General features: G+C 64.9%; 49 protein-coding genes and 1 tRNA gene (2 of these 50 cut by a window edge). 23 read left to right on the forward strand and 27 right to left on the reverse strand.

The genetic code is table 11. The features are described 5' to 3' along the window. Positions 1-677, reverse strand: partial view of an adenylate/guanylate cyclase domain-containing protein gene (locus AB4Z51_RS07760; RefSeq protein WP_085398767.1) — the 5' end (the start) only. It extends 886 nt beyond the left edge of the window; only the first 677 of its 1,563 coding nucleotides appear in the window; its start codon is at positions 675-677; the stop codon falls past the left edge of the window. A 195-nt stretch (positions 678-872) separates the two neighbouring features. Between AB4Z51_RS07760 and AB4Z51_RS07765 the strand changes: the two genes are divergently transcribed. Beyond that, positions 873-1,961: an enolase C-terminal domain-like protein gene (locus tag AB4Z51_RS07765; RefSeq protein ID WP_085398771.1), complete on the forward strand. Its 1,089-nt coding sequence runs from the start codon at positions 873-875 to the stop codon at positions 1,959-1,961. A gap of 12 nt (positions 1,962-1,973) precedes the next feature. Here the strand turns inward: AB4Z51_RS07765 and AB4Z51_RS07770 are convergent, their stop codons facing one another. After that, a complete protein-coding gene (locus AB4Z51_RS07770; RefSeq protein ID WP_063985690.1) occupies positions 1,974-2,396 on the reverse strand; it encodes a RidA family protein in 423 nt (140 codons plus the stop codon). Positions 2,397-2,626: 230 nt separating this feature from the next. On the opposite strand from AB4Z51_RS07770, the gene AB4Z51_RS07775 reads away from it, so the two are divergent. After that, the gene (locus AB4Z51_RS07775; protein ID WP_085398766.1) at positions 2,627-3,094 is read left to right on the forward strand and encodes an NUDIX hydrolase; all 468 of its coding nucleotides are present in this window, start codon (positions 2,627-2,629) and stop codon (positions 3,092-3,094) included. An 11-nt stretch (positions 3,095-3,105) separates the two neighbouring features. Here the strand turns inward: AB4Z51_RS07775 and AB4Z51_RS07780 are convergent, their stop codons facing one another. Then, positions 3,106-3,348, reverse strand: a complete 243-nt coding sequence (locus tag AB4Z51_RS07780; RefSeq protein WP_085398765.1) for a hypothetical protein — start codon at positions 3,346-3,348, stop codon at positions 3,106-3,108. Positions 3,349-3,692: 344 nt separating this feature from the next. Here AB4Z51_RS07780 and AB4Z51_RS07785 point away from each other — a divergent pair, with 344 nt between their 5' ends. Next, a complete protein-coding gene (locus AB4Z51_RS07785) occupies positions 3,693-4,172 on the forward strand; it encodes a tautomerase family protein (RefSeq protein WP_085398764.1) in 480 nt (159 codons plus the stop codon). A 126-nt stretch (positions 4,173-4,298) separates the two neighbouring features. Here the strand turns inward: AB4Z51_RS07785 and AB4Z51_RS07790 are convergent, their stop codons facing one another. Next, positions 4,299-4,544: a hypothetical protein gene (locus AB4Z51_RS07790; protein WP_085398770.1), complete on the reverse strand. Its 246-nt coding sequence runs from the start codon at positions 4,542-4,544 to the stop codon at positions 4,299-4,301. 11 nt (positions 4,545-4,555) lie between these two features. Next, the gene (locus tag AB4Z51_RS07795) at positions 4,556-5,029 is read right to left on the reverse strand and encodes an L-2-amino-thiazoline-4-carboxylic acid hydrolase (protein WP_085398769.1); all 474 of its coding nucleotides are present in this window, start codon (positions 5,027-5,029) and stop codon (positions 4,556-4,558) included. Between the two features lie 472 nt (positions 5,030-5,501). Between AB4Z51_RS07795 and AB4Z51_RS07800 the strand changes: the two genes are divergently transcribed. Then, positions 5,502-6,800, forward strand: coding sequence for a heme-binding protein (locus AB4Z51_RS07800; protein ID WP_085398762.1), 1,299 nt, complete (start codon positions 5,502-5,504; stop codon positions 6,798-6,800). A gap of 159 nt (positions 6,801-6,959) precedes the next feature. Next, a complete protein-coding gene (locus AB4Z51_RS07805) occupies positions 6,960-7,484 on the forward strand; it encodes a DUF4440 domain-containing protein (RefSeq protein WP_085398768.1) in 525 nt (174 codons plus the stop codon). A 218-nt stretch (positions 7,485-7,702) separates the two neighbouring features. Here the strand turns inward: AB4Z51_RS07805 and AB4Z51_RS07810 are convergent. Next, positions 7,703-7,777, reverse strand: a tRNA-Val gene (locus tag AB4Z51_RS07810). Between the two features lie 73 nt (positions 7,778-7,850). Then, positions 7,851-8,210, reverse strand: a complete 360-nt coding sequence (gene cpdR, locus AB4Z51_RS07815) for a cell cycle two-component system response regulator CpdR (protein ID WP_007597092.1) — start codon at positions 8,208-8,210, stop codon at positions 7,851-7,853. A gap of 329 nt (positions 8,211-8,539) precedes the next feature. Here cpdR and AB4Z51_RS07820 point away from each other — a divergent pair, with 329 nt between their 5' ends. The 3 genes from AB4Z51_RS07820 (at position 8,540) to AB4Z51_RS07830 (ending at position 11,759) form a co-directional block, all read left to right on the forward strand. After that, entirely contained in the window at positions 8,540-9,430 is an 891-nt protein-coding gene (locus AB4Z51_RS07820) for an N-formylglutamate amidohydrolase (protein ID WP_014491809.1), read from the forward strand. Between the two features lie 547 nt (positions 9,431-9,977). Then, the gene (gene hisN / locus AB4Z51_RS07825) at positions 9,978-10,760 is read left to right on the forward strand and encodes a histidinol-phosphatase (RefSeq protein ID WP_014491808.1); all 783 of its coding nucleotides are present in this window, start codon (positions 9,978-9,980) and stop codon (positions 10,758-10,760) included. Positions 10,761-10,793: 33 nt separating this feature from the next. Next, complete coding sequence (locus AB4Z51_RS07830; RefSeq protein WP_085398761.1) at positions 10,794-11,759, forward strand: Bug family tripartite tricarboxylate transporter substrate binding protein; 966 nt, start codon at positions 10,794-10,796, stop codon at positions 11,757-11,759. Between the two features lie 223 nt (positions 11,760-11,982). Here AB4Z51_RS07830 and AB4Z51_RS07835 read toward each other — a convergent pair whose 3' ends face one another. After that, positions 11,983-12,873 carry a LysR substrate-binding domain-containing protein gene (locus AB4Z51_RS07835; protein WP_441497213.1) on the reverse strand — a complete coding sequence of 297 codons (891 nt, stop codon included), beginning with the start codon at positions 12,871-12,873 and terminating at the stop codon, positions 11,983-11,985. A 92-nt stretch (positions 12,874-12,965) separates the two neighbouring features. On the opposite strand from AB4Z51_RS07835, the gene AB4Z51_RS07840 reads away from it, so the two are divergent. Then, positions 12,966-13,718, forward strand: a complete 753-nt coding sequence (locus tag AB4Z51_RS07840) for a sulfite exporter TauE/SafE family protein (RefSeq protein WP_441497214.1) — start codon at positions 12,966-12,968, stop codon at positions 13,716-13,718. A gap of 3 nt (positions 13,719-13,721) precedes the next feature. On the opposite strand, the gene AB4Z51_RS07845 is transcribed toward AB4Z51_RS07840, so the two are convergent. Together AB4Z51_RS07845 and AB4Z51_RS07850 are read right to left on the reverse strand one after the other, a co-directional pair. After that, positions 13,722-14,132 (reverse strand): GFA family protein, encoded by a 411-nt coding sequence (locus tag AB4Z51_RS07845; protein WP_014491803.1) that lies wholly within the window; start codon positions 14,130-14,132, stop codon positions 13,722-13,724. 66 nt (positions 14,133-14,198) lie between these two features. Further along, positions 14,199-14,831, reverse strand: coding sequence for a LysE family translocator (locus tag AB4Z51_RS07850; RefSeq protein ID WP_071909427.1), 633 nt, complete (start codon positions 14,829-14,831; stop codon positions 14,199-14,201). Between the two features lie 214 nt (positions 14,832-15,045). Here AB4Z51_RS07850 and AB4Z51_RS07855 point away from each other — a divergent pair, with 214 nt between their 5' ends. Beyond that, positions 15,046-16,842, forward strand: coding sequence for an adenylate/guanylate cyclase domain-containing protein (locus AB4Z51_RS07855; protein ID WP_441497215.1), 1,797 nt, complete (start codon positions 15,046-15,048; stop codon positions 16,840-16,842). 191 nt (positions 16,843-17,033) lie between these two features. Then, positions 17,034-19,844: a di-heme-cytochrome C peroxidase gene (locus tag AB4Z51_RS07860; protein WP_085398758.1), complete on the forward strand. Its 2,811-nt coding sequence runs from the start codon at positions 17,034-17,036 to the stop codon at positions 19,842-19,844. A 145-nt stretch (positions 19,845-19,989) separates the two neighbouring features. On the opposite strand, the gene AB4Z51_RS07865 is transcribed toward AB4Z51_RS07860, so the two are convergent. Continuing rightward, positions 19,990-20,937, reverse strand: coding sequence for an alpha/beta fold hydrolase (locus AB4Z51_RS07865; protein WP_028148092.1), 948 nt, complete (start codon positions 20,935-20,937; stop codon positions 19,990-19,992). A 207-nt stretch (positions 20,938-21,144) separates the two neighbouring features. On the opposite strand from AB4Z51_RS07865, the gene AB4Z51_RS07870 reads away from it, so the two are divergent. After that, on the forward strand, positions 21,145-21,606 hold the full coding sequence (locus tag AB4Z51_RS07870) for an Hsp20 family protein (protein WP_441497216.1): 462 nt from the start codon (positions 21,145-21,147) through the stop codon (positions 21,604-21,606). A gap of 154 nt (positions 21,607-21,760) precedes the next feature. Next, on the forward strand, positions 21,761-22,531 hold the full coding sequence (locus AB4Z51_RS07875) for an alpha/beta fold hydrolase (protein ID WP_085398757.1): 771 nt from the start codon (positions 21,761-21,763) through the stop codon (positions 22,529-22,531). 105 nt (positions 22,532-22,636) lie between these two features. On the opposite strand, the gene AB4Z51_RS07880 is transcribed toward AB4Z51_RS07875, so the two are convergent. After that, a complete protein-coding gene (locus AB4Z51_RS07880; protein ID WP_085398756.1) occupies positions 22,637-23,407 on the reverse strand; it encodes a hypothetical protein in 771 nt (256 codons plus the stop codon). 491 nt (positions 23,408-23,898) lie between these two features. Here AB4Z51_RS07880 and gltB point away from each other — a divergent pair, with 491 nt between their 5' ends. Then, on the forward strand, positions 23,899-28,632 hold the full coding sequence (gltB, locus tag AB4Z51_RS07885; protein WP_441497217.1) for a glutamate synthase large subunit: 4,734 nt from the start codon (positions 23,899-23,901) through the stop codon (positions 28,630-28,632). Positions 28,633-28,795: 163 nt separating this feature from the next. Next, complete coding sequence (locus AB4Z51_RS07890; RefSeq protein ID WP_085398400.1) at positions 28,796-30,247, forward strand: glutamate synthase subunit beta; 1,452 nt, start codon at positions 28,796-28,798, stop codon at positions 30,245-30,247. A 180-nt stretch (positions 30,248-30,427) separates the two neighbouring features. Here AB4Z51_RS07890 and AB4Z51_RS07895 read toward each other — a convergent pair whose 3' ends face one another. Then, positions 30,428-32,170: an outer membrane beta-barrel protein gene (locus AB4Z51_RS07895; protein ID WP_135214792.1), complete on the reverse strand. Its 1,743-nt coding sequence runs from the start codon at positions 32,168-32,170 to the stop codon at positions 30,428-30,430. 191 nt (positions 32,171-32,361) lie between these two features. Here AB4Z51_RS07895 and AB4Z51_RS07900 point away from each other — a divergent pair, with 191 nt between their 5' ends. Then, positions 32,362-33,369 carry a KpsF/GutQ family sugar-phosphate isomerase gene (locus AB4Z51_RS07900; RefSeq protein ID WP_085398398.1) on the forward strand — a complete coding sequence of 336 codons (1,008 nt, stop codon included), beginning with the start codon at positions 32,362-32,364 and terminating at the stop codon, positions 33,367-33,369. A gap of 109 nt (positions 33,370-33,478) precedes the next feature. On the opposite strand, the gene AB4Z51_RS07905 is transcribed toward AB4Z51_RS07900, so the two are convergent. Then, complete coding sequence (locus AB4Z51_RS07905; protein ID WP_085398397.1) at positions 33,479-34,036, reverse strand: carboxymuconolactone decarboxylase family protein; 558 nt, start codon at positions 34,034-34,036, stop codon at positions 33,479-33,481. Positions 34,037-34,108: 72 nt separating this feature from the next. On the opposite strand from AB4Z51_RS07905, the gene AB4Z51_RS07910 reads away from it, so the two are divergent. Then, complete coding sequence (locus tag AB4Z51_RS07910) at positions 34,109-34,435, forward strand: winged helix-turn-helix transcriptional regulator (protein WP_085398396.1); 327 nt, start codon at positions 34,109-34,111, stop codon at positions 34,433-34,435. A gap of 126 nt (positions 34,436-34,561) precedes the next feature. On the opposite strand, the gene AB4Z51_RS07915 is transcribed toward AB4Z51_RS07910, so the two are convergent. The 5 genes from AB4Z51_RS07915 to hemH form a co-directional block, all read right to left on the reverse strand. Continuing rightward, positions 34,562-35,005: an NfeD family protein gene (locus tag AB4Z51_RS07915; RefSeq protein ID WP_028148102.1), complete on the reverse strand. Its 444-nt coding sequence runs from the start codon at positions 35,003-35,005 to the stop codon at positions 34,562-34,564. A 112-nt stretch (positions 35,006-35,117) separates the two neighbouring features. Beyond that, the gene (locus tag AB4Z51_RS07920; protein WP_071909416.1) at positions 35,118-36,122 is read right to left on the reverse strand and encodes an SPFH domain-containing protein; all 1,005 of its coding nucleotides are present in this window, start codon (positions 36,120-36,122) and stop codon (positions 35,118-35,120) included. 195 nt (positions 36,123-36,317) lie between these two features. Beyond that, positions 36,318-36,875, reverse strand: a complete 558-nt coding sequence (locus tag AB4Z51_RS07925) for a hypothetical protein (protein ID WP_245343907.1) — start codon at positions 36,873-36,875, stop codon at positions 36,318-36,320. A gap of 76 nt (positions 36,876-36,951) precedes the next feature. Continuing rightward, complete coding sequence (locus tag AB4Z51_RS07930) at positions 36,952-37,929, reverse strand: ABC transporter substrate-binding protein (RefSeq protein WP_085398395.1); 978 nt, start codon at positions 37,927-37,929, stop codon at positions 36,952-36,954. An 11-nt stretch (positions 37,930-37,940) separates the two neighbouring features. Continuing rightward, entirely contained in the window at positions 37,941-38,978 is a 1,038-nt protein-coding gene (hemH, locus tag AB4Z51_RS07935; RefSeq protein ID WP_085398394.1) for a ferrochelatase, read from the reverse strand. An 82-nt stretch (positions 38,979-39,060) separates the two neighbouring features. Between hemH and AB4Z51_RS07940 the strand changes: the two genes are divergently transcribed. Next, the gene (locus AB4Z51_RS07940) at positions 39,061-39,459 is read left to right on the forward strand and encodes an MAPEG family protein (RefSeq protein ID WP_085398393.1); all 399 of its coding nucleotides are present in this window, start codon (positions 39,061-39,063) and stop codon (positions 39,457-39,459) included. Between the two features lie 175 nt (positions 39,460-39,634). Here the strand turns inward: AB4Z51_RS07940 and AB4Z51_RS07945 are convergent, their stop codons facing one another. The 3 genes from AB4Z51_RS07945 to AB4Z51_RS07955 are packed head-to-tail and all read right to left on the reverse strand — an operon-like array spanning position 39,635 to position 43,484. Beyond that, positions 39,635-40,774, reverse strand: a complete 1,140-nt coding sequence (locus AB4Z51_RS07945) for a nickel/cobalt transporter (RefSeq protein WP_085398468.1) — start codon at positions 40,772-40,774, stop codon at positions 39,635-39,637. Continuing rightward, a complete protein-coding gene (locus tag AB4Z51_RS07950) occupies positions 40,765-41,403 on the reverse strand; it encodes a DUF1007 family protein (protein ID WP_085398469.1) in 639 nt (212 codons plus the stop codon). Before AB4Z51_RS07950 ends, AB4Z51_RS07945 begins: the two co-directional genes overlap by 10 nt. Beyond that, positions 41,403-43,484 carry a M3 family metallopeptidase gene (locus AB4Z51_RS07955; RefSeq protein WP_135214791.1) on the reverse strand — a complete coding sequence of 694 codons (2,082 nt, stop codon included), beginning with the start codon at positions 43,482-43,484 and terminating at the stop codon, positions 41,403-41,405. The genes AB4Z51_RS07950 and AB4Z51_RS07955 overlap by 1 nt, the downstream gene beginning before the upstream one ends. 137 nt (positions 43,485-43,621) lie before the next feature. On the opposite strand from AB4Z51_RS07955, the gene AB4Z51_RS07960 reads away from it, so the two are divergent. From AB4Z51_RS07960 to AB4Z51_RS07980, 5 genes are all read left to right on the forward strand, one after another. Continuing rightward, the gene (locus AB4Z51_RS07960; protein WP_041954176.1) at positions 43,622-43,876 is read left to right on the forward strand and encodes a hypothetical protein; all 255 of its coding nucleotides are present in this window, start codon (positions 43,622-43,624) and stop codon (positions 43,874-43,876) included. A gap of 675 nt (positions 43,877-44,551) precedes the next feature. Continuing rightward, entirely contained in the window at positions 44,552-45,694 is a 1,143-nt protein-coding gene (locus tag AB4Z51_RS07965; RefSeq protein WP_085398471.1) for a type III PLP-dependent enzyme, read from the forward strand. A gap of 145 nt (positions 45,695-45,839) precedes the next feature. Continuing rightward, complete coding sequence (locus AB4Z51_RS07970; RefSeq protein ID WP_085398472.1) at positions 45,840-46,427, forward strand: GNAT family N-acetyltransferase; 588 nt, start codon at positions 45,840-45,842, stop codon at positions 46,425-46,427. A gap of 135 nt (positions 46,428-46,562) precedes the next feature. Next, entirely contained in the window at positions 46,563-46,952 is a 390-nt protein-coding gene (locus AB4Z51_RS07975) for a RidA family protein (RefSeq protein ID WP_085398473.1), read from the forward strand. Positions 46,953-47,000: 48 nt separating this feature from the next. Continuing rightward, on the forward strand, positions 47,001-48,443 hold the full coding sequence (locus tag AB4Z51_RS07980; RefSeq protein ID WP_041954184.1) for a homospermidine synthase: 1,443 nt from the start codon (positions 47,001-47,003) through the stop codon (positions 48,441-48,443). 63 nt (positions 48,444-48,506) lie between these two features. Here the strand turns inward: AB4Z51_RS07980 and AB4Z51_RS07985 are convergent, their stop codons facing one another. The 5 genes from AB4Z51_RS07985 to AB4Z51_RS08005 all read right to left on the reverse strand — a co-directional run. After that, positions 48,507-49,247 (reverse strand): acetoacetate decarboxylase, encoded by a 741-nt coding sequence (locus tag AB4Z51_RS07985; RefSeq protein WP_071909407.1) that lies wholly within the window; start codon positions 49,245-49,247, stop codon positions 48,507-48,509. A gap of 94 nt (positions 49,248-49,341) precedes the next feature. Beyond that, complete coding sequence (locus AB4Z51_RS07990) at positions 49,342-49,674, reverse strand: hypothetical protein (RefSeq protein ID WP_085398476.1); 333 nt, start codon at positions 49,672-49,674, stop codon at positions 49,342-49,344. 101 nt (positions 49,675-49,775) lie between these two features. Beyond that, the gene (locus AB4Z51_RS07995) at positions 49,776-50,492 is read right to left on the reverse strand and encodes an MgtC/SapB family protein (RefSeq protein WP_441497218.1); all 717 of its coding nucleotides are present in this window, start codon (positions 50,490-50,492) and stop codon (positions 49,776-49,778) included. Positions 50,493-50,600: 108 nt separating this feature from the next. Further along, the gene (locus AB4Z51_RS08000) at positions 50,601-53,750 is read right to left on the reverse strand and encodes an FG-GAP-like repeat-containing protein (RefSeq protein WP_441497219.1); all 3,150 of its coding nucleotides are present in this window, start codon (positions 53,748-53,750) and stop codon (positions 50,601-50,603) included. A gap of 321 nt (positions 53,751-54,071) precedes the next feature. Then, positions 54,072-56,931 carry the 3' portion of an FG-GAP-like repeat-containing protein gene (locus AB4Z51_RS08005; protein ID WP_441497220.1) on the reverse strand. It continues 683 nt past the right edge of the window, so 2,860 of the gene's 3,543 nt are visible here — the last part of the coding sequence; its start codon lies off the right edge, out of view; its stop codon occupies positions 54,072-54,074.

Raw genomic sequence — 56,931 nt, forward strand, 5'->3', positions numbered from 1 at the left:
AGGCCGCAGCCGGCGGCGATCAGGAAATAGGCCAGCAGGAACTTGAACGAGAAGATGTTGGCGGCGATCGGCTGCGCGATGATCACCTCCTGGATGCCTCTGATGTCACCGACCTTCCAGTCCTTCTTCGGGCTCTCGGGGTGGCTGTTGTGGCAGCTGACGCAGGCCGGGCCCATCGTGACGGGCGCGACCAGGCGGACCTTGTCGGAGAACAGCGAGGTCTCGGTCTCGACGATCTTCTGCTCGGGGTCCTTGCGAAGCGCGTCGAGCGCGTCCTTCTCGAACTTGTCGAGCTGGTGCGCGGCGCGGTTCTGGAACGGGAAATCCGAGACGAAGCGGTAGGCGATGTTCTCCTGCTGCGCGCCGATCACCCGTCCGAGCTCCAGCGACAGCGTCGCCGGGATCGGGATCGCACCGGGGACGGATTCGTAATTGTGCACGACCCTGGTGGTGCCGTTTGGGTTAGCCAGGATGCGGCCGACCACGTTGGACGCATAGTAGCTGCGCACGCTCGTGATCACCGAGTTGAGGTCGGCGGCCTGCCGGCGCAGCGCGGTCTTGCTGAGGTCGGTCAGGTCCAGCCACACCGCGACCGGCAAAGCGAGCAGGAGCAAGGCGATCACGGCCCCCGTGAGGATGCCGCTCTTGCGCTGTTCTTCGGAGATCTCTTGTTTCACCCTGTGGCTCCGTCGTGTGCGATCTTGACGCAAATCCCGGGAATTCGCGGCAAGAGCTTGCGGCGGCACAGAGCCCGCAAATGCGAGGCCGCGCAACCCCATTTCATGGTGGGTCGCAGCAAATGGCTTTTCGTTTCATGGCGAATGTTTAAGATCGGCATGAACCTGCATTCACTCCGCCGGGAGATCCTCCATATGACCGAGACCATCCGCATCAGGCGCTTCAATGCGCGCCCCGTGATCGTGCCGATGAATTTGCCGCTCAAGACCTCGACCGGCGCGGTCGCAAAGGCGCCGCTGGTGCTGATTGACTGCGAGACCGACCAGGGCGCGGTGGGGCATGCCTATCTGTTCTCGATCACGCCGTCGGCCTTGAAGCCGCTGACGGCGATGGTCACGGAAATGTCGGAGCTCGTCGCCGGCGACGAGYTGCTGCCGTTCGAGATCGAGCGCAAGCTGACCCAGCGCTTCACCCTGCTCGGCCTCGCCGGCCTGCAGCGGCTGGCGCAATCCGGCATCGACATGGCGGCATGGGATGCGCTGGCGCGCAGCAAAGGCTTGCCGCTGGCGCGCCTGCTCGGCGGCGCGCCGAAGCCGGTCAGGGCCTACAATTCGAAGGGACTCGGCATCATGCCGGCGGGCGCCGCGGTGGACGAAGCCCACAAGCTGCTGGCCGAAGGTTTTCACGCGGCAAAGATCCGCGTCGGCCGGCCCGATGCGCGGGAGGATCTCGCCGTGGTGCGCGCGGTGCGCAAGGCCGTCGGCGATCAGGTCACGCTGATGTGCGACTACAACCAGGCCCTGACGGTGACCGAGGCCATCCGCCGCGGCGAGATGCTCGACGACGAGGGGCTGACCTGGATCGAGGAGCCGATCCGCCACGACGATTACGCTGGTAACGCGCGCATTGCGGATGCGCTCCGCACGCCGGTCCAGATCGGCGAGAATTTTGACAGCGCCTTCTCGATGCAGGCGGCGCTGTCCGCTGAGGCCTGCGACTACGTGATGCCCGACGTGCAGCGCATCGGCGGCGTCACCGGGTGGCTCCGCGCCGCCTCGCTCGCACATGCCGCCGGCATCGAGATGTCGACGCACCTGTTCTCGGAGGTCAGCGCGCACCTGCTCTGCGTGACGCCGACCGCGCACTGGCTGGAATATGTCGACTGGGCCGACGCGGTGCTGGCGACACGGCTGACGATCAAGGACGGCTTTGCCCTGCCGGGCGAGGAGCCCGGCAACGGGATCGCGTGGGACGAGGCAGCGGTGAAGAAGTATCTCGTCTGATAAGACCGCCTCTTACGACCGAACAGCGGCAATCATACTCAGCTCGACGGGAGCGCCCCGCGGCAACTCGGCGACGCCGACAGACGTGCGCGTGTGACGACCGCGATCGCCCAAGCGCTCGATCAGCCGGTCGGAGGCCCCATTCATGACTTGCGACTGCTGGGTAAATCCGGGCGCTGAAGCAATGTATCCAACGAGCTGCAGGACCTGGACGATCCTGTCCTCTCCGCCTGTTGCGTGGTTGATGGCCGAAATGCAGAGATCGGCGCAAAGAGCAGCGGCCTCCTGCGCGGCCGCGATATCGACATTTGCGCCGACCTTGCCCGCATACAGCAGGTCCTCACCGCGACGCGGCAGCTGACCACTGACATACGCAATTCCACCATGGATGATCACCGGCAAATAGTTGCCGCCGGGCTTGTTCACGCTGTTCATCTCGAAAACTGCCTTCTCGTCACGTCCGGCGAAGCGACACGTTTCGCCGAACCCCGCAAATTGTATCTCACCAGGCTCGTCGCCGTCATGGATGACCGGACAATGGCAGGCGGAGGTTCACGGATCAAGGCTGCGAAGCATTTGCATGCCGAAGGCAGTGCGGATCAAGCCCGACAAGGCCTCGCCACCGCGCATTGCGCAGCGCCGGCGGGCACGATAACGATGCCCCCATGTCCACGTGGCGGCCCCACCCTCACATCCGCGTCGTCGCGCTCGGCCTGCACTGGCGGGGCGGGCGGCTGCTGGCGGCCGAGGTGCGCGACGATGCGGCGCGGATCAAGGGCGTTCGCCCGCTCGGCGGCGAGATCGAGTTCGGCGAGAGCTGGCGGACTGCGCTGGTGCGCGAATTCAACGAAGAGCTCGGCGTGGACATCACCATCACGGGCGAGCCGCTGGTGATGGAGAACATTTTTTTGCACGAGGGATCGACCGGGCATGAGGTGATGTTCATCGCCGAGGTCGCGCTTCCAGACGGCGCGTTCAGCGGCCAGGACCGCATCGACTTCCGCGAGGATAACGGCGAAGAGATCGTCGCACGCTGGTTCGATCTTGCGGAGCTCGACGTCGAGGGCGGGCCGAGCCTTTATCCGAACGGGTTGAAGGATGTACTGCTCCGACGGAAGCGCCAGTCCGCCTGACGGGCGCCTGGCTACCAAACCTCCGCGCCGGGGATTTTCTTGCGCACCACCATGCGCTGGATCCAGATGCAGCGACGGACGGATCTGTTGGAGCGGCCGACGGCGGATATCCCCTCGCCGGCCTGAAGCAGCGGCGCGATGTTCGCGCGCAGCGCCCGGCAGCGCTGGAGCTCGGCCTGCAAGTCGATCACCGCCGCATCCGCGCATGACGCCATCAGCGCCAGCACAGCCATTGCAAGACAGGTCGCCCGCATCGTTCGCATTCCTTTCACTGTGATCCCCCCGCGTCGCGCCGGTAGCGGAAGTCGCAATGGCTCGCGCGCCTTGCATGATGGTCTGCGCCCGCGTCAGCTTGACGTCRGGGCCGGACCCTTCCGCAGTCGCGAAGTCGGAAGTGCAGACAAAGGAGAAAAGCCGAGCTCCGGCTCGCCCAGCTGTGGCGGCCCCAACAAGGCTGAGCCAACGCAGACGTGATTCAGCGGTTACCGCGGGTCGCCAGATCCTGAAGAGCCGACGGCGCAGTCAGTGATATTATCCCCATCATACCAAATGCTGCGCGGGCTTCCCTAAGAACCAGCCAACGTCAAGGAGAACTCGAGTGCCGTTGTGGAAAGTCTATCACCCCGTCGGGGCCTACTCGGCTCATGACAAGAAGGAATTCGCAGAGAAGGTCACCGCAATGTATGCGAGGATTCCCATCCCGAAATTCTACGCCGTGATGATCTTCGAGGAAGTCGCCGCAGGTTCGGTCTATGTCGGCGGAGCTTCGCACGAGAAATTCGTCCGCTTCAAGATCGACCACATGGCGAGGACGATGCCCGGCCCCGTCATCAGGGAATGGTGGGTGAAAGCAGTCGACAAGTTGATCGCGCCCTACGTCAAGGACCGGGGATACGACTGGGAGGTCACCATCGACGAGCTACCGGCCGACCTTTGGTCGATTCAGGGGCAAATTCCGCCGCCATTCGAATCCCACGCCGAAACAAGATGGGTCAAGGAGAACCGGCCGAGTTCGTATGACCTCCAGGAAAAGCTGCCGGTCGGAGCCCTGTTCAAGCCGGGCGTGTCCGCCGGCTGAGGCGACGCCCGCAGGACTGTCGATCGACGCAAGACGCCGCTCCGCAGGGCGGACCGAGCCTCTATCCGACAGGACTGAAGGACCTGCTGCTCCGGCAGAAGAGCCAGTCCACCTGACGGGCGCCTGCTACCACGCCTCCGCGCCGGGGATTTTCTTGCGCACCGCCATGCGCTGGATCCAGATGCAGCGACGGACGGATCTGTTGGAGCGGCCGACGGCGGATATTCCCTCGCCGGCCTGAAGCAGCGGCGCCACGTTCTGCCGCAGCACGCGGCAGCGCTGGAGCTCGGCCTGCCAATCGATGATCGCCGCATCGGCGCGTGATGCCATCAGCGCCAGCGCAGCCATGGCAAGGCAGCTTGCCCGCATCATTTGCATTCCCTTCACCGTGATCCCCCCGCATCGCGCCGGTAGCGAAAATCGCAATGGCTGGCGCCCTGCATGATCGTCTGCGTGCGCGTGAGCCTGACGTCGGGACCAAACCCTTCCGCGGTCGCGAAATCGGCGGTGCAGACCAGGAGGAAGCCGAGCTCCGGTTCGCCCAGCGCCTTGTAGAACTCGGCATAGGCGCATCGCGTCACGTCGAACGCGAAGGTGTCCGCCGTCTGCTCGACGACGTCATAGGCGAGCGCGTCGTCGCGGGCATAGGTCTTGAACGCCGACGATACAGCGTTGCCGAGATCGGTCTCGTTCTTCGTTTTCCAGAACTCCTCACCGAAGCCGCGATAGAGATCGCCGAGCGCCTTGCGCACCAGCGCGTTGGCGCGCGCCTCGCCGAGCTCGGCCTGCAATGCCTTGACCAGCGGCACCAGCACCTGCGCCTGGATCTTTGCTTGCTCGATGACGGAAACGCTCATGGGCAGCCTCGCTCGTCTCTCGTTGCTGCGACTCTTTGGCCCTGTGACCTGGCACACATTTGCGACCATCTTAAGGTTGTATGATAGCCCAGCATAACCGAAGCCGGCCAGGCGCCCGACCTCCATTTTGATGATCTCATTTTCGAGCACGGAGAAGGAAGCAATGCTTCACTCAGTTCGCAGGGCTCGGCTATTTCCCGACCGCATATTTGCCCGAACCACAAGTTGAAAATCACGATCGATTCACGCAGATCCGTTCAGTATCCGGCCCGGCCAACAACGTAGGGCCGATCAATGTTCGTAGTCGGCACGCGCGCATGAGCGCGCGTGAACGATGTTGTCATGCCCGGCATCGGGCGGATCACGAGACGCGATCGGGATCACGAGGCGCAATAGCGCAGGACTCACCTGCCCGGACAGCCGGCCCGGGGAAATGCCGGCATCGACAGTTGCAGCACCGCGAGGGATCACCATGGACGAGCCCAAACCACTCACCAGTGCATTCACCAAGACCGCGAATTTCTCCATCCACGAGGTCGACGAGGTGTTCAGGGACGCCGCGCAGCCCGCCGCGGGGGCCGCCGCGCGAGCTGCGCGTCCGCCGGTCACCTTGCCGCCCATCCTCGGTCCGCTGTCGGCCTTCACGGGCACCTTCACAGGACAGGGATTCAATACGATCTTCCGGCCCGACAGCAAGATCACGCCGACGCCGATGCCGGGGCCGATCAGCACCACCGACCCCGACGACAACGTGCTGGAGCTGAATCTCACCGACGAGACGATGTCGTTCTCGAACAATCTTGGCTCGATCCCCAATCGCGGCTCGCTGCAGCAGGCAGATGCATTCCTCAACGGCGTGCCGTATCTCCAGACCATCAACGACATCACCACGGGAACGCCCGTGGGCATTCACTTCGAACCCGGCATCTGGCTGGCGGTGCCCGCCACCACCAATCCGCACGAGCCGTTCACCGTCGCGCGCATGGCGTCGATCCCGCACGGCACGACGATCACTGCGCAAGGCACCGCGCTGCCTCCGGTCGCCGGTAAGCCAACCATCGCGGCCATCGACATCACACCGTTCATCGGCGGCAATCCGGGCAACAAGATCACATTCCAGAACCAGACCGCGACCAACAAGACGACTCGCAGGCTACCTCAGGATCTGACCGCACTGATGGCTTCCGGCAAGCTCACCCAGGCGATGATCACCGACCCGAACACGGTGCTGCGCGATCAGATCGCGCATCAGACCATCACGCAGACCATCGTCATCGAGACCTCGACGAAGCCCGGCACACCGCTGTCCGGCGGCCCCTTGCCGGCCATCCCCTCGCCCGGCCCGCATCCGCAGGCGCCGAGCTTTGCCGGCGGCGCCGCGAACATCGCGTTCCTTCAGGGCTTGCCCGTTCCGACACCGGGCGGCAATGGCTCGAACGCCAACGCCTTCCAGATGGACGCAGTGTTCTGGATCGAGACGGTGGTTTACGACATCGACGTGCCGGCCCTGCCGCCCGGAACGCCGCCGGTGATCCTGCAACCGCGCCAGAGGAGCAACGTGCCGCTGGTTCCGAGCTTCGTCGCCGCGATCCCGTTCGTGCCCAACAAGGGATTCAAGGGCGGCCACGTCAGGGTGGCGACGACGCAGATCCAGTATTCACAGAAGGTCATGCTGGATTTCGCCGGGCTGACCTGGCCGCACGTCTCGGTCGCATCGCTGGTGCCGGCCGCACCCGTGCCGATCCCGGATCATCTGTTGCCGCTGACGTGAGGCGGATGGCGGTGTGACGACGATGCGCCACGTCCGCGGTATCGGACGTGGCCTGAACCAACGCATCCGTGATGCGACGGTGACCGCCGCTCGCGCGATCCTGAAAAGCCGGCGGCACGATCAATGGTATGATCATTGTCATCCAAAAGAGAGATGATCATGCCCCCTTCCAAGATGTCTCGCGGCTCCATCAGGCTACGACGATTTGCACGGCGCGGTCATGTTGCGGCAATTGCTGCAGCGCTGTTTCTCGCGGCGACCGCCTGGTCAGCCGGGCCGGCGCTGGCCGCGGCAGATGATGCCGAGGCGCGAACCATCTTCGAAAAATTCATTGCCGCGCAGAATGCGCACAACGCGGACGATGTGAAGGCCATGCTGTGGAATTCGCCCGGCACGCTGTTGTTTGCGAGAGGCATCGAAACCAGAGGCCGTGATGCGGTCGCGGACCGCTTCAAGGGCTACTACGAGGGCACCTGGCACCTCGAACCCGATATGTCGAAATTCCACGTCGCCGTGATCTCGAACGAGGTGATGCAGGTCCTCGTTCCCATCGTCTTCACGCGCGGCCTTCCCGGCAAGCCGGCCCAACAGAATACGTTTCTGATCAGCCAGACCTACGTGCGGGATGCGAACGGCTGGTCCGTCGCCTCGGTCCTGCCGGTCGCGAACACGGAACTGAAATAGCCGCGATCCAGAATCGTAGCCCGGATGGAGCGCACCGTAATCCGGGACAGCGTCGGAGAGGATACACCCCGGACTGCGCTTCGCTCCATCCGGGCTACACGCAGGCTTCGCAATCGCGGATTGTTTGGGCTTGCCTGGCCGAAGCTCGCCGCGGGCAGCCCGCCTGCGCCCTTTGGGCTTCGGCGTGGCATCCTTCTCTCGCTATCGCGAGCGAAGGATGGTGGGCGCGACAGGGATCGAACCTGTGACCCCTACCATGTCAAGGTAGTGCTCTCCCGCTGAGCTACGCGCCCTAGATGTCTCTAGATCGGGTCGGGTCCCTATAACGGCTCAGGGGAGCCGGTGCAAGGACCGAAGGGGGCCGATTTAGGCCGCCAGCATCTTGTTCACTTCGCTGACCAATTCGCGCAGATGCACGGGCTTGGACAGCACCTTGGCGTTCTTGGGGGCGTCCGAATCCGAGTTCAGGGCGACCGCGGCGAAGCCGGTGATGAACATGATCTTGATGTCGGGGTCGAGTTCCGAGGCCCGGCGGGCGAGCTCGATGCCGTCCATCTCCGGCATCACGATGTCGGTCAGCAGCATCTCGAACGGCTCTTCCCGGAGCCGCTGATAGGCGGCCATGCCGTTGTCATGGGACGAGACCTGAAAACCAGCGTTTTCCAGCGCCTTGACCAGGAAACGGCGCATGTCGTTGTCGTCTTCGGCGAGCAGGATTTTGGGCATGGCAGGAAACGTCAAATCCCCAGAGGATATCAGCAGAGGTTACTAAGCCCGACAGAGGGTAAATTTGGGGTGAAAATCTTTACCCTGGGCTGGCTGCGCTGCCGGTCCCTTGTGAACCCGAATGCGGCACGAATCAATCGAGCCGCGCTGGCGCATCCCCGCTTCCCTGCCCACACGGTTAAGACATGTTCCAGCGCCGATCACATCTTTTCGCTTGGCAGAATGGTTGCGATTCCAGACAATGACGACACATAAGAGCCGCTCCACCGGCCGAATCAATTCGATCCGAGACCCGGATCCCGCGGCGCGAAGGGACGAAGCCTGAGAAGATGACCCGGTTTGACGGCGACGTGTCGCCCGCCTTCGAGATCGTGGAGCCCGCGCAATGGCGCGCGCCTGTCATCTTCAACTCGCCCCATTCCGGCTCGACCTATCCGGACGAATTCCTCAGCGCCTCCAGGATCGACCTGACGACGCTGCGGCGGTCCGAAGATTCCTTCATGGACGAGCTGATCGGCCATTTGAGCGAGCGCGGCTTTCCGACCGTGCGGGTCAACTTTCCCCGCTCCTATGTCGACGTCAATCGCGAGCCTTATGAGCTCGATCCCCGCATGTTCACCGGACGGCTGCCGAGCTTTGCCAATACCCGCTCGATGCGGGTCGCCGGCGGGTTAGGCACCATCCCGCGCGTGGTCGGCGACGGCCAGGAGATCTATCGCGAACGCATCCTGGTCGACGATGCGCTGGCGCGGATCGAGACGCTCTACAAGCCCTATCATCGCGCGCTGCGCCGGCTGATCAACAAGGTGCACCAGATGTTCGGCACCGTGGTGCTGGTCGACTGCCACTCGATGCCCTCGGTCGGCGTCAGCAGGGACGAGCCGCGGCGGCCCGACATCGTGATCGGCGACCGCTACGGCACGAGCTGCACGCCGCTGCTTCCGGACAGGGTCGAGGAGACCATGGGCGGGCTCGGCTATTCGATCGGCCGCAACAAGCCCTATGCCGGCGGATTCATTACCGAGCATTACGGCAACCCCGCGAGCGGGCTGCACGCGGTGCAGCTCGAGCTCAACCGCGCGATCTACATGGACGAGCGGCGGCGCGAGCGCAGTCCGCGCTTTGCGCAAGTGGCAAGCGACTTCGGCGTGCTCGCCGACGTGCTGGCGACGACGATCCCGTTCGGCGATCTCGGCCCGTTCCAGGCCGCGGCGGAATAATAGCGAGCCGTCGCCGCGCGATCGCGCCGCCGATCAAACATCAGATCAAGCTGCCAGCGTATCGTGCGCCGAATCTTCGCTTCGCGTTTTCGCGCGCTCGAAGTGAAGATCGAGGCTCAAAGAAAAAAGGGCCGCTTCTGATGAAGAAGCGGCCCAAGTCTAGGGAGGAAACGCCCAAGGAGGGCAGCGGTAACGCAGAGCGCTACCGCACCGCAACAATATGCGGCCGCGACGCACAAAGTGCAAGGGCTTTTGAGCCGTTTCCCATGCAATATGCACATGGCTCAATTGCTTATAGCGAAACCCAGATTCAGTTTCTTTGATAAGGAAATTCAATGGGTTGATAACCGTTTGCATACGAACAAGGCATACTCGGAACTAAGTTTTCAACTCTATGATCGATATTTGGCCAGCATATGACTGGGATGGGGCAGCCGGTTGCGGCATCCAAAATACCAGGGAGCAAACCAACTCAGCGCTGCACGCGAGAAGCGAATTGAGCTAGGCAGGAGCGAGCTTCACCCGACTTTCGTTTTGAGGATGCGCCGTGACGGTGATCGACTTCTCAGCCTTCATCGGACGGCTCGCCACCGCCTCCGGCGAAACCATCCTGCCGTTCTTCCGCACCTCGCTGTCGATCGACGACAAGAGCAAGACCAAGGATTTCGACCCCGTTACGGAGGCCGACCGCGCCGCGGAGGCGGTGATGCGCCGGCTGATCAAGGCGAGCTTCCCCCAGCACGGCATCGTCGGCGAGGAATTCGGCAACGAGCGCGAGGACGCCGATTATGTCTGGGTGCTCGACCCCATCGACGGCACGAAATCCTTCATCGGCGGCTTTCCGATCTGGGGCACGCTGATCGCGCTGCTGCACAAGGGCGCGCCGGTGTACGGCATGATGCACCAGCCCTTCATCGGCGAGCGCTTCTCCGGCGACAACGGCTCGGCCACCTATAAAGGCCCGTCCGGCGAGCGCCGGCTCCAGGTCCGTCGCTGCGCCTCGCTGTCGGAAGCAACGAGCTACACCACCAGCCCGCTGCTGATGAACGAACGCGACCGCGCCATCTTCAGCCGCATCGAACAGGGCGCGCGGCTGTCGCGCTATGGCGGCGACTGCTACTCCTATTGCATGCTGGCGGCCGGTCACGTCGATCTCGTGGTCGAGACCGAGCTGAAGCCTTACGACATCGCCGCCCTGATCCCGATCGTGACCGGCGCCGGCGGCGTCGTCACCACCTGGGAAGGCAAGCCGGCCCAGGGCGGCGGCCGCATCATCGCGGCCGGCGATGCAAGAGTTCACGAAGAAGCACTGAAACTGCTCAACGGATAAGCGCCCCAAGGAGCGTGCATGAAAAGAGCCTGCATGAACAACTGGCCTAAGCTCCTCCTTGCATTCCTGCTCCTGTTTCCCGCCCTCGCCTCCGCGCAGAATTTCCCCGCAAAACCGATCAAGCTGATCGTGCCGTTCCCGGCCGGCGGGCCCAACGACATCATTGCCCGCGTGATCGGCCAGCGCATGTCGGAGCTGTCAGGGCAGCCGGTGCTGATCGACAACCGCGGCGGCCAGGGCGGCGTGCTCGGCACCGACGCGGTCTCCAAGGCCGCGCCCGACGGCTACACCATCGCCATCTCCTCAGCCGGCGCGCTCGCGATCAGCCCGAGCATGGAGCGGGTCGCCTACGACACCGCGAGCGACCTCACGCCGGTGACGCTGGTTGCGACCGTGCCGGAAATGCTGGTGGTTGCCACCAACGTGCCCGCAAAGGACATCGGCGAGCTGATCGCGCTCGCCAAGGCGCAGCCCGGAAAGCTCAATTTCGCCTCCTCCGGCCCCGGCAGCCTGCCGCACCTCGCCGGCGAATTGTTCAAGCTGACGGCCAAGATCGACATCGTCCACGTGCCCTATCGTGGCGCTGCTCCCGCGGTGAACGATCTCCTGGGCCAGCAGGTGCAGATGACCTTCCTGGATCTTCCGGTGCTGCTGCCGCAGGTCAAGGCGGGCGCGTTGAAGCCGATCGCGGTCGGCTCGGCCGAGCGCTCCGCGACCGCGCCCGACGTGCCGACCACCGCGGAAGCGGGCTTTGCCGATCTTCGTATCGAGAACTGGTACGGCATGGTGGCGCCGAAGGGCACGCCGAAGGAGATCGTCACCGCGCTGCATGGCCTGGCGACGAAGGCCATGGCGGATCCGGCCGTAAAGGAAAAGCTCGCCGCCCAAGGCGCGACCCTGATTGGCGACGAGCCGGAGCATTTTCGCAGCTTCATCGCGGACGAGACCGCGAAGTGGGCGAAGGTGATCAAGGATGCCGGAGTCGAGACGGCGAAGTAGCGCGCGGTAGGCGAACGGCCTCACAACGCGACAGGTGCGTTCCCTCCCCCCTTGCGGGGGAGGGCCAGGGAGAGGGGTCCACACGGGGACTCCATCGATCTCTCTTCTTCGCGACAGAGACACCTTTTTCTGGGTACCCCTCTCCCCCTCCCTCCCCCGCAAGGGGGGAGGGAGCGCAGTTGTGCGCACCGCCGCAACGTAGGCTCACATCAAAAAGCCGCCCTCACGCCGCCTCTGCCCTTAAATGCTCCACCAGCATCTTGGCCGGCCTTGGCAGCGCCTTGAAGCTGCGGGCGCAGATCACGAGCTTGCGGTTGGCGAAGGCATCACGCAGGCGGACCATGGCCAGCGGCAYCAGCTTGGCGCAGCGGCGGGCGGCGGATATCGGCACCAGGGCGATGCCGACGTCAGCGGCGACCATCTGACAGATCGCGTCGAAATCGCGCAGACGCGCACGGTAATGCGGACGCATGCCGAGCCGGGCGGCGTGCTTCGAAATGTGCATCTGGAGTGCAGTGGCGCTGGTGAGCCCGACGAATTCGCAATCCCGCGTCTCCTGAAAATCGATCTGGCGACGGCCCGCGAACGGGCCGCGCCGCGACGTCACCAATGTCAGGTGGTCCTCGCTGAAGACGAAACGCTCGATATGATCAGGCAGCGCGTGCTCGGCGGCAAAGCCGAGATCGGCGGCACCGGCGGTGATTGCTGCCGCGATATCGGTGCTCTCGCGCTCCTCGATGTCGATGGCGACGTCGCGATGCTCGCGCAGGAAACCCGCCAGCGCCTTCGGCAGATGCTCCGACAGCCCCGAGGTGTTGACGAGAAAATGCACACTCGCGCGCACGCCGCTGGCAAAGCCGGCGAGATCGCCGCGCAGGGCGTCGACCTGGTGCATCACGACCCGTGCATGATCGAGCAGGCTCTCGCCCGCCGCAGTCAGCTCGACACCGCGCCGCCCACGCTTGAGCAGCGCGACGCCGAGCGCGTCCTCGAGCCCTTTGATGCGCGCGCTGGCAGAGGCCAAGGCGAGATTCGATCGCTCGGCGCCGCGCGTGATGCTGCGCTGGTCGGCAACCGCGATGAAGAGCTGGAGGTCGACGAGGTCGAAGCGCATGGTCGGATTCTCCTCAGCCTCCGCCAGGAACGAAGGCTGTCTCCGTAACCTTCAGATTGTGCCCGCGCGCGGCTTCGGTCAATGTGCAAGATATGATTGACCCGCTCCTCATCCTCATCGCCGCCGTCTTCCTGATCGCCGGATTCGTCAAGGGCGTGGTCGGGCTCGGCCTGCCGACCGTGTCCATGGGCCTGCTCGCGGTGAACATGGCGCCGAGCCGCGCGATCGCCATCGTGATCGTGCCCGCCATCGTCACCAATATCTGGCAGACCTTCGCCGGCCCCTATCTGCGCGACATCCTGAGGCGGCTGTGGCCRCTGATGATCGGCACCGTGATCGGATGCTGGCTCAATGCCGGCGCGCTGACCGGCCCGCATGCCCGTTACGGCACGATCGTGCTCGGAATCCTGCTCGTGATCTACGCGATCATCGGGCTCAGCAAATTCAAGTTCCACGTCGCGCCGCAGAACGAGAAATGGGTCGGCGGCGTGGTCGGCGTGATCACCGGCGTGATCTCGGCCTCGACAGGCGTGCAGGTGATCCCCTCGATGCCGTTCATGCAGGCGATCGGCATGGAGAAGGACGAACTGGTGCAGGCGCTCGGCGTGTTCTTCACGACCGCGACGCTGGCGCTCGCCTTCAATCTCACCGCCGGCGRCTTGCTGACGCCGGCGAACGCCGTGCCGGGCGCCGTGGGCATGGCCATGGCCTTTGCCGGCATGTTCGTCGGCCAGTCGGTGCGGGCGCGGATGCCGGCGGAAGCGTTTCGCCGCTGGTTCCTGATCGCGATGATCCTGCTCGGCATTTATCTCGCCGGCAGCGCGCTGCTGAAGGAGTTCGCCTGAGGCCTACGATTTGGGCTCGTAGCCCGGCACCCATTTTTCGTGCTGGGGCAGATCGTCCTGGATCGTCCACCACGGTGCGCGCGACGAGGTGAAGACGTGGAGGCGGGGCCTGACATCGGGATCGTCATCGAGCAGGCCGGCGGGAATGCTGACGGTCGGCAGATAACTCGCCTTGCCCGGCGTCAGGCAGCCGCAGGTCTTGCAGCGATGGCGGAAGCTCCCCGGCGCGGATTCGTAAGCCACCGTCATGTCCTCGCCGGCAACAAAGCGAAACTTGTCGGCATCGACATGGGCGTAGGTGGCGAAGGCGGCACCGGTCAGCTTGCGGCAATTGGCGCAATGACAATGCGTGAGCGCACGCACCTGATCGATCTCGAAACGCACGGCGCCGCATAGGCAGCTTCCACGAACCATCGAAACCTCCCCGCGCGGCCTCTATCGGGCCGACTGCATGCCGGACCAGTCATCCGTTCGAATGAGTTATCGCGTCTCCAGCATGGCGACGCGGATGCCGAGATAGATGAAGAGGCCGCCGAGCGCGCGGTTCACCCAGGCGATCGCGCCCTCAGACTTGCGCAGCCGGTGGGCCGCCCTTGCCGCGAACGCCGCCAGCACCAGGCACCACAACGTTCCCGTAAAGATGAAGATCAGGCCGAGCGTCAGGAAGGCGAGCGGCTTGTGCGGGGAATCGGCTGCGACGAATTGCGGCAGGAAGGCCAGGAAGAACAGCGCGACCTTGGGATTGAGCGCGTTGGTGAAGACGCCCTGGAGGAAGACCCGCCGCAGCGGGCTCCGCTCCGGCTCGTCGATGGCTGCGGCCAGCGCCGGGCGCGACCACAGCATCTGAAGTCCCGTCACGACGAGATAGGCCGCACCGACCAGCTTCAGGATCGAGAAGGCGGTCGATGAGGCCATCAGCAGCGCCGAAAGGCCGATTGCCGCGCCCGCGACGTGGAAAAAGCAGCCAAAACTGATGCCGAGCGCGGCCGCGGCGCCGCCCCGCCAGCCCATCTGCATGCTGCGGCCGATCACGTAGACCGAGTCCGGGCCAGGCGTGATGTTGAGCAATATGCCCGACAGGATGAAGAGCCAGATCTCGTGAATGCCCAGCATGTGAGGTGCCCCCGTCAGCCTTGAAAGGCGGGCTTATTCGGTTCGGCCGCCGCCGTCCACCGCCAGGATTGCGGAGAATTTACCTCAAATTTGCAATGCGGATCATGCTTTCGCCCGGCCTTATCTGCTCTATAAAGGCAGGGTTCTTGGAAATGCGGGATTCGAGGCGACTGCCACGCGGGGGCCGGTCATCGATCCCTTGGAGCTCCGGATTATGGAAAGACGTCTGGCCGCCATCGTCTGCGCCGATGTCGCCGGCTATTCGCGCATGATGGGCAGCGACGAGGCCGGCACCCATGCCGCCTTCAAGGCCCATCGCAGCGCGATCCATCCCATCATCCTCAACCATGGCGGCCGCGTCGTCAAAAACACCGGCGACGGCTTCCTGTTGGAGTTCCCGAGCATCGTCGGCGCTGTCGAGGCCGCGATCGCGATGCAGACGCTGATGGCGGAGCGCAACCATCACCTGCCGGCCGAGCGCGCCATGCAGTTTCGCCTCGGCATCCACATGGGCGACGTCATCGCCGACGAGGACGAGGTATTCGGTGACGACGTCAACATTGCCGTCCGCCTCGAAGCGGTGGCGAGCCCCGGCGGCTTCGCCATCTCGGCCAAGGCCTACCGGGAGGCGAGCAAGCACCTGACCGCGCTGCTGGTCGATGCCGGCAACCATCGCTTCAAGAACATCAAGGACCCGATCGGGGTCTGGACCTGGATGCCCGAGGGTGCGCCGGCGCTCGCGCCCGAGCTCCGGGAGGCGTCGGTGCTGTCGCAGCAGTACCGCACAGCGATCGTCGGCGTGCTGCCCTTCGCCAATCTCAGCGACGCCCAGGACGAATATTTCTCCGACGGCCTCACCGAGGATCTGATCCACGCGCTGTCGCTGCAATCCTTCTATCGCGTGCTGAGCCGCAACTCGACCTTCGCGTTCAAGGGCAAGAACACCAGCACCCGCCTGATCGCGCGCGAGATCGATGCCACCTATCTGATCCAGGGCTCGGTGCGGCGCGCCGGAGCCAAGATCCGCGTCACCGCCGAGCTGGTCGCGCCGGAGACCGGCGAGCAGCTCTGGACCGGCCGCTACGACCGCGACATCGGCGAACTGTTCGCGATGCAGGACGAGATCACCACCAATCTGTCCGCCRCCATCGCCACCGAGATCGTCCGTGCCGAGGCCTCGGCGCCGGCGCGGCTCTCCACCGACGTGACCGCCTGGGACCGCTTCCTCAAGGGGCTGTCGCACTACTACCGGCAGACCAAGGAGGACCTGGCCACCGCCGTCGACCTGTTCCGCGAAGCCATCAGCCTCGACCCCAAACTGTCGATCGCGCACGCCTATCTCGCCACGATCCAGATCCAGAGCATCCAGTTCGGGTGGGTCAAGGGCACGCGCGAGATGTGGGCCGAGGCGATGGCCCTCGCCGAGACCAGCGTCCGGCTCGACCCGCGCTCCTCCTTCGCCTTCTCGATCCTGTCCTGGGCGCATGCCATGGAGGCGCATTACGAGGCCGCGATGGACGCCGCCAAGCGCGCGGTCGCGCTCAACCCCTACGACAACGGCGCACGCGGCGTGCTCGGCATCTGCCATTTCGTCATCGGCGAGCACCGCGAGGCGATCGAGCTGTTTTCGATGGCCGCGCAGCGCGACAACAGCGACCCGCGCTACCAATGGGCCGCGCTGAACGCCTTCAGCCATTATCTGCTGGGGCAATACGACGCGACCCTGTCCTGGGCGCGCGAGCAGCTCTACATCAACCCGAACCACATGCAGGCGCTGGCGATCCGTGCCGCGGCGCTGGCACAGTTGGGTCGGGACGATGAGGCTGGCGAGGCCGTCGGCGTGCTGATGCGCAACTACCCGACGCTGAATGTCGATCGTCACTTGCGCAATTTCCACTGGAAGCGGCCCGAGGACCTTGCCCATTACCGCGAGGGGCTTCTGAACGCGGGCGTGCCGCTCAGCAAGCTGACCCTGGTGCAAAGCGACGTCAAACGCGCGGCCGAGTCCTGACAGGCGGGCCTTCTCGGTCTCGACCCAGCCCCTTCGCAAAACGCGGGCCGGCTTTTATTGACAGGACCGTGAATTCAGCCACACTTCTTTACACGCTGAAGTAGTATAAGCTGCTGTCGGTTTGTTAGGACTTTCCGCGCTCTATCGGCGCGTCTTCATTTCACGATTCGCTGTTTTCAGGATTTTGGGCCATGAACGACCCCGCCTCGAAGCCTCCCTTCGATCCCTCGATCCAGGTCTCGCCAGACAATCCCTGCCCCTTCCTGCGCGGCCTGGTCGGCGAAGGCTTCGTCGAAGGCGGGACCGTCCCGATCGGCAAGCTATCGCAGACGATCGCGAATGCGAGCGGCGACAAGGGGCTGATGAAGACGGTGGCCCGCGTCGAGACCCGCGGCATCGCGCTGATCGCCAACGGCTTCGGTCACATCCTGAAGAGCATCTTTTCGGGCGCACAGCTCGATGCCCTGCGCGGCGGCCCCCTGGACAAGCGCGGCGCCGGTTCGCGCATCCTCGGCGTCGACGGCAAGGTCAATGAGGATCAGATCGCCCGCCTGGCCAGCTTCGGCAGGGACTATACCGATCCGAACGGCGGCGGCACCGAGCCCGGCATCAACGCGTCGGARATACAAACTTACATGCGCGACAACCTCAAGCGCGCCGGGAGCACTGCGCGCTGGTACTATCGGATCTTGATGCAGTTCGAATGGCCCATCCTGCTGAAGATCATGGGCAAGGGCGAAGGCGAGAACCGCTATCTCGCCATCGCCGACGTGCGTACGCTGTTCAACGAGCGCAAATTCCCTGACAGGATCACGCAGCGAGTCGTCAGCCAGCCGGTCACCCCGCCCTCGCTCATATGGCGCGTTGCCGGCGGGTTAGTCGCCGCGCTGCTCGTCTTTGGCGTCGTGGCGCTGCGCTTTCCCGATCAATTCCAGCCGATGCTGCCCGGCATCCTCGGTGACCTCGTGGCGCCGCCATTGCCGAAGCTTGTCGAACCGCGGGCCGCGTACTGGCTCGAGCAAAACTGGGCGCTGGAGGACCGGCACTGGTTTCATCACGCCAGCCAGGGCACCGCGACCTTCCCGGTGCCCTACAGCTGGTTCATGGCGCTCGAGCAGCCGCGGCTTCATTTCTTCGCAAAGCCCGGGATGCTGCATGACAGCGACCATCTGCAGCGCTTCGGCTTCATCCCGAGCCCGCAGACGATCAACACCGACGACGCCACGCTGCGCCGGTTCGGCTACGCCAATGTCTACGACAAGACCAAGCCGGTGCCGGCGCGGCTTTGGGATCCGCCGGTTAACTGGGGCGCCCAGGCTGAAAACGTCGACGGCCTGCCCGTCGGCTTTGCTCGCATGACCGGCGTACCCGATCCTGCGACCGGCCAGGTCGGCGACGACCGGATCGGCCTGACCTGCGCCGCCTGCCACACCGGCCAGATTCACTACAAAGGCATCGACATCCGTTTCGACGGCGGCCCGGCGATGACCGACCTGAGGAAGCTCGAGGTCACGACGGGTCTGTCGATCGCCTACACGCTCCTCGTGCCGGGTCGCTTTACGCGCTTCGCCGACCGTGTGCTCGGCCCCTCCGCCAGCGATGCGGATCGCGACGCGCTGAAGCAGAAGCTGCGCACGATCAGCACGTTCCTGATCGACTGGGAGAAGACCTACGCGAAAACCATCGACGGCAAGACGAGGTTCAACGAGAAGACGAAGCGGGAAGAGAAGCAGCAGGACACCGAGGAAGGATACGGCCGTCTCGACGCGCTCAACCGCATCGGCAATCAGGTCTTCGCCCAGGACATGACGCTCAGYGGCCTCAGCGGCTTCGAAAAGAATCTGCATGCCAAGGACGCGCCGGTCAGCTTCCCGCCGATCTGGACCGTGCCCTGGCTCAAATTCGCGCAATATGACGCGTCCATCGAACAACCGCTGATCCGCAACGCCGGCGAAGCGCTGGGCGTGACGGCGCTGCTCAATCTGTCCGACAATACCCCCAAGGACACGCTGTTCCGCTCGTCGATGGATATCAAGAACCTGAACTGGATCGAGGATCTGCTGAAGGGGTCGGCGCCCTATCCGAAAAAGCAGCTCTCCGGACTGACATCACCGAAATGGCCGTCCGACATCTTCGGCGACAATGCCTGGAAGATCGATGGCGAGCGCGTCAAGAACGGCCGCAAGCTCTACGCGCAGATCTGCGTCGAATGCCATCTCGGGCCGGTCAACGATCCCGTGTTCGACACCGAGTTTCCGGACCAGAGCATCTGGTCCTCGTCGCGCTGGGAGACCATCGGCAAAGACAAATTCCTGAACGAGGTCCAGAAAAGCGTCAAAGGCATGGGCACCGATCCCGCTCAGGCCAGTGTGCTGGCGACGCGGACGGTTCAGGTCCCGGGCTTTCTCGAGCTCGATCCCACGCAGAAGCTCAATGCCTGGTGGAGCTGCAATCTGCCGGCTATCTCCTCGACCGACATGCCGTACTCGGTCGGGCTGATGGTGCTCGTCGACATCGTCAGCCGCAAAGCGATGGACGATGCGAAGATCGACCCGAAGGTTCAGCAGGCCTGGTGGGGCGAGCGCAAAAACTGCCCGAATCCCGGTCCGCAGCCGGCCGAGGCGAAGGAGCCGCCGCCCTGGTATCGCGCGCGCCCGCTCAACGGCGTCTGGGCCACCGCGCCTTACCTGCACAACGGATCGGTGCCCTCGCTCTACTGGATGCTGAGCCCCGCGGCCGAGCGCCCCAAATCGTTCTGCATGGGTGGTGGTCGCGACTACGATCCGAAGCAGGTCGGCTTCGCGGTCGTCGACGGCGAGAGCTGCAAGACCGGGCAGTCGCGCTTCTCGACGCGAGCGTCTGATGGCACCGAGACCTTCGGCAACAGCAATGCCGGCCACTCGTTCGATGGCACGCCGGGCCCCGGCAAGGACGGCACCATCGGCCGCGTGCTCAAGGAGCAAGAGCGCTACGATCTGATCGAATATCTGAAGACGCTGTGAGGCAGAGAAGGTTCATCGTCATGGCCGGGCTTGTCCCGGCCATCCACGTTCTTTGATCGCGCAACAAGGCGTGGATGCCCGGGACAGGCCCGGGCATGACGGAGATTGTGGAACGATCAGCCGTCCTCAGGAAGCTTCCACCCCGTCACTTGAACAGCGGCGTGCCCGGCACGAAGGCGTCGAAGGCGGCCCAGAACTGGGAGCGGTAGCGGTCCTGCTCCTGGAGGATCTCGTGCTTGGCGCCGGCGATCACGAGATGGGAGCCGGCGCGCAAATGATAGGCGAACTCCTCGATCGCCGCGGTCGAGACCACGGTGTCGCTGGAGGCCGCCAGCATCAGGATCGGCTGGCGGATCTGGGAAGGGTAGTTCTTGCCCTTGAAGGTGTTCATGGCGTGGAAGGCGGTATCGGCCCAGGCGACCGTCGGTGACGCGAGCCCGAGCGTCGGATCCTCCTCCAGGATCGCGGCATTACGCGCATAGCGCACGGGATCGCTGGTCAGCGGATTGTTGATGAAGGGATTGAGCCCGGTGATGTGGTCGCTGCCGCCGGGGACATAGCGACCGCCCATCCCCATCAGGCGCATCGTCTTCAGCAGCGCCCGCGCCGGAAACGAGGTGGCGCGGCCGGGCAGGTCGATCATCGGCGCCGACAGCACCATGCGGTCGAACCAGCGCTTGCCGGCATGCGCCACCCGCAGCATCACGGTGCCGCCCATGGAATGGGCGAGCGCGAAGAAGGGCGGCGGGCAATCCGGCAGCACCACCTGCTGCACGAAGGTCTCGACGTCGATCTCGAAATCGGAGAAGTCGCGCACATAGCCCTTGCGCGGATCGCGCAGGCGGCGCGAGGAGTGGCCCTGCCCGCGCCAGTCGATCATCGCCACCGCAAAGCCGCGGTCGCGCAGGTCGCGCACGGTCTCGAAATATTTCTCGATCTGCTCGCTGCGTCCGGTGAAGACGCAGACCGTGCCCTTGCGGTTCGCCGGCGGCGCCCAGCGCGCAAAGCGCAGCTCGGCGCCATCGGGCGTCTTGATGGTGCCGCTGACGACGTCTTCGGGAACGGGATTGGACGGAATCGAGATCAGCGTCATTGGGCGAGAAATGCTGCAAATCAAGGGGCTGGAGCGCCGAAAAGGCGCAACTTGCCGCCCTCTTGAACGCCGTTCCCCTGAACCCATATCACCATGGTGCAGGCCGCTACCAGTGTTTCGGAACCGGAACATTAGGCTGCACACAGACTAAAGCCCGGCCCGATTGGCGGGCGGGTTACCAACAGTCGCTCAATGGAGGACTAGACCATGCGTACCTACGACCTGACTCCGTTTTACCGTTCCACTGTCGGCTTCGACCGCCTCTTCAGCCTACTCGACCAGGCCGGTTCGGACGGCAGCCCCGGTTATCCCCCCTACAACATCGAGCGTACCGGCGAGAACACCTACCGCATCACGGTTGCGGTGTCCGGCTTCGCCAAGGACGAGCTCTCCCTCGTCGCGAAGGAAAACACGCTGACGATCAAGGGCGAGAAAGTCGCCAACGAGCAATCGAAGTCCGAAGTGCTCTACCGCGGCATCGCCGCGCGTGCCTTCGAGCGCGCCTTCCAGCTTGCCGACTTCGTGCAGGTGAAGGACGCCTCGCTCGAGAACGGGCTGCTTCACGTCGACCTTGTGCGCGAGATTCCCGAAGCCAAGAAGCCGCGCCAGATCGCCATCAACGCGGGCGCGCCGAAGGCGCAGGTGATCGAGAGTTCGGTCGCCGCCTAAGCACGTCGACAGCCACCAAGTTGCGAAAACGCCCCGGTGCCCCGGGGCGTTTTTTTCGTTTTGCATCGCATCACAGAACGGTGAGGACATGTAACGCCGCGACCACGCGCTCCGTCCTTTGGGCATCGCAGCAAAAACAATACGGAGCACGATCATGTCACTTTGGCGCAGCCTTCTCATCGCCGCGAGCCTGCTGGCGGCCCCCATCAGCCTGGCTCACGCGCAGACGCCGCAGACGGTGAAAGCCAAGAACGTCGTGCTGGTGCACGGCGCCTGGGCCGACGGATCGAGCTGGTCGGAGGTGATCCCGATCCTCCAGGCCGCGGGCCTGCACGTCACCGCCGTGCAAAATCCGCTGTCGTCGCTTGCGGACTCCGTCGAGGCGACCAAGCGCGCGCTGGCCGAACAGGACGGCCCGACGGTGCTGGTCGCGCATTCCTGGGGCGGCACCGTGATCAGCCAGGTCGGTAACGACCCGAAGGTCACCGGCCTCGTCTACGTCGCCGCACGCGCGCCCGATGCGAACGAAGACTTCGTCGCGCTGTCGAAGCAGTTTCCGGCAGGCCCGGCCCGCGCCGGCATCGTCGAGCGCGACGGCTACACAAAGCTCTCTGAAGACGCCTTCCTGAAGTATTTTGCCAATGGCGTGAAGCCGGAGCAGGCCAGGGAGCTCTACGCCGTGCAATGGCCGACCGCCGCCTCGATCTTCGCCGGCCGCACCACGGAAGCTGCATGGCACACGAAGCCGAGCTGGTACGCGGTATCGAAGAACGACGGCACCATCAATCCCGATTTCGAACGCTTCCTCGCCAAGCGCATGAACGCAACCACGATCGAGCTCGATGCCGGCCACCTCTCGCTGGTGTCGCATCCGAAGGACGTGGCGAATCTGATCCTGGAAGCCGCGGGGTATCCGCGCAGCTGAGCGCGCGATTGCCGCAATGAAAAAGCGCCCGCGATTTTCGGGCGCTTTTTTTTGCTCAGGTCTCCGTCCGGAGCGTGGCGCGCAGTCGCGTCAAGCGAGCGCGCGCTAGTCCAGCCCCTGCGCCGCCGGCATCTCCTGCGTCGGCATGATAGTCGGAGCCGGCTTGGCCTGACCGACGGTTGGCGCGGCGGTTTGCGGTGGTGCGGCTTCGGCGGGCTTTGCCTGCACGGCAGCGGTCTGTTGGGCGGGCTGCGCCTGCGGCGCTTGTACCTGCTGCGGAGCTGGCGCGGCCGGCTTGGTGGCGGCGACAGGCGCCTCGCCGCGGCGCGGGGCGGCCTTCGGCAGCGGCACGGTGCGGCTGGCGACATGCGGGATCGAGGCCGGCGGACGCGGCGGGCCGCTGCGGACCATGGTCGGCGGCGGCAGCGCGCTTTGCGGACGGTAAGGTGCAACCGTCGGCACCTCATCACTGGGGGCCATGCCGAAGGCGTCAGCGGCCGGCATGAAGCGCAAAATTCGCCCGTCGCGGGCATCGATCACCAGCCGGCCGTCGTCGCCGCGGCGGTCGATCACCGCGATGGTGTAGACGCCGCCGCGCAGGCGCGGGATGCCAAGCGGAGAGAAGCCGTTGTCGCGCAGCACGGCGTAGACCTCGGTCGGCGGCAGCAGCGCCGGTGCCGGACCGCGCTCCTCGTAGCCAAAGCCGTAACCGTAGCGCGGCGGCGGCGCGGCTTCCGGCGGCCCATAGGGTCCGTCGAAATCCGAGACCGCGATATAGGCGCCCCGCGCAGCGCCGTTGGCCGGAACTTGTGCCTCGACGGCCGTTGCCACCAGCGCCAGCGTGGCAGCGGCCACACATCCTGTGAAAAACTTCATGGTCGACACGCTCCTGTCAGGCCCCCGAATGCCTCGCGCTCTTTCGCTTCTTGCGGCGTGGCGCGCCTTTCGAAGGGCTGATCCGAAGCTTCATTCGGGATTTCGGCATCGGCAGGGCCGGATCAGGGCGCGTTTGCTTCAAAACCGGGGCCGCGTGCCATGCGGAAAGCGCTGATTGACACTCTGGGAATCGGGACTTCCGCGCGCTTGTGTGATAGACAAAAATTTGGCAAGGTGATGGTTAGGACAGGAAGACTGTCTCAATTTTGCTTGCAGTTCCGGCATACGGATTGCAACGAAAGTCGGTGCTTTCGAGCGCCAGGAAGGCAACAGGCAAAGCCGTTCTCGGGGACGAAGAACGCCTTGGCCTGAATTTAAGAAAATGCGGCTCGCAGCGGACGAGCGGTGACCCAGAGGCGGGTGCCGCGGAACGCCCAAGGTGCGCCGAAGATAGCGGTGAGGCAGCTTGCCGCATGGAGAGGATTGGAACAATGAACGGGTCGCAATTCGAGCGCGCAAACATCGTGGCAGAAGAACTGTCGGCGACGGTCGCCTCGAAAACGACTGATCCGATTCAGGAACACAATTCGCGTCCGCCGGCCGTAGGTCTGTACGATCCGAGCCTGGAAAAGGATTCCTGCGGCGTCGGCTTCATCGCCAACATCAAGGGCAAGAAGTCCCACGAGATCGTCGCGGACGCGCTCAGCATCCTCTGCAACCTCGAGCATCGCGGCGCCGTCGGCGCCGACCCGCGCGCCGGTGACGGCGCCGGCATCCTGGTGCAGATCCCGCACCCCTTCTTCAGCCGCAAGGCCGGGGAGCTCGGCTTCACGTTGCCGGCTCCTGGCGAATATGCCATCGGCGCGCTGTTCATGCCGCGCGACACCGCCTGGCGCAATGTCATCAAGAGCATCATCGCCGACCAGATCAAGGAAGAGGGCCTGACCCTGCTTGGCTGGCGCGACGTGCCGACCGACAATTCCTCGCTCGGCGTCACCGTGAAGCCGACCGAGCCCGCCTGCATGCAGGTGTTCATCGGCCGCAACGGCACCGCCAAGACCGAGGACGATTTCGAGCGCCGGCTCTACATCCTGCGCAAGTCGATCTCGCAGGCGATCTACCAGCGTCGCGACCGCGGCCTTGCGGGCTATTACCCCTGCTCGATGTCGTGCCGCACCGTGATCTACAAGGGCATGTTCCTCGCCGACCAGCTCGGCAAGTACTATCCCGATCTGCACGAGGCGGACTTCGAGAGCGCGCTGGCGCTGGTGCATCAGCGCTTCTCGACCAACACCTTCCCGGCCTGGTCGCTGGCGCATCCCTATCGCATGATCGCGCATAACGGCGAGATCAACACGCTGCGCGGCAACACCAACTGGATGGCGGCGCGCCAGGCTTCCGTGAGCTCCGAGCTCTACGGCAAGGACATCAACCGGCTCTGGCCGATCTCCTACGAAGGCCAGTCGGACACCGCCTGCTTCGACAACGCGCTCGAATTCCTGGTGCAGGGCGGCTACTCGCTGCCTCACGCCGTCATGATGATGATTCCGGAGGCGTGGGCCGGCAATCCTCTGATGGATGAGAAGCGCCGCGCCTTCTACGAATATCACGCCGCCCTGATGGAGCCGTGGGACGGCCCCGCCGCGATCGCCTTTACCGACGGTCGCCAGATCGGCGCTACGCTGGACCGCAACGGGCTGCGTCCGGCGCGCTATCTCGTCACCAAGGACGACCGCATCGTGATGGCGTCCGAGATGGGCGTGCTGACGATCCCCGAGGACCAGATCATCACCAAGTGGCGCTTGCAGCCCGGCAAGATGCTGCTGGTCGACCTCGAGCAGGGCCGCCTGATCCCGGACGACGAGATCAAGGCCGAGCTCGCCCGGAGCCATCCCTACAAGGAGTGGCTGGAGCGGACCCAGATCGTGCTGGAAGAGCTGCCGAAGGTACCGACCACCGGCGTGCGCTCCAACCTGTCGCTGCTCGATCGCCAGCAGGCGTTCGGCTACAGCCAGGAAGACATCTCCATCCTGATGACGCCGATGGCCTCCACCGGCGAGGAAGCCGCGGGCTCGATGGGCAACGACACGCCGATCTCGGCGCTGTCGGACAAGGCCAAGCCGCTGTTCACCTATTTCAAGCAGAACTTCGCGCAGGTCACCAACCCGCCGATCGACCCGATCCGCGAGGAGCTGGTGATGAGCCTCGTCTCCATCATCGGACCGCGGCCGAACCTGTTCGACCTGCAGGGCCTCGCCACCACCAAGCGTCTCGAAGCGCGCCAGCCGATCCTGACCGATGCGGATCTCGAGAAGATCCGCTCGATCTCCGATGTGGCCGAGTCGCACTTCAAGTCGCGCACGCTCGACACCACCTTCCACGCCGGTCTCGGTGCTGCCGGCATGGACCAGGTGCTCGACGAGCTTTGCGCGCGTGCGGAAGCCGCCGTCCGCGAGGGCGTCAACATCATCATCCTGTCCGACCGCATGGTCGGCAGCGACCGGGTGCCGATCCCGGCACTGCTGGCCTGCGCCGCCGTGCATCATCATCTGATCCGCGTCGGACTGCGCACCTCGGTCGGCCTCGTCGTCGAATCCGGCGAGCCGCGCGAAGTGCATCACTTCGCCTGCCTGGCCGGCTACGGCGCCGAAGCGATCAATCCCTATCTGGCGTTCGAAACCATCATCGCGATGAAGGACCGCCTGCCCGGCTCGCTCGACGACTACGAGATCGTCAAGCGCTACATCAAGTCGATCGGCAAGGGCCTGCTCAAGGTGATGTCCAAGATGGGCATCTCGACCTACCAATCCTATTGCGGCGCGCAGATCTTCGACGCCGTCGGCCTCAAGGCGGACTTCGTCGGCAAGTTCTTCGCCGGCACCCATACCCGCGTCGAGGGCGTCGGCCTTGCCGAGATCGCGGAAGAAGCGGTGCGCCGTCATGCCGACGCGTTCGGCGACGCGCAGGTCTACAAGACCGCGCTCGATGTCGGCGGCGAATATGCCTATCGCAGCCGCGGCGAGGACCATGCATGGACCGCGGAGTCGGTCGGGCTGCTCCAGCACGCCGCCCGCGGCAATTCGCTGGAACGCTACCGCGCCTTCGCCAAGATCCTGAACGAGCAGTCGGAGCGGCTGTTGACGCTGCGCGGCCTGTTCCGGATCAAGAACGCGGACGAGGAGAAGCGCAAGCCGATCCCGATCGACCAGGTTGAGTCGGCCAAGGACATCGTCAAGCGCTTCGCCACCGGTGCGATGAGCTTCGGCTCGATCTCGCGCGAGGCGCACACCACGCTCGCGATCGCCATGAACCGGATCGGCGGCAAGTCGAACACCGGCGAAGGCGGCGAGGAAGCCGACCGCTTCAAGCCGATGCCGAACGGCGATTCCATGCGTTCGGCGATCAAGCAGGTCGCCTCGGGCCGCTTCGGCGTCACCACGGAGTATCTCGTCAACTCCGACATGATGCAGATCAAGATGGCGCAGGGYGCCAAGCCYGGCGARGGCGGCCAGCTGCCCGGCCACAAGGTCGACGCGACCATCGCCAAGGTTCGTCACTCGACGCCGGGCGTCGGCCTGATTTCGCCGCCGCCGCATCACGACATCTACTCGATCGAGGATCTGGCGCAGCTCATCTACGACCTCAAGAACGTCAACCCGACGGGCGACGTCTCGGTCAAACTGGTCTCCGAGATCGGCGTCGGCACGGTCGCCGCCGGCGTTGCCAAGGCGCGCGCCGACCATGTCACCATCGCGGGCTTCGAGGGCGGCACCGGCGCTTCGCCGCTGACCTCGATCAAGCACGCCGGCTCGCCCTGGGAGATCGGCCTTGCCGAAACCCACCAGACCTTGGTGCGCGAGCGGCTGCGCAGCCGCATCGTGGTCCAGGTCGACGGCGGCTTCCGCACCGGCCGTGACGTCGTGATCGGCGCGCTKYTRGGSGCYGACGAGTTCGGCTTCGCCACSGCRCCGCTGRTSGCSGMSGGCTGCATCATGATGCGCAAGTGCCATCTCAACACCTGCCCGGTCGGCGTCGCGACCCAGGACCCGGTCCTGCGCAAGCGCTTCACCGGCCAGCCCGAGCACGTGATCAACTACTTCTTCTTCGTCGCCGAGGAAGTCCGCGAGATCATGGCATCGCTCGGCTTCCGCACCTTCAACGAGATGATCGGCCAGGTTCAGCTGCTCGACCAGACCAGGCTGGTCGCGCACTGGAAGGCCAAGGGCCTCGATTTCTCGAAGCTCTTCGTCAAGCAGAAGGAAGAGAAGGGCCAGAAGATCTATCACTCCGAGCGCCAGAACCATCATCTGGAAGCGGTGCTCGACCGCACGCTGATCGAGAAGGCGACGCCTGCGCTCGACCGCGGCGCGCCGGTGAAGATCGAGGCCAGGATCAACAGCACCAACCGCTCCGCGGGTGCGATGCTGTCGGGCGCGGTCGCCAAGATCTACGGTCATGCCGGCCTGCCGCACGACACGATCCATGTCGGCCTCAAGGGCACCGCCGGCCAGGCGTTCGGCGCGTGGCTGGCGCAAGGCGTCACCTTCGAGCTCGAAGGCGAAGCCAACGACTATGTCGGCAAGGGCCTCTCGGGCGGCAAGATCATCGTCAAGCCCCCCGCCAACAGCGGCATCGTGCCGGAAGAGAGCATCATCGTCGGCAACACGGTGATGTATGGCGCCATCCAGGGCGAGTGCTACTTCCGCGGCGTCGCCGGCGAGCGTTTCGCCGTGCGCAACTCGGGTGCGGTGGCGGTCGTCGAAGGCGCCGGCGATCATTGCTGTGAATACATGACCGGCGGCATCGTGGTCGTGCTCGGCAAGACCGGGCGCAACTTCGCGGCCGGCATGTCCGGCGGCATCGCCTATGTGCTCGACGAGACCGGCGACTTCGACAAGCTTTGCAACATGTCGATGGTCGAGCTCGAGCCGGTGCTGTCGGAAGAGCTGATCAACGCCGGCACCTATAACCACTCGGGTGACCTCGAGGCGCACGGCCGGGTCGACGTGTTCAAGAACCTGCTCGACTCCGATGTCGAGCGCCTGCACGTCCTGATCTCGCGCCATGCGAAAGCGACCGGCTCCAAGCGCGCCGCCGACATCCTTGCCAACTGGAAGGACTGGCTGCCCAAATTCCGCAAGGTGATGCCGGTCGAATACCGGCGCGCGCTGCGCGAAATGGCCGCCAACGCGGACGCCGAGCCGAAAATCGCGATCGGCGCGTAGAGCGATAAGCCCTCATGGTGAGGAGCGCGATAGCTGCGTCTCGAACCATGAGGTCACCAGCGGGGCCTTTCATCCTTCGCGACGCGGCGCCAGTGCGCCGCTCCTCAGGATGAGGGTCTGGCTAGAGAGAAGACGAATTTAAGCGGCAGGGACTTCGGGTTTAATGGGCAAGATCACGGGTTTTCTCGAAATCGAACGGCATGACCGCAAGTACACCCCGGTCGCCGAGCGCGTGAAGCACTACAACGAGTTCGTCGTTCCCTTGACCGAGAAGGAAACGCGCGACCAGGCCGCGCGCTGCATGAATTGCGGCATTCCCTATTGCCACGGCACCGGCTCGGTCGCGCCCGGCACGCCCGGCTGCCCGGTCAACAACCAGATCCCCGACTTCAACGACCTCGTCTATCAGGGCAATTGGGAAGAGGCCTCGCGCAACCTGCACTCGACCAACAATTTCCCGGAGTTCACTGGCCGCATCTGCCCGGCGCCGTGCGAAGCGTCCTGCACGCTCAACATCGACGACAACCCCGTCACCATCAAGACCATCGAATGCGCGATCGTCGACCGCGCCTGGGACAATGGCTGGCTGAAGCCGGAAGTGGCGACCGTCAAGACCGGCAAGAAGGTCGCGGTGATCGGCTCGGGTCCGGCCGGGATGGCCTGCGCGCAGCAGCTCGCGCGCGCCGGCCACGACGTGCATCTGTTCGAGAAGTTCGCCAAGGCCGGCGGCCTGCTGCGCTACGGCATCCCCGACTTCAAGATGGAGAAGGGCGTCATCGACCGCCGCGTCAAGCAGATGGAAGGCGAAGGCGTCACCTTCCACTACAACAGCCATGTCGGCGCTGACGGCAATGTCGACCCGCGCGAGATGCTCAACGATTACGATGCCGTCGCGCTGACCGGCGGCGCAGAAGCCCCGCGCGACCTGCCGATCCCCGGCCGCGACCTCCAAGGCATCCACTACGCCATGGACTTCCTGCCGCAGCAGAACCGCCGCGTCTCCGAGGAGCCGCTCGGCGGCGTCCAGGAGATCCTGGCCGGCGGCAAGCATGTCGTCGTCATCGGCGGTGGCGACACCGGCTCTGACTGCATCGGCACCTCGCTGCGCCAGGGTGCGCTCTCGGTCACCCAGCTCGAGATCATGCCCGCCCCGCCCGAGCGCGAGAACAAGGGCCTGACCTGGCCGAACTGGCCCTTGAAGATGCGCACCTCGTCGAGCCAGGCCGAAGGCGCGATCCGCGAATACGCCGTGCTGACGCAGAAGTTTTCCGGCGAGAACGGCCAAGTCAAGAAGCTGCACTGCGTGCGCGTCGACGACAAGTTCAAGCCGATTGCCGGCACCGAGTTCGAGCTCGATGCCGAGCTCATCCTGCTCGCGATGGGTTTCGTGCATCCCGTGCACGAGGGCCTGCTCAAGCTGCTCTCGGTCGATCTCGACCCGCGCGGCAACGTCAAGGCCAACACGCTCGACTACCAGACCTCGCGCCCGAACGTGTTCACCGCCGGCGACATGCGCCGCGGCCAGTCGCTGGTGGTGTGGGCGATCCGCGAGGGCCGGCTGTGCGCGCGGTCGATTGATACGTTCCTGATGGGGAAGACGGATCTGCCGCGGTAGGTTCTCGCTCCGCTGCCAGATTTACGAAAGGTGTCATCGCCCGCGAAAGCGGGCGATCCAGTATTCCGAGACAGCTGTCGCCTACTGAGAGGCCGCGGCGTACTGGATGCCCCGGTCAAGCCGGGGCATGACTGTTGAGCAAGCGGCAAGATGGCGCGTCAATCCACGTGCTCACCGCCTCTAGTTCTGCAACCTCACCCCCACCAACATCACCGTCCCCTGCGAGCTCGACCCCGGCTGGTTCGAGTTCAGGATGTCGTGGCGCAGCGTGCCCTTGATCCAGATGTTGCGGTTGAGCTTGTAGATCAGATTGCCTTCGAGCGAGTAGGTTTTGTCGTTGCGATTCTGGTTCTGGTAGTCGTAGGTGCCGTAGGTGAACTTGCCGACGGCGGTGAGCCAGCGGCGGAAGTCGTGATCGACCTCGATCCCGTAGGTGTGCACCAGCACGCCGGAGGAGCCGGGGACCGTGGACTCCGCGATCTGCGTGTCGGTGGCGAATTTCACCGTGGTCAGGCCGCTCGCATTCCAGATCAGCGAGCCCGCGGTGAGGAAGCCCGCGAGCTGGCTGAGGCGCGGGTCGACATAGTTGCGCGCGGTATAGCCGACCGAGATCTCACCGATCAGGATGCGCGAGAACTCGAAGCTCGAGCCGACCTTGGCGTAGCCACCCGATGAATCGCGGAAATAGCCGTTGCGGTCGGCGGGCTGGTCGTGCACGCGACTGTCGCCTTCGATCTCGACGAACGGCTTCAGCCCCGGCTTGAGGTCGTAGGAGAAACGACCGATGCCGCCATACTGGTTGAAGTCGCGGTCGTTGTTGCTGAAGGTCGAGCCGTCGGTCAGCTTGGAATCGGTGTAGGCGGTGCGATCGACGGTGGCGCCGGCGGCCACCTGGAAGCGATTGAAGGTCTGGTCGAAGCCGAAGGTGCCGCCATAGCTGGCGTAGATCGGATATTTCTGCAGGCCCGCCTGCACGTTCGGGCTGCCGGGATTGTCGGTCGCGACCCGCAGCCGGAACTGCGAGGTGAGCTTGAGGTCGCGACTGACGTCAAAACGACCGTCGACATGGCCGGTGAAATCGGGGCGGTCGATCTCGACCGGCGACGGCGAGGCAAAGCCGTCGATCGTCGCCGGCATGTTGTTGGTGTAGCCGGAGAACGAGCCGCGCAGATCGGCGACCAGCGCGTGGCGCTCCCAGTCGGACATCACGAGAAGATCGGGCGCGACGACATAGGCCGGCGAGCCGACCGGCTTGTTCAGGCGCGCCGGATTGGTGTCGTAGCCGGCGGAGAGCTCGAGCCCGCCCTTGATCAGGAAGCTGCCGGCATAGTCGCCGACCGCTCCGAACGCATCGTCGTCGGCCTTGAGGCGGCGGCGCAGCGGCTGGCCGGGCACGGTGCCCGCCATCGCCCGCGGCACCGGCGCCTTGTTTGCGGTTTCCGACGGTGGCGGCGCGATGCGCGGCGGCCCTAGCGTCCGGTCCGGCGTTGCTGGCGGCACCGGCGAGCCGGGTCCGACCGGGCGCTTCGGCTTCGGCTGCCCGGGATAGAGCTTTGGCTGCTGCCGCTTGCGGTTGAGCGAGTCGTAGCCGGAGCCGCTGGCGCCGTTGGCGGCCGGCAGGCCGTAGGTCGGCACCTGGCCGACGCGCGAGGTCGCCGGCGCCTGCTGGCGCTTGCGCGGATCGGCATTGGGATCGGGCAGCGCCGGGAGCGCATCCAACGGCGCCTGCGGCACGCCCGCCGTGCGGCGCGTCGGCAGCGTGTCGGGCGCGGCAAAGCCGCCGCGATTGGGATTGAACAGGTCGGGCGTGAGGCTCTGGGCGGCCGCCGGCGCGCTTCCGAGGGCAGTCAGCGCCAGGCACGGCAAAGCCGCACGCAGGAAATGCCCGCGTTTGCTCCGGCTCGTGCCTGGAGGCGCCCCCACGATGTAAGAACTCCAACGAAATCAAAGACTTCCACGACGACCTCCGCCAGCGGGCGGGAACCATCGTTAATGGAGTTAAAACAATTATGGTTAATGACCCGTTTCGGGGCCTGGCGCTCTCGTCGCCTCGCCGGTCTGGCCATGCTAAGCAGGCGCCAACGGGCGAGCGCCCCTCCTCCCTGGACCTGAACATGTCGAGCTCGAAACCCCTGATGACCCCATCATCCGGCCCCAACCCCGACAGCGTCGAATCCGCGCTCCGCACCTTGGAGACGGAGAGCGGCGGCATCAACGCGCTCGCCGCTGCCCTGCGCGGTCCGCTGGGCGCGACCTTCGCCAAGGCGGTCGACCTGATCCGCAACGCCAAGGGCCGCGTCATCGTCACCGGGCTTGGCAAGTCCGGCCACATGGCGCGCAAGATCGCTGCGACGCTGGCCTCGACCGGCACGCCGGCCTTCTTCGTCCACACCGCGGAGGCCGCCCATGGCGACCTCGGAATGATCACCGCCGACGACGTCATCATGGCGCTGTCCTGGTCCGGCGAGCAGCCGGAGATGAAGACGCTGGTGAACTATTCGGCGCGCTTCGCGATCCCGATGATCGCGGTGACGTCGAACGCGGCGTCCTCGCTGGGCCAGGCCGCCGACATCGTGATCGAGCTGCCGAAGGCGCGCGAGGCCTGCCCGCACAATCTGGCGCCGACCACCTCGACGCTGATGCAGGCTGCAATCGGCGATGCCATTGCCATCGCGCTGCTCGAAGGCCGCGGTTTTACCGCGCTGGAGTTCGCGCATTTCCACCCGGGCGGCAAGCTGGGCGCGATGCTGAAATTCGTCCGCGACTACATGCGCACCGGCGCGGAGATCCCGGTGAAACCTGAAGGCACCAAGATGTCGGACGCGGTGATGGAGATGTCGGCCAAGGGGCTTGGCTGCGTCTGCATCGTCAACGCCGCGAACGAGGCCATCGGCATCATCACCGACGGCGATTTGCGCCGTCACATGCGGCCGGACCTGCTGACGGTGTCGGTCGACGACATCATGACCAGGCAGCCGAAGACCGTGCCGCCCTCGATGCTCGCCAGCGAGATGATCGAGGTGCTGAACACCCGCAAGATCACCACGCTGGTGGTGACCGAAGCCGACAAGGTGGTGGGCATCGTGCACCTGCACGATCTGCTGCGGGCGGGCGTGGCGTAGGGCCGCTCTTTCCACATCGTCATTGCGAGCGCAGCGAAGCAATCCAGACCGCCTCCGCGGAGACGGTCTGGATTGCTTCGTCGCAAGAGCTCCTCGCAATGACGAGCGGTTAGAGCGGTGCCGGAAACCTCACCGCCCTCTCCTCCAGCGGCAGCTTCAGCCCGTTCGCCAGGTACGACACCGTGCGGTAGAAGCCGCACAGCAGCATGATCTCCAGGATCTGGGCCTCGTCGTAATGCGCCGACAGCGCGGCGAATTCAGCGTCGTCCAACGTCGCGCGGTGATACAGCGCATCGACGGCGGCGATCAACGCCTGCTCGGCCGGCGACCAGCACGGTGACGTCGCATCGCCCCGCACGGTCGCGTGCACCTCCTCCTCGCTGAGCCGCGCCGGCCCGGCGAAGATCGCGACATGCACGCCCCATTCATATTCGCATCCGGTCAGCGCGCAGGTGCGGTCGATCACGATCTCGCGCTGGCGCAATGACAGCGGGCCGGGATCGAGCAGCCCGCCGGCGCGGAACTTGTCCCAGGCGCGGGCGTGGCCCGCCATCACCCGAAACAGCACCAGCGGCGGCGCACCGCGCATGATGCGGTCGAACTGCGCCTGGATCTCCGGGGGATAAGGCGGGACGAGCGGCGCGATGCGCGGCGTGGCCTGGGACATCAGCTGTCTCCGTTGCTACAATTATCGTAGCAATACGCTACATTATTTGTAGCACGACGCAAGAGGGCCGGGATGGCGAAACAGGCAGCATCAGGGAGCCGCAATGTCCGCGGCTCGCGCACCGGGCGGCCGATCATGGCGCTGCTCGACCTCCTCGGCCGACGCTGGAGCCTGCGGATCTTGTGGGAATTGCGCGACCAAGCCCTCACCTCCCGCGCGTTGCGCACCGCCTGCGACGAGGCCTCGCCGACAGTGCTGCAGGCGCGGCTGACGGAGCTGCGCGACGCAGGGTTCGTGGAGCTGGGCGACGGTGGAGGTTACGGGCTGACGGCACTGGGGCGGGAGCTGTGCGAGACGTTCATGCCCCTGCACCGGTTTGCGGAGAGGTGGAAGAGGTAGAGCAGCCAAGCACGCTGCCTTTCTCTCCACAAACTCAGTATCGCGTTCGGTGAGAGATACCCCTCACCCGTCTCGCCGCTACGCGGCGAGCCACCCTCTCCCGCAAGGGGAGAGGGGAAGAAAGGATCACGCCGCGGCCACCGTCAAATTCGCACCGTCCACCTGCACCACCTTCACCCGCGTCCCGGCCGGCGTATCGGGCCCGGCCACGCGCCACACCGTGTCGCCGAGGCGCACGGTGCCGTTGCCGTCGATGATCGGTTTCTCCAGCGTGAACTCGCGGCCGAGCAATGCCTCGCTGCGCTTGTTCAGGAAGGGGCTGGTGCTTGCGTCCAGCTTCGGCCGCGCGAGCCGGCGCCACACCGGCACGGCGGCGGCAGCGAAGATTGCGAACATCACGAGCTGGATCTGCCACGACACGGCGACAGCAAAGGAGATCAGGCCAACCAGCAACGCGGCGAGGCCGAGCCAGAACAGGAACACGCCCGGCGCCAGCACCTCCAGCGCCATCAGGATGAAGCCGAAGATCAGCCAATTCCAGGTGCCGAGCGATACGAACATGTCGGTCATGACACGACCTCTTTATGCTGGCGTATGCCCTGATCGGAAAACCGGTCCCCACTTTTCCGGGGCATGCGCTTTAAATTGCCGCATGCACTTTTCGAAAGTGCATGCGCTTTGATTACCCCTGTCGCGGCGGTACCGCCGGCGGCGTGGGGCCGGTCGTCGGCACCGAGCCGCCGCGGCGGGCGGCAGCGGCCGCGGACGCCGCGCTTTCGCCGAACGTTGCCTTGGCGATCTCGCCGATGCCGGCGAGCGAGCCCAGCATGCTCATCGCTTCGACCGGAAGCATGATGACCTTCTGGTTCGGCGAGTCCGCCAGTTGCCCGAACGCCTTGATATACTTGTCGGCGATGAAATAGTTCAGCGCGGCGACGTCTCCCTTGGAGATAGCCTCACTGACCATCTGCGTCGCCTTGGCCTCGGCCTCCGCGGAACGTTCGCGAGCCTCGGCGTCGCGGAACGCAGCTTCCTTGCGGCCTTCGGCCTGGAGGATCTGCCCCTGCTTGGCGCCCTCGGCGCGCAGGATCTCGGACTGGCGCTGGCCTTCGGCGGCCAGAATGTCGGCGCGCTTGACGCGCTCGGCCTTCATCTGCCGGCCCATGGCTTCGACGAGGTCGGCGGGCGGCACGATGTCCTTGATCTCGATGCGGTTGACCTTGAGGCCCCAGGGCGAGACCGCAGCGTCGACGACGCGAAGCAGGCGCTCGTTGATCTCGTCGCGATGCGACAGCACCTGGTCGAGATCCATCGCTCCCATCACCGAGCGGATGTTGGTCATGGTCAGGACCGTGATGGCCTGGGTCAGGTTGGAGACCTCGTAGCTCGCCTTGGCGGCATCGAACACCTGGTAGAAGGCGACGCCGTCCACCGTCACGGTGGCGTTGTCCTTGGTGATGACCTCCTGCTCGGGAATGTCGATCACCTGCTCCATCATGTTGATCTTGCGTCCGACGCGATCGAAATAGGGCACGATCAGGTTGAGCCCGGGGCTCAGCGTCTGGGTGTATTTGCCGAACCGCTCGATGGTCCAGTCATAGCCCTGCGGCACCGTCTTCACGCCGGCGACCAGCGTGACGATGACGAGCAACACCAGAACAATCGCGAAAACATCGAAACCGCTCATACTTCCTCCAAGGCGGGAAAGCCCTTTCCCGCGCTGTCATTGGTCGGGAACGCAACCCTACCGGTTCAGCGGTCACCATTTACGTCGGCGCGGGGCGACATTTCCACAAGAAGTACGGAGGCGGAACGATCGCCGATAAGTATTGTGAGAAAGCCCTTGAAAGGGCACGGAGGCAACCTAGCAACGACCGGTGTCCTAGTTGGACCATGTAAAATTCACCGGCTTCAGCGCGGCGAGCTCGGGCCGCTCCTTGCGCAGCTTCGCCAGTTGGACGGCCGTCGGCCTTGTCTCGAAACTGCGTTGCTGCCCTGGAAAGACGGTCGCAACGTAATACAGTCCGGGGGCGGGAAGATCGATCTTGGGCGTATGCACCGGCACGAATCCCATCGACGCGCCATTCGGGAGATAGGTGCCCGGGCGACCCGTCGTCGTATAGTTTTGCAGCTCAAGCCCCGTCGTTCCGACAGCGACCGGAATCGCAACAAAGCCGTCCGGAGCAAGGCTGATCCCTCGCGCGTTGATCGCGGGAAAACCGTTGTGAACGAACTGAAGATAGTTGATCGTCTCGCTGCCGCCGTTTGCGACCAGGACAATGGCCGTATCACTCTTGACGGCACCGCCGGCCCGCACCGCTTCCGGATACATGGTCGACGCAACGTCCCCGGTCGTGTTGCAGCCAGCGAGTCCGCAGGCCACGACGGCTACAAGCAACAATCCCCGCATGTAATCGCGCCCGCCCCGTTCGAGCCGCATCGCTCGCGGCAACATCCCCACCGTCATTCTGCCCCAGGAATTCCGGAATCACCAGTCGAAGGTAGCTTCGGCGCCCCTATTCAACCACGGTGTTGGCGAGCGCAAGCAGCGAGGGCGACATCGTCAACCCCAGCGCCCTCGCCGTCTTCAGGTTGATCGCCAGCTCGAACTTGGTGGGGTTCTGGACCGGCAGGTCGGCTGCCTGCGCGCCTTTCAGGATGCGATCGATGTAGTTGGCAGCGCGGCGGAGCTGCTCGGCGCTGTCGGTGCTGTAGGACATCAGCCCGCCCTCGTCGACGAAGGTGCGGCTCCAGAACACCGCCGGCACGCGGGCTTCACCGATTGCAGCCAGGAGCTGGGAACGATTGGCCATGGTGAAGAAGTCAGGCAGCACCAGGTGGCCGCTGTCCTTTCGCGAAGCCAGCGCGGCGATCGAGCCGGCGTCCTGAACCGGCGCTGCCTCGACCGTCACGTGAAGCGTCCGTGCGGCGTCCTCGATCGTGCGCAGCATCAGGGGCGCGAACGGCGCGGTGGCGGGATTGTAGACGACGAAGACGCGGGACACTTTTGGCGTGACCTGCGTCAGCATCTCCAGCCATTTGCCGGCGAGCGGGCCGTCGTAATCGGTGAAGCCGGTGATGTTGCCGCCGGGATGGGCGAGGTTTTTGACAAAGCCCTGGCTGACGGGATCGGTCACGACGGCGAACACGATCGGGATCGTCGTGGTGCGCTGGCGCAACTCCTCGACCGAGGGCGTGCCGACCGCGAGCAGGATGTCCGGCTTGAGCGCCACGAGTTCGTCGGCGAGGCGCGCGATGCGCGCCCGGTCGCCGGCGCCGCTGCGCCAATCGATCCTGAGGTTGTCGTGCTCCTTCCAGCCATGAGCGGCGAGCGTCTCGACCAGGATCGTGCTGCGGGCCTGCCCGATCGCGTCATCCGCGGCCGTGACCGAGAGCACGCCGAGCCGCCGGGTCGCGTTCGGCTGCTGCGCCAGCACCGAGGCCGGCAGCGCGGCGATCGTCCCAAGAAGCGCCAAAGTCTCGCGGCGGTTCATGGGACACGCCATCAAATCCAGCCCTGAAGCTCGCGCAGCACCAGGGTGCGGATCACGTCCATGCCCGGATCGCTGTCGTTGAGACAGGGGATCGCGGAAAACTGCTCGCCGCCATTATGCTTGAAGATCTCGGCATTCTCCTGCGCGATCTCCTCCAGCGTCTCCAGGCAGTCGGCGGAAAAGCCCGGCGTCACCACCGCGATGCGGCGCACGCCCTCCTTGGCCAGGCGCTCCATGGTCTTGTCGGTGTAGGGCTGGAGCCACTCGTCATTGCCGAAGCGCGACTGGAAGGTCAGCAGCAGTTTCGTCTCGTCCATGCCGAGCCGGCGGCGCAGCGCCTCGGTCGTGGCGACGCAGTGGCTTTGGTAGGGATCGCCCTTGTCGACATAGGATTTCGGCATGCCGTGGAAGGACGCCACGATCAGCTCCGGCGTGAACGGCAGCGTCGCCAGATGCGTCTCGATCGAGATCGCGAGCGCCTCGATATAGGCCTCGTCCTCGTAATAAGGCGGCGTCACCCGCAGCGTCGGCTGGTTACGCAAGCGGGCGAGCACGCGGAACACTTCGTCGCAGACCGTCGCCGAGGTCGAGGCGGAATATTGCGGATAGAGCGGCACGGCGAGGATGCGGTCGCACCCCTTCGCGATCAGCGCGTCGATGCCGGACTTGATCGAGGGATTGCCGTAGCGCATCGCCCAGTCCACGACAACGTGGTCGCTGTCAGACAGTGCGGCCGCAAGCTTGTCACTCTGCGAGCGCGTGATGGTCTTCAGCGGCGACTCGTTCCGCTCATTGTTCCAGATCTTCTGATAGTCCAGCGCCTTGGTGCGGGGACGGCTGCGCAGGATGATGCCGTTGAGCACGAACTGCCAGACGAGCCCCTGGTCCTCGATGACGCGGGCGTCCGAGAGGAATTCCTTGAGATAGACCCGCACGCCGGGCGCATCGGCCGTATCGGGCGTGCCGAGATTGACCAGGAGCACGCCGACGCGCCGCAGGCTGGACCGGACGGCGGGCTTTTGCGCTGCGATGGGGGCAATTGTCGTCATGATCAGTTGCGTCGCGCGTTGCTCCGAACTTGTCAAGATGAGGTCGATTTCGCTAGGGTCGCGCCCAAGCGGGGAGGGGCTGATGACACTCGCGGAATTCTGCGTATTGGGAGCGCTGCTGCTTTATCTGACGACGATCGTCTCGATCAAATGGACGCGGTTTCGCATCTTCGACAATTCCCGGCCGCGCGACCCCGCCTTCTTCGAGGATGCGCTGGCGCAGCGCGCGCTTGGTGCCCACCAGAACGGCATCGAGACCTTTCCGTTCTTCGCCTTCGCGGTGCTGCTTGCCGAATTCCGGGATTCGCCGCAGCGGCTGATCGACGAGCTCGCCGTGCTGTTCCTGATCGTGCGGATCGCCTACGTGCTGACCTATCTCGGCAACCGCCCGACGCTGCGCTCGATCCTCTGGAGCATCGGTTTTGCGATCAATCTCGGGATCTTCTTCATGCCGGCGCTGAAGCGGTTTTTGCCGGTGTGATCTTTCTTCCTTCTCCCCTTGTGGGAGAAGGTGGCGCGCGTAGCGCGACGGATGAGGGGTATCTCTCCGCACGATTCAATCGTGAGAGGTTTGCTCGCGGAGAGATACCCCTCGCCCGTCTCGCCGCTACGCGGCGAGCCACCCTCCCCCACAAGGGGGGAGGGAAAGAGCAACCTTAGAAACACGTCGTCCGTTCGGCGGCGATGTAGCCGAACAGCAGGCCCGCGCCGAACAGCAGCACAAGGCCGGCGGCGCCGAATTCGATGCCGCGCATGAACAGGGCACCGCCGCCGTCGCGCCCGGCGCTGAGGCGGGCGGCGATGTCCTTGGCGGAGACGGCGACGACGGCGATGGCCGCGACCGTAATGGCGGTGCCGAGCCCCATCAGCAAGGTCGCGGCGATGCCGGCCCAGAACAGGCCCTGCGCCAGCGCGAACACCAGTACCAGGATCGCACCCGAGCAGGGCCGAATGCCGACTGTCAGGATCGCAGCGAACCCGCGCCGCCAGCCGCCGGGGCCGGCGAGCTCGCTCGGCGTCGGACCGTGGGAATGGCCGCAATGCTCGTCATGGACGTGGTCATGCGCATGGTGGTGATGGGCGTGGGCGTGACCATGGTCGTGATGATGGTGATCATGACCGTGATCGTGGTCATGATGGTCATGGGCATCATGGTGATGGCCGTGATCGTGATGGTCATGCGGCACGCCGGCGATCGCCGGCACCGGCTGGACCGCCTGCAGCGCACGGATGAAGGTGCGGCCCTTGACCCAGACCAGCCGCAGGCCGAACAGCGCGATCAGGCCGTAGCTCGCGATCTCGATCGCGCCTTCCGCCTTGCACATGGTCTTGGCGGTGGCGTTCAGCACCCAGGCCGAGATGCCGACGATCAGGATCGCCACCAGCGACTGCATCAGCGCCGAGGCAAACGACAGCGCGATGCCGCGCCGCGCGGTCTCGCGGTTGGCGACGAGATAGGAGGCGATTACCGCCTTGCCGTGGCCGGGGCCGGCGGCGTGGAAGATGCCATAGGCAAAGGAGATGAAGAGCAGCGTCCACACCGCCGAGCCGTCGGACTTGGCGGCGCGAATGGTCGCCGACATCTGGCGATAGAATTCCGACTGCTTTGCCAACAGCCAGCCAATGACGCCGCTGGCCTCGGGCTCCGCGGCCTGCGCCGGGCGTGGTGCACCGAACGGATTTTGCGCGAGGAGATCGTGAAGCGCGGCGTCCGCCACGCTCACAACAAGGAACACGGCCGCACAGGCCAGAAGCCCGCGCACAAGCGGGGAACGAAGACGACCAATCAAGGGCAATCCACCGTGATCTTGTTGGCGAACATCATGCCGAAATTCGAGTTCTCACCGTTCAGGAAGGTCTGCTCGTTGAGCTTCTGCGCGGTGGCGGAGCCGTCGCTGGGCCGATCGAGCTTCATCTGGCAGCCGGCGGGCGCGCCGACCAGCTTGACCGGATTGTCCTTGGCCATCTGGAAGTCGATGAAGTAGGAGCGGTCGAACACTTCGAGCACCAGCTGCTTGGGCTTGACCGGGTTCTTCAGCGGCAGCGTGAAGTGCAGGGTCAGCACGGTATCCTTGTAGTCGAGGAAGTAGTCGACCGGATCGTTAAAACGCTCCTTCTTGCCGTCGGCTCGCGCAAAGGTGAAGTAGGCGTATTCCTTCAGCGACTCGACATTGGTCTGCGCCAGCGGCCCGAGCTCCTCGCGCGTATAGGCGCCCTTGGTCTTGCTCTCGAGCCCCTGCAGGGCATAGGCCGAAAACATGTCATCAAAAGTCCAGGCGTGGCGCACGCCGGTGATGCTGCCGTCGGCGGCGTAGAGCAGCTCGCTAGTCGCGGTGATCCAGACATGCGGATGCGCCCGCGCCGCGCCGGCTGCGAACGTCATCGCAGCGGCGAGCAACAGGCCGAACAGGGCACGCATGCCCATCAGGCTGCCTTTGCGTCATCGAGCAGGCCGCGCCGGCGGAGCAGCGCGTCGGGCTCCGGCGGGCGGCCGCGGAAGGCTTCATAGGCGGCCTCGGGATCGACCGATCCACCCGAGGAGTAGATGTCGTCGTGCAGGCGCTTTGCCACTGCAGGATCGAAGATGTCGCCGGCCTCCTCGAAGGCGCCGAAGGCGTCGGCGTCCATCACCTCCGACCACATGTAGCTGTAGTAACCGGAGGCATAATGGTCGCCGGAGAAGATGTGGCCGAACTGGGTGGGGCGGTGGCGCAGCGAGATCTCCTCGGGCATGCCGATCTTTTCCAGCTCCTTCTTCTCGAAGGCGCGGACATCCTGCGCGGCGGAAGCCGGCTGGGTGTGGAATTCGAGATCGACCAGCGCCGAGGAGACGAACTCGACCGTGGCAAAGCCCTGGTTGAACTTTCGTGCGGCGAGGAAGCGCTGGAGCAGATCGTCCGGCAGCGGCTCGCCGGTCTGGTAGTGGCGGGCGAACTGCTGCAGCACCTCGGGCCGCTCCTGCCAGTGCTCGTAGAGCTGGGACGGCAGCTCGACGAAGTCGGTGAACACCGCGGTGCCCGAGAGTGACGGATAGGTCACATTGGAGAGCATGCCGTGCAGGCCGTGGCCGAACTCATGGAACAGGGTCCGGGCATCGTCGGGCGACAGCAGCGAGGGCTCGCCGTTCGCGCCCTTGGCGAAGTTGCAGACATTGATGACGAGCGGCGCGATCTCGCCGTCGAGCTTCTGCTGGTCGCGCAGCGAGGTCATCCAGGCGCCGGAGCGCTTCGACGGCCGGGCATAGTAGTCGCCGTAGAACAGCGCCTTGTGCTTGCCGTCCGGCCCCTTTACCTCCCAGACCCTTACATCCGGGTGCCAGGCCGGCACGTCCTTGCGCTCCTCGAAGGTGATGCCGAACAGGCGGGTGGCGCAGTCGAAGGCGGCGGCGATCATGTGATCGAGCGTAAGATACGGCTTGATCGCGGCGTCGTCGAAATTGGCGCGCTGGAGGCGGAGTTTTTCGGCATAGAAGCGCCAGTCCCAGGGCGCGAGCTTGAAATTGCCGCCCTCTTCCGTGATCAGCGCCTGCATCTCGTCGCGGTCGGAGAGCGCACGCGCACGCGCCGGCTTCCAGACCCGCTCCAGCAGGCCGCGCACCGCATCCGGCGTCTTGGCCATGGAATCCTCGAGCCGGTAGGCGGCGAAGGTCGGATAGCCCAGAAGCTTGGCGCTCTCCTCGCGCAGTTGCAGGATCTCGACGATGGTGCCGTTGTTGTCGTTGGCATTGCCGTTGTCGCCGCGCGCCGTGAAGGCCTTGTAGACCTTCTCGCGCAGGTCGCGGCGGGCCGAGCTCTTCAGGAACGGCTCGGTCGAGGAGCGCGACAGCGTGACGATGGCCTTGCCGTCCATGCCGCGCTCTTCCGCCGCAGCCTTGGCGGCTGCGACGAAGCTCTCCGGCAGGCCCTCGCGGTCGGCCTCCCCCAACTCCATGAACCACTCCTGCTCGTCGCCAAGCAGGTGGTGGCTAAAGCCGGTGCCGAGTTGGGCGAGCTTCTCGTTGATCTCCGCCATCCGCGCCTTGGCCTCTTCGGAGAGGCCGGCGCCGGAACGGTGGAAGCGGGTGTAGGTGCGCTCCAGCAGGCGGAGCTGCTCGGGCGAAAGACCAAGACCGGCGCGGTTCTCGTGCAGATGGGCGATGCGACCAAACAGCACGGCGTTCATCATGATCGGATTCCAGTGCCGCGCCATCCGCAAGGAGACCTCCTTGTCGATCTCCAGGATGGCCGGGTTGGAATGCGCCGAGACGAGGTCGTAGAAGACCGCCGCGACCTTGGTGAGGAGCTTGCCGGAGCGCTCCAGCGCCGTGATGGTGTTGGCGAAGTCGGCGGCCGCCGGATCGTTGGTGATCGCCGCGATCTCGGCGGAGTGATCGGCGAAGGCCTGCTCGAAGGCCGGCAGAAAGTGCTCGGGCTTGACCTCGTCGAAGGGCGGGGTCGCAAACGGCGTCACCCAGGCCTTCAGCAGCGGGTTGGTCTCGGGGTCCGTGGTTTGGCGGGGGTCTGACATCGCAAGTCCCGGTTTTTGTGGCTCGATTGTTGGGGTCAGCTATAGCACGCGATGGGGCTTTTTTGGGCCATTTGCCCTTGCTCCCGGCCGCCTTTTCGGGGAGATTGCGGCCCTCGAAGCTACGGACCCCAAAGCTCATGAACGCGCCTGCCTCATCTTCCCGTCAGATCGTCTGGCCAAGCGTCATCACTGTCGTCAGCGCGGCCATCCTGATCGGCGCCGAGGTGTTCGGCGCCGCGTTCGCCGGCGGCTGGGCGCTCGCGATCCTGTTCGGGCTCGGTGATCAGGGCACGCACATCCTGCAGGCTGTGCTGTTCGCGCTCGGCGTGCTCGTGATGACCGCGTTCATCCGCGCGGCTCAGCGCGTCGAGCCGTTCACGAAGCGCCGCTGACGCTTCCTCGCGCGCGCAAGACGCGCGCACGGCTGAGAAAACTTAACGCGCGTTCATCTTCCGCGTCGCTCGCGCAACACTGCGCAAGCAGATGTTAGGCAATTCTGTCCTCAGCCTAAAAAAATTCTTGCGAAGCTGAGTCAAAACGCTTATGTGCGCTCTTGCCCAATTTCGCACGTGCCTGTGGTCGTGTGTCAGTCGGTAGGTATCCGGACAAGAGGCCGGACAGCCGCCAAGGGGTGAAGAAGCCGAGGGGCTCTTCGGAAGTGCGGAAGTCGCGAGACCGAAAGGTCGGACGAGGAAGCAAACCCGGAGCGTCCAGCATCTCTCTCAAAGAGATGCCATGTCGAAGGTGACTTCACTTTTTGCAACCGTGACTGGCAGCCGGAGGCGAACCGGCGCACCCCGCTCTCAACGGGGGACGCGACTTAAAGCAACGACGGATCGGGCTTTTTTGGTCTCTACCGGCAGTCCAACGCCGGCGCGGGCTACTGAAAAGGCTTGTCCTTCATTGCCAGGTGTGCGGGCGGGAACAATCCCAACCAATCCACGGCAGCACAGTCTGGTTTGAGTCTTTGGCTCGTCGCGCCTCCATCGCGCGATCTGGCCGGAGCGCTCTTATCCGATGTCATTTTTTGAACGGATCCCCGTCGCTGGGCCGTTTGGGAGAGTGCTATGACCGAACGTATTCAGGAATTCCTGCGCACCCGCCGCAGCGAGGGCCGGGACACCGAGCCTTGCCTCGTCGTCGACCTCGAGGTCGTGCGCGACAATTACCAGACCTTTGCCAAGGCGCTGCCCGACAGCCGCGTGTTCTATGCCGTCAAGGCGAACCCGTCGCCGGAAGTGCTGTCCCTGCTCGCCTCCATGGGCTCCTGCTTCGACACCGCGACGGTCGCCGAGATCGAGATGGCGCTGGCCGCGGGTGCGACGCCCGACCGCATCTCCTTCGGCAACACGATCAAGAAGGAGCGCGACATCGCGCGCGCCTTCGCGCTCGGCATCCGGCTGTTCGCGGTCGACTGCGTTCCCGAGGTCGAGAAGGTCGCCCGTGCCGCTCCCGGCGCGAAGGTGTTCTGCCGCATCCTCTACGACTGCGCCGGCGCCGAATGGCCGCTGTCGCGCAAGTTCGGCTGCGACCCGGAGATGGCCGTCGATGTGCTCGACGTTGCCAAGCGCCTGGGCCTGGAGCCGTGCGGCATCTCCTTCCATGTCGGCTCGCAGCAGCGCAAGGTGAAGGCGTGGGACCGTGCGCTGGCGATGGCCTCGCAGGTATTCCGCGACTGCGCCGAGCGCGGCATCAACCTGACCATGGTCAACATGGGCGGCGGCTTCCCGACCAAGTACCTGAAGGACGTGCCGCCGGTCGTGACCTACGGCCGCTCGATCTTCCGCGCGCTGCGCAAGCACTTCGGCAACCAGATTCCGGAGACCATCATCGAGCCGGGCCGCGGCATGGTGGGCAACGCCGGCATCATCGAATCCGAGGTCGTGCTCATCTCGAAGAAGAGCGACGATGACGAGGTGCGCTGGGTCTATCTCGACATCGGCAAGTTCGGCGGTCTCGCCGAGACGATGGACGAGTCGATCCGCTACGCCATCCGCACCCCGCATGACGGCGCGGACATGACGCCGTGCGTGCTCGCGGGCCCGACCTGCGACAGCGCCGACGTGCTGTACGAGAAGACCCCGTATCCGCTTCCCGTCACGCTCGAGATCGGCGACAAGCTGCTGATCGAAGGCACCGGGGCCTATACGTCGACCTACTCGTCGGTGGCGTTCAACGGCATCCCGCCGCTGAAGACGTACCACATCTGATTTGCCGCATCTGATCCGCCTCTCGTTCTGAGGCCTGACGAACCCGGGAGCCGGTCCGCCGGCTCCCTTCCTGACATTGCCATTCTGACGACGTCTTGAGCCGGCGTGCTTCTCGCACGCGGGTTCAAGCGGGGACTGACGCGCCATGACTGCTTTTCGGAAGCCACAAGTCGCCCTCACTTCGAAAGCCGCTCCGTTCGCGATCCGTGCGGAACGTGCTGCCGACGTCGCCGCCCGTGAAGCGCTGCTGGATGCCTGCTTTGGCGAGAACCGCCATGACCGCACCTGCCAGCGCCTGCGCGACGGACGTGCACCTGCCGCAGGCCTTGCCCTGTCGGCTGTGCGCGAGGGGACACTCGTGGGAACCGTGCGGCTGTGGCACGTCAGCGCCGGAGGCAGGCCCGCTTTGGTCCTCGGACCGCTGGCGGTGGACCCTGCCTTCCGCGAGCTCGGGATCGGCGCCGCGCTGATGCAACAAGCGCTGGCCGCCGCCCGGGCACGCGGGCATGCCGCCGTGATCCTGCTCGGCGATGCCCCCTACTACGCCCGCTTCGGCTTCTCGCCCGAGAAGACCGGCGCATTGATGCTGCCCGGCCCGTTCGAGCGCGATCGTCTGCTGGCGATCGAATTCCAGGCCGGTGCGCTGGATGGCGTTGAGGGGATGATCGTCCCGACCGGCGCGGCCATGCCCAAACGGAGGGTAGTTCGCGCCCTCCAGGCGCACGCGGCCTAAGGGATTGCCATGATGGCGACGACTTAAGCCGCGTTCCGCGGCGATGCTCGCGCAGGCCCGTTCCTTTAGGGTTGCGCGGGCCTGAGAAACGCCCTTTAACCCGCCAAACACCCCCTTCAGTCGAGGCCCACGACCATGTCCCGTCGCCTGATCTCCACCGGCTCTCCCCTCGAGAAGACCGTCGGCTACAGCCGCGCCGTGATCGACGGCGAGTTCGCCTTCGTCGCCGGAACCACCGGCTATGACTACACGACGATGACGATGCCGGCCGATGTCACGAGCCAGTCACGCAACTGCTTCAAGACCATCGAAGCCGCCCTGAAGGAGGGCGGATTCGAGATGGCCGATATCGTCCGTGCGACCTACTACGTCACCGACGCCAGCTACATCGATGCCCACTTCGCTGTCTGCGGCGAGGTTCTCGGCGACATCAGGCCGGCTGCGACACTGCTTGTCGTCTCCGCCCTCGCCAAGCCCGAGATGAAGGTCGAGATCGAAGTCACCGCCAAGCGCCGCAGCGCCTGATCCACCCCCCACCCTTTGTCTGCCAGCACGTTCCGGAGAAACCATCCCATGAGCCACCCCTCGCAGATCTACGCGAAGATCACTGGTCCCATCGTCATGGTCGGCTTCGGCTCCATCGGCAAAGGCACGCTGCCGATGATCGAGCGGCATCTCGACTACGACAAGTCGCGCGTCACCGTGATCGATCCCAAGGACGAGGGCCGCAAGGCGCATTGCGAGAAGCAGAACGTCCGCTTCATCCAGAAGGCCGTGACCCGGGACAATTACCGGGAGTTGCTGACCCCGCTGCTCACCGAAGGCGGCGGCCAGGGTTTTTGCGTCAATCTCTCGGTCGATACCGGCTCCACCGACATCATGGAGCTCTGCAACGAGCTCGGCGCGCTCTATATCGACACCGTCAACGAGCCCTGGCTCGGCTTCTATTTCGATTCCTCGAAGGGCCCGGAAGCGCGTTCCAACTACGCGCTGCGCGAAGTGACGCTGGCCGCCAAGAAGGCGCGCCCCGCGGGCTCGACGACGGCCGTCTCCTGCTGCGGCGCCAATCCCGGCATGGTCTCCTTTTTCGTCAAGCAGGCGCTGCTCAATGTCGCCGCCGATCTGAAGCTCAATGCCCCCAAGCCGAAGACCAAGGCCGAGTGGGCGGACCTGATGCGGCAGGCCGGTATCAAGGGCATCCACATCGCCGAACGCGACACCCAGCGCTCCAAGTCGCCGAAAGAGCCTGACGTCTTCGTCAACACCTGGTCGGTGGAAGGTTTCCTGTCGGAAGGCGTGCAGCCGTCCGAACTCGGCTGGGGCACCCATGAAAAATGGATGCCCGAGAATGCGCGCACCCACGAAGCCGGCTGCGGCGCGGCCATCTATCTGATGCAGCCCGGCGCCAACACGCGCGTGCGCACCTGGTGCCCGACCCGCGGCGCGCAGTATGGCTTCCTCGTCACCCACAACGAGTCGATCTCGATCTCCGATTACTTCACGGTGCGCGACGCATCGGGTACGGCGGTCTACCGGCCGACCTGCCACTACGCCTACCATCCGGCCGACGATGCCGTGCTGTCGCTGCACGAAATGTTCGGCCGTGCCGCGAAGATGCAGGAAAAGCACCACATCCTCGATGAGAACGAAATCGTCGACGGCATCGACGAGCTCGGCGTGCTGCTGTTCGGCCATGACAACAACGCCTATTGGTACGGCTCGCAGCTCTCCATCGAGGAGACCCGCAGACTCGCGCCCTACCAGAACGCCACCGGCCTGCAGGTGACCTCCGCCGTGCTCGGCGGCATGGTGTGGGCGCTGGAAAACCCGAACGAAGGCATCGTCGAAGCCGACGAGATGGATTTCGATCGTCTGCTGGAGATCCAGCTGCCGTATCTCGGCCCGGTGAAGGGTTTCTACACCGACTGGACGCCGCTGACGGATCGTCCGGGACTGTTCCCGGAAGACATCGACACGAGCGATCCCTGGCAGTTCCGGAATGTCCTGGTGCGTTGACCTCTCAGCGCTTCCGGTCGATAGCGATGCCCGGCCTTGTGCCGGGCATTTCTTTTTGCCGACCTATTTCGCCAAGTAATCGAACGCCACGCTGCCGAGCCCGAGCGTCAGGTCCGCTTTGAAATGCAGCGCGGAGACCACCTCGCGCACCGGCAGGCGGGCGACGTCGCAGAGTGCGTGGGGAAACAGCCCGAGCGCGGCAGGGCCGGTCCAAGCTTCCTTCAGCACGACATCATCGAGATGAAACCGCACCAGCTCGCAGATCCGCGGGCTGCCGTCGACATGCGGGATGATCTTCAGGATGAAGTTCGGCGCCGCCATCGATTTCAGCACCGTGTCGTGGTCGACCTTGCGGTGCTTGTAACCCATCGTGGCCGAAGCGCAGAGGACCGAGCCGTAATGCAGCGAGCCGACCAGGACGTCGCTCTCGATCTCGATCTTGGGCCTTGCGAGCTTCTTCGGAAAGCCCCACAGCTCGCGGCCGCCGGCGATCGGGGCCTCGTCGTCCAGATACATCGCGTGGGTGTAGCCGCCCTCCTCGCCCTTGAAGCGGACCGGGATCACCTGCCCGGTTTCGGTGTAGTCGCCGAATCCGGTCGAGTCGGGCATCCGGATGAACTCGTATTTCACCACCGGCTCCGCCACCTCAAGCGGCTCGGGCACGATGGCGGCGAGGGCTTCGGGATCGGTCCTGTAGGTGATGATGAAATATTCGCGGTCGAAGAAGCGATATGGCCCCGGCGGGAATGCCGGGTTGGTGAGCGGCATCGAATAGGCGGTGCGGCGGACGTCTTCGATCTTCATGGGAGGCCCCATCTGTCGTTGGCGCGACAGATTATGGAACGGGCCGGTTGCCGAGGCGAGATCAAATGCGCGTCACAATACGCCGGCCGCCGGGCTACTTCTCCTTGATCGGCGGCGCGATCTTCTCCGCGGGCGCCGCCGGCAGTGCCGGCTTGGTCGCCGCACCCCGCGTCTGCGGGTCGGGGCGCGCGGGCTCGGGGGCCGGCGTGGTCGGCCGGTCGCCGCCGGGCTTGGCTTCCGCGGGCGTCTTATCCTGATCGCCGGATGGCGTGCCCTGGAGCGGTTGGGTCGCCTGCGCCGTCTGCATCCGGCTCTCGGCCCGGATCTGCGCCAGCGAGAGGCCTGACACCACGGCGCCTGCTGCGAGCAGCGAGCATGCGACCATCAGGTCACGTTTCAGTCTGCGCTTGTCATTTGGGCCGGGCATGTCGATCACCGCCTTTATCCGCGGGATCAACGAACTTGCCCGACTGCGGTTCCGTGGCGGACGAGGCGGGAACCGTGCCTTCGCGCGCCAAAACGCCGCRCTCAGTCTGAGGTGTTAACTTCCCAGATGGCGTGGCGCACGCCCGGCAGGTGCTGAAGATTGGTCGCCACCGCGTTGAGCTCGTTCGGATCGACTGCGGTCGCAACCAGCTTTGCGACGACCTCGAGAATATCATCCCCGATCTCAACCACGTCGATATCGGCCACCGGATATTTCGCGGCCTCCAGCTTTTCAACGAGGCGGTCGCGCATGTCGGGCAGGGCGTCGGCCGCGACGGCGAGCTTGAAATAGTAGGTCGCCTCCGAGGCCTTCTCGTTCAGCGGAATGCGGTTGATGGCGTTGACCAGTGGGCGCAGCATGGTGTTGCCGGCGATGACGAACACGGTCAGCGCGGCCGCCTGTGCGACCATGTCGGCGCCGGCGCAGGAGCCGACCGCGGCCGAAGCCCACAGCGTCGCCGCGGTGTTGAGCCCGCGGACGTCCATGCCCTGCTTCATGATGACGCCGGCGCCGAGGAAGCCGATGCCTGAGACGACATAGGAGATCACGCGGACCGCGCCGTCGGCGCCGGTCAGGTGCATGGCGAGATCGACGAAGGCGGCGGCACCGACCGCGACCAGCACGTTGGTGCGCAGGCCCGCGGTGCGCTGGCGGTACTGCCGCTCGGCGCCGATCAGCGTGCCCAGCACGAAGGCCGTGAAGAGGCTGACCAGCGTGTCCGCGAAGTCAGCAATCTGGAATGTCGTCAAAAACCGCATGGTCCCTCGCACGGGTTGGCAAACGATCTATGCGAGAGTGCCGACGAGGTCAATTTGAACGGGCACCGGCTGTGGAAGCCGATGCCCGGTCGTCTTGTTTTCTCCGCCTTAGTGAGCGGCCGCGAGCAACGTCTGCTGGGGCGGCGTGTAGTTCAGCACGGTGCCGCCGTTGCCGTCGGAGGCGAGCACGAAGGACGAGGCCGAGTATTGCGCCAGCAGAGCCCAGGAGTAGCTCTGGCCGCCGTCGGTCGTGACCGTCAGATTGTTCGCGCTGTCGACATCGACACTACTGACCACCGTGTTGCGGAAGTCGATGGTGTCATCGCCGCCGAAATTGGCGATCGAGCCGGCCAGGCCCGCCGGCATGTCCAGCACCAGCGTTGCGCCGCCGGAGCCACCGAAATCGACGTTCTGGAGCAGGCCGCCAGCGTAGACATGCTCGCTGCCGCCATCCAGATGCGCGTTTGAGACGTTGCCGCCCGCCCCCACATCCTGCTCGCCACCGCCGCTGACCGTCGTTGCGGTCGCAGCGCCTGCGACGAACTGATAGCCGCCATTGATCGTCGCGCTGCCGTCGGTAGCGCCGGCGTCCACGTACTGGAAGCCGCCGGCTGCGATCGTCGTGCCCGTTGTCGCGCCACCGGAGCCGACATATTGCCGCCCACCGGCATTGATGACGGTGCCGGCAGCGTGGCCATTGCCGAGCACCTGCTGATTGCCGTCGAGCACGGTGTCGGTGACGGTACCTTGGTAAACATCCTGGTAGCCACCCGCCGCGACCGTCGTTCCGGCGGCGCTACCGCCCTGATAGACGTGTTGGGAGCCGCCACTCGCGACGAGGACGCCATTCGCCGTGCCGTAATCGTATTGATTGCCGCCGGCGCCCACCGTCGTGCCCGTCGCCGTTCCGCTCAGATATTGCGTTCCGCCGTCGATCGTCGAGTTGACGTCGCGGCCGCCGGCGGCAACGGACTGCTGTCCGCCAGCCTTGATCGTGGTGTGGGCCGAGGTGCCGTTAGCGTAGACCTGCCCGAAACCGTACAACAGGGTATCTGTCGCACGCCCACCGGCGCGGATGTCCTGATAGCCGCCGGCTTCGATCATCGCGCCGGTCGTGCCGGTGCCAAAAACATGCTGCTGGCCGCCGTTCTTGACCACCGATCCGGTCGAGATGCCGTAGTCTTCTTCGATTCCGTTGCGCAAGACGGTCGCCCCGACCGAGGTGCCGCGGACAACAAGGCTCGGGTTGAAGGACGAGGAGGCCGCCGCGACGATCGCGTTCTCAAGTGAGGCGCCGCTCGCTAGCGTGTAGCCAAAGGCGAGAGGGATCGATTGCGACACGCCGGTATTGCCGGCGGCGTCGCGCAGACGGGCCGTCACATAGGAAAGTCCGGTTGCCGGAGACAGATTGTCCAGCCGCCAGGTGCCGTCGGCGGCGCTGGTGACTGCGTGATCCGTTGGACCAAACGACAAGGTGAGCGCGGAGGTCGCGTCAGCCAGGTCGAGCGTGCCCCGGACGGTGATCGAAAAGGGCGTTGCATCGGAATTTTCGATGCTCGTGATCGCGAGGACGGGGGCGGTCGCATCGACCGTAAAGGTGAATGCGGGCCCGGGGTTGCTATGGTTGCCCAGGCTATCCGTGGCGGTCGCGGCGTAGCTGTAGGTCGAGCCGTCCTGGAGGCCGGACACGCCGAGGCTCCAGCTGCCGTCGCTGCCAACCGTGGTGACGCCAACGACGGAATTGTCGCCGGCATTCGTGACCGTGACGGTGTCTCCGGCATTGCCGGAGCCGGACAGGGTCGTCATCCCGCCATGGAAGTGCGCCGCGTTGATGTAATTGTTGCCGTCCGCACCCGGCGTCACGTCCGCATCGACGATCGTCAGGGCCGGAGGCGTGCGGCTGATCGTATATTGCGTGGTGGTCGAATTCGGCGCGGTGAGGAAAACATCCTCGCCGGTCGAGGAGTTGCTCGTTGTCCACTCCACCACCACGTCGGCTTTTCCGTCTCCATTGAGGTCACCGACGGTGATTCCGTTGGCGCCCGAAGCGAGCGGCAACGTCACCGCCGGGCCGAACGTGCCGTCACCGCGACTGTAGAAGGTCGAAAGCGTATTGTTGCTGCTAGCGACCACGGCGAGGTCCGTTTTACCGTCGCCATTGAAGTCCGCGGCCGCCAAGTTCCAGATGGGCGCCGGTGTCAGGAAGGTCTGTGGCGACGCGAAGGTGCCGTCGCCGTTGCCGAGCAGGATCGCAATCGAGTTGTTGGTTCCGAGTGCAAGATCAAGCTTGCCGTCGCCGTTGAAGTCGCCGCTGATCGTTCTGGATGAGGTGCCGGCCGTGATCGGGGATTGGAACGTGCCATCCCCGTTGCCAAGCCGCACGGCAACCGGCGAACTTGACGAGTCCTGCACAAGCAGATCGATCTTTCCATCGCCGTTGAAATCTCCGCTCGCGAAGGCGTTGGAGGCATTCGTGGCAATGGGCGATCCGAAAGAACCATCGCCGTTACCGAGCAGCAGCGACGTGCCGATGTTGTTCGACATGATCACGTCGGCCCTGCCGTCGCCGTTGAAGTCGGCAAACGCCCTGATATTGCCGCCAGTGCTGCCACCCGTCGCATACTTCGTCGCCGCCGCGAACGTGCCGTCGCCATTGCCCAGCCTGACGTCCAGGGTCCCGGTGAAGATGTTGCCCATCAGGACGTCCAGCTTGCCGTCGCCGTTGACGTCGCCGAGTCGAATCGACGATTCCAGCTCCGAGGCGCCGGTCAGCGAGGTTTGCGTGAACTGGCCCGTGCCGTCATTGTTCCTGACATCAAGAAAGTATGCGGAAGCGCTGACGGTTCGGATGTACACCATATCCTGCTTGCCATCGCCGTTGATGTCGCCGACCGCCGCCGTGTTGATGATGCTGAAGCGCGGACCGCTCATCTGCGTTTCGGACTGGAACGGCCCGACATAATAGCCGCTGGAATCGTGCACATTGGTGCCGGTCAGTTGCAGCCCCAGCGAACCGCTGCCCGAGCCGGTGTTGACCGTGACCGTGTAGCTCGCGCCGTTGCTGCCAGCCACCGGCGTGATGTCCGTGATGCCGGCACCATTGATGCTCCCCGTCGTGGCGAGGGTGAACTGATCGACCGTGACGCCGGACACCGGCTTCGAAAAGGTGACGGTGTAGTGCACGACGGACGCGTCGGTCGACGACGGATCGGTGCCTGTGATGCTGACGAGCGTCGGAAGAACGGGGATGAGTGGCATGGGGATTCCCTGGCGTGGCGCTTGATGCGAGGATTCGAATTGCACGCCGGCTCCGGACAGGCCGACGCCAAGCGCAACTGATCGCGCGGCAGCAATTCGAAATTGCACGCCGTGCTCTCTACATCTGCGACCCTACAGGGACTGCTTGTCGGTTATGTTACACATTAACGATAAACAACATAACGCAGGGAGCCTGTGCCTCGCAGAAACCGGTCCCTCGCAAGATCGACAGACGATCCATGCGAGAGTTGCGCCGCGGTCAATTTGAACGGGCATCGGCGCTATGGAAGCCAATGCCCGTCCGTCTTGGTTTTGCCTGCCTTAGTGAGCGGCCGCGAGCAAGGTCTGCTGTGGCGGCACATAGCTCAGCATCGTTCCGCCGTTGCCGTCGGCCGCGAGCACGAAGGACGAAGCTGCGTACTGCGCCAGCAGCGCCCAGGAGTAGCTCTGGCCGCCGTCGGTCGTGACCGTCAGATTGTTCGCGCTGTCGACATCGACACTACTGACCACCGTGTTGCGGAAGTCGATGGTGTCGTCAGCGCCGAAATTGGCGATCGCGCCAGACAGGCCCGTCGGCGCGTCGAGCACCAGCGTTGCGCCGTTCGAGCCGCCGAAATCGACGTTCTGGAGCAGGCCGCCAGCGTAGACATGCTCGCTACCGCCGTCGAGATGCGAATTCGCAGCGATGCCGGTTGCGCCGACATCCTGCTCGCCGCCGCCGCTGACGGTGGCGCCGGTCGCCGTGCCCGCCACGAACTGGTAGCCGCCGCTGATCGTGGCACTGCCGTCGGTGGCGCCGGAGTCCACATACTGGAAGCCGCCGGTCTCGATGGTCGTGGCGGTGGTTGCGCCGCCCGAACCGACATATTGCCGCCCGCCGGCATTGATGGTGGTGCCGGTGGCATGGCCGTCCGTGAGCACCTGCTGCTCACCGTCGAGCACGGTGTTGGTGACTGTCCCCTGGGAAACGTCCTGATAGCCGCCCGCCGCAACGGTCGTGCCATCCGCACTGCCGCCCTGATAGACATGCTGGATGCCGCCGCTCTCGACAAGAACCGCGATAGACGTCCCGTAGTCGTACTGAACGCCGCCTGCGCCAACGGTCGCGCTCGTCGTTGACCCGACGATGTACTGCCGGCCACCAGCGATGGTCGCACCGCTGTCGGTGGCGCCGGCGTCGACATACTGGAAGCCGCCGATCGCGATGGTCGTATTGGTGGTCGCGCCACCGGAGCCGACATATTGCCGGCCACCGGCATTGATGACGGTGCCGGCAGCCTGGCCACCGGCAAGCACCTGCTGATTGCCGGCGAGCACGGTGTTGGTGGCCGTCCCCTGGTAGACGTCCTGATAGCCGCCCGCAGCAACGGTGGTGCCGCTGGCACTGCCGCCCTGATAGACGTGTTGGGAGCCGCCGCTCTGGACCATTGCGCCGGTCGCTGTGCCGTAATCGTATTGATTGCCACCCGAGCCGATCGTGGCATTCGCGCTGCTGCCCGTCACATATTGCGTACCGAAGACAGTCGCATCGTGGTCGGCGCCGGCCGTGCTTTGGGTGCCAAGAGCCTCGATGACGGTGCCGTAGGTGCTGCCGTTGACGTAGATGTTCTGGAGTCCGCCCGACTTGATCGTGGTGTGGATCGCCGTGTTGCCGACCGTTTGCGTGCCATAAAGCACCGTGTCCTTGGCGGTCCCCTGGAAGCTCACGAGCTGAGTGGCGCCAGCCTGCACCAGGGTCCCGGTCGCCGTGCCGTATTCGAGCCCTTGGCTCCCACCATTGTATATCGTTGCCCCGGTCGAGGTCCCGCGGACGATTTCGCCCGCGCCAGAGAGAACGATCGCGCCGGTCTCCGCGGCGTTGGAATCCACGGTGAAGAAACTGTCGACAACCACCGCGTTGGCGAGCTGCGTGCTGGAGACAAGCGTATAGTTGCCCCTGATGAGCGTATAGGTCGGCGAGGCGCCGACATTGCCTGCGGCATCCGAGAATCTAGCCACGATCGTCGTCAATCCGTATGGCACGACCTGGCTATTGAACTGCCACGATCCGGTCGCGCTGGAGACGATCACGTCGGTCCCTCCGATCGAGACGGTCACCTGCGCCGGCACGTCGGTCGTCCCCTGCAGGGTGACCTTCGGGTTTGACACCGACGAGTCGGCCGACAAATTGATGCCCGTGATCCCGAGCGATGCGGTCGCATCGACCGTGAAGGTGAACGCCGGGCCGACGCTGCTGTTGCCGTGGGAGTCGGTCGCAGCCGCGACATAGCTGTAAGTGGTGCCGTCCTGCAGGCCGGACACGCCGAGGCTCCACGTGCCGTTCTGGCCGACCGTGGCCGTGCCGACGACTGCGTGAGTCATGGCGTCGGTGACCGAGATGGTGTCGCCGGCATTGCCGGTGCCGGCCAACGTCGTCGCCCCACCATGGAAATGCGCCGCGTTGATGTAATTGTTGCCGTCGGCGCCGAGGGTGACGTCCCCGTCGGTGATGGTCAGAGCCGGCGACGTCCGTACGATCGTGTACGCCGGTCCCGTCTCGCTGGATGAACCGGTCAGCAGGATATCGGTGCCCGAACTTTGAGTGAAAGGATTGGTGCCGAATTGATATCCGACCAGAACGTCGGCCTTGCCGTCGCCGTTCAGGTCACCGGCGCCGATCTGCCCGGCGGTCTTGTCGAGCGGCGAGATCCTCACTTGCCCGAACGTGCCGTCGCCGTGACCGAAGAAGGTCGAGAGCGTGTTGTTGGTTCCGACGACCACGAGATCAGCCACGCCATCGCCGTTGATGTCGGCGACCGCGCCGGATCCGATCGTACCCGCCGCCTGAAGAGTCGTCCCGGACGAGGTGAAAGTGCCGTCGCCGTTGCCGAGCAGGATCGAGATTGTGGCGCTGCTGACGGCCGCCATGTCGAGCTTGCCGTCACCGTTGAAATCGCCGGTGAGGACAGATGTCGCCGTCCCGACCGGGGACGACGGAGCCTGGAACGTGCCGTCACCATTGCCGAAGCTCAGCGCTATTGCCAGATTGGTCGAATTCCTCGTCACGAGGTCGAGCTTGCCGTCTCCATTGAAGTCACCATAGGCGATGGAGCTGACCCCGAGATTCGTGGTGATGGCAGTCCCAAACGTACCGTTGCCATTTCCTGGCAGGACCGTACTGCCGACGACGATGTCGAGCACG

Source organism: Bradyrhizobium sp. 2TAF36, assembly GCF_052114925.1.
Taxonomy (GTDB): domain Bacteria; phylum Pseudomonadota; class Alphaproteobacteria; order Rhizobiales; family Xanthobacteraceae; genus Bradyrhizobium; species Bradyrhizobium barranii.

Bases quoted from the DNA above. Each gene is read 5' to 3' on its own strand.
- AB4Z51_RS07790 (WP_085398770.1), bottom strand. From the start codon at position 4,544: ATGATGCGGGCAAGCTGCCTTGCCATGGCTGCGCTGGCGCTGATGGCA.
- AB4Z51_RS07905 (WP_085398397.1), bottom strand. From the start codon at position 34,036: ATGTCCCAGGCCACGCCGCGCATCGCGCCGCTCGTCCCGCCTTATCCC.
- AB4Z51_RS07950 (WP_085398469.1), bottom strand. From the start codon at position 41,403: ATGGGCATGCGTGCCCTGTTCGGCCTGTTGCTCGCCGCTGCGATGACG.
- AB4Z51_RS07980 (WP_041954184.1), top strand. From the start codon at position 47,001: ATGAGCCACCCCTCGCAGATCTACGCGAAGATCACTGGTCCCATCGTC.
- AB4Z51_RS07975 (WP_085398473.1), top strand. From the start codon at position 46,563: ATGTCCCGTCGCCTGATCTCCACCGGCTCTCCCCTCGAGAAGACCGTC.
- AB4Z51_RS07805 (WP_085398768.1), top strand. From the start codon at position 6,960: ATGCCCCCTTCCAAGATGTCTCGCGGCTCCATCAGGCTACGACGATTT.
- AB4Z51_RS07940 (WP_085398393.1), top strand. From the start codon at position 39,061: ATGACACTCGCGGAATTCTGCGTATTGGGAGCGCTGCTGCTTTATCTG.
- AB4Z51_RS07925 (WP_245343907.1), bottom strand. From the start codon at position 36,875: ATGCGGCTCGAACGGGGCGGGCGCGATTACATGCGGGGATTGTTGCTT.
- AB4Z51_RS07960 (WP_041954176.1), top strand. From the start codon at position 43,622: ATGAACGCGCCTGCCTCATCTTCCCGTCAGATCGTCTGGCCAAGCGTC.
- AB4Z51_RS07955 (WP_135214791.1), bottom strand. From the start codon at position 43,484: ATGTCAGACCCCCGCCAAACCACGGACCCCGAGACCAACCCGCTGCTG.
- AB4Z51_RS07875 (WP_085398757.1), top strand. From the start codon at position 21,761: ATGTCACTTTGGCGCAGCCTTCTCATCGCCGCGAGCCTGCTGGCGGCC.
- AB4Z51_RS07800 (WP_085398762.1), top strand. From the start codon at position 5,502: ATGGACGAGCCCAAACCACTCACCAGTGCATTCACCAAGACCGCGAAT.
- AB4Z51_RS07990 (WP_085398476.1), bottom strand. From the start codon at position 49,674: ATGCCCGGCCCAAATGACAAGCGCAGACTGAAACGTGACCTGATGGTC.
- AB4Z51_RS07920 (WP_071909416.1), bottom strand. From the start codon at position 36,122: ATGAGCGGTTTCGATGTTTTCGCGATTGTTCTGGTGTTGCTCGTCATC.
- AB4Z51_RS07970 (WP_085398472.1), top strand. From the start codon at position 45,840: ATGACTGCTTTTCGGAAGCCACAAGTCGCCCTCACTTCGAAAGCCGCT.
- cpdR (WP_007597092.1), bottom strand. From the start codon at position 8,210: ATGCCCAAAATCCTGCTCGCCGAAGACGACAACGACATGCGCCGTTTC.
- AB4Z51_RS08000 (WP_441497219.1), bottom strand. From the start codon at position 53,750: ATGCCACTCATCCCCGTTCTTCCGACGCTCGTCAGCATCACAGGCACC.
- AB4Z51_RS07845 (WP_014491803.1), bottom strand. From the start codon at position 14,132: ATGGTTCGTGGAAGCTGCCTATGCGGCGCCGTGCGTTTCGAGATCGAT.
- AB4Z51_RS07850 (WP_071909427.1), bottom strand. From the start codon at position 14,831: ATGCTGGGCATTCACGAGATCTGGCTCTTCATCCTGTCGGGCATATTG.
- AB4Z51_RS07870 (WP_441497216.1), top strand. From the start codon at position 21,145: ATGCGTACCTACGACCTGACTCCGTTTTACCGTTCCACTGTCGGCTTC.
- AB4Z51_RS07770 (WP_063985690.1), bottom strand. From the start codon at position 2,396: ATGAACAGCGTGAACAAGCCCGGCGGCAACTATTTGCCGGTGATCATC.
- AB4Z51_RS07900 (WP_085398398.1), top strand. From the start codon at position 32,362: ATGTCGAGCTCGAAACCCCTGATGACCCCATCATCCGGCCCCAACCCC.
- AB4Z51_RS07880 (WP_085398756.1), bottom strand. From the start codon at position 23,407: ATGAAGTTTTTCACAGGATGTGTGGCCGCTGCCACGCTGGCGCTGGTG.
- AB4Z51_RS07930 (WP_085398395.1), bottom strand. From the start codon at position 37,929: ATGAACCGCCGCGAGACTTTGGCGCTTCTTGGGACGATCGCCGCGCTG.
- AB4Z51_RS07985 (WP_071909407.1), bottom strand. From the start codon at position 49,247: ATGAAGATCGAAGACGTCCGCCGCACCGCCTATTCGATGCCGCTCACC.
- AB4Z51_RS07965 (WP_085398471.1), top strand. From the start codon at position 44,552: ATGACCGAACGTATTCAGGAATTCCTGCGCACCCGCCGCAGCGAGGGC.
- AB4Z51_RS07890 (WP_085398400.1), top strand. From the start codon at position 28,796: ATGGGCAAGATCACGGGTTTTCTCGAAATCGAACGGCATGACCGCAAG.
- AB4Z51_RS07780 (WP_085398765.1), bottom strand. From the start codon at position 3,348: ATGCGGGCGACCTGTCTTGCAATGGCTGTGCTGGCGCTGATGGCGTCA.
- AB4Z51_RS07995 (WP_441497218.1), bottom strand. From the start codon at position 50,492: ATGCGGTTTTTGACGACATTCCAGATTGCTGACTTCGCGGACACGCTG.
- AB4Z51_RS07865 (WP_028148092.1), bottom strand. From the start codon at position 20,937: ATGACGCTGATCTCGATTCCGTCCAATCCCGTTCCCGAAGACGTCGTC.
- AB4Z51_RS07910 (WP_085398396.1), top strand. From the start codon at position 34,109: ATGGCGAAACAGGCAGCATCAGGGAGCCGCAATGTCCGCGGCTCGCGC.
- AB4Z51_RS07830 (WP_085398761.1), top strand. From the start codon at position 10,794: ATGAACAACTGGCCTAAGCTCCTCCTTGCATTCCTGCTCCTGTTTCCC.
- AB4Z51_RS07820 (WP_014491809.1), top strand. From the start codon at position 8,540: ATGACCCGGTTTGACGGCGACGTGTCGCCCGCCTTCGAGATCGTGGAG.
- AB4Z51_RS07775 (WP_085398766.1), top strand. From the start codon at position 2,627: ATGTCCACGTGGCGGCCCCACCCTCACATCCGCGTCGTCGCGCTCGGC.
- hemH (WP_085398394.1), bottom strand. From the start codon at position 38,978: ATGACGACAATTGCCCCCATCGCAGCGCAAAAGCCCGCCGTCCGGTCC.
- AB4Z51_RS07795 (WP_085398769.1), bottom strand. From the start codon at position 5,029: ATGAGCGTTTCCGTCATCGAGCAAGCAAAGATCCAGGCGCAGGTGCTG.
- AB4Z51_RS07915 (WP_028148102.1), bottom strand. From the start codon at position 35,005: ATGACCGACATGTTCGTATCGCTCGGCACCTGGAATTGGCTGATCTTC.